Here is a 55,875-nt window from a genome sequence, read left to right on the forward strand (position 1 = left end):
CTCCCCACCGCGTACGAGGTGGGGGTGCGCAACGGCGAGGTCGGCCCCGGGGACACCGTGGTCGTGGTGGGCGCGGGGCCCGTCGGTCTCGCCACGGTGGCGATCGCGCGGCTCTACTCGCCGCGCCGGGTCGTCGCGGTGGACCTGTCCACGGCCCGGCTGGAGGCGGCGGTCCGCATGGGCGCCGACGCGGCCGAGGTGCCGGGGCGGATGATCGCCGAGCTGTACGAGGGGCCGGGCGCCGACGTGGTGGTCGAGGCGTCGGGCGAGCCGGACGGGTTCGTGCTGTGCACGCGCGCCGTCCGCACCGGCGGCCACATCGCCGTCATCGGCACGCCTGGCCGGTCCACCACGCTGCATCTCGAGTCGCTGTGGCGAAAGAACGTGACGATCAGCACCGGCCAGGTCGACACCTCCTCGACGCCCTGGCTGCTGGAGCTGCTGAGGTTCGGACGCCTGCGGGTGTCCCCGCTGCTCACCCACTTCTTCGAGCTGGAACGGGCGGTGGAGGCGTACGAGGTGTTCTCGAAGGGCACGGAGTCGGGGGCGCTGAAGGTCGCGCTGCGTCAGCGGTGAGAGGAACTGACGGTACGCCGGGACCTGCTGTGGTCTCACTGGAACGCCGCGTGGATCTCGTGTTCCGTGGCGGAGTGCGACACGAGCAGGATCTCGTCCCCGGCCCGCAGACGCACCTGCGGGTGCGGCACGGTGGGCCGGCCGTCGCGGACGACGGTCGCGACGACCGTCCCTTCGGGCAGCGCGATGTCGCCCAGGGTCCGGCCCGCCGCCCTGGACCGCGGGGTGATGGCGGTTTCGACGACCTCGACTCCGGCCTTGCTCAGCCGCAGCAGGGCCACCGTGTCGGTCGTTCCGGTGGCTTCCTCGATCAACGAGATCAGCGGAGTGGCGGCGGGCAGCACGACGTCGACGCCCCACCGGGCGTCGAACAGCCAGGCATCGTCGGCCTCGTTGACCCGTGCGGCCACGCGGGACACCGAGAACCTCCGTTTGGCGAGCAGGCTGACGGCGAGGTTGTCCGCGTCGTCACCGGTGGTCGCGACCACGAGGTCGGCGGTCAGGGCACCGGCCCGCTCCAGCAGCGCCGGGTCGCACGCGTCCCCGGTGATCAGCCGCACGCTGGGGAGGCGGCGCTTGAGGGCGGCCACGTGATCGTCGTCGCTGTCGATCAGCACGACCTTGTTGCGAGCCGCGGTGAGCACCTGCGCGATCTGCGTGCCTAGGCGTCCGGCGCCGGCGATGAGCACGTTCACGTCCCCAGCTCCTTGTCCAGGAAGGCCCGCAGCCTGCCCAGCGCGGAGGCGGTGACCGCGAAGGTCACCAGGTCGTCGGCGTGTGCGGGTGTGCCATGGGTGGGGATGAGGGAGCGGCCCTGCCGGGTGACCTCGACGACGCGGATCTCGCCGTCCACCTCGAAGGTGGAGAGCCGGCGGCCGACCAGGTAGCCGGGCAGGTCCGACCGGACGAGCAAGGTCTCCCCGTTGCCGAAGCTGAGCTCCGGGCTCAGATGGCGGTGCAGCAGCATACGGTGCATCTGGTGCACCGACCAGCGGACGCCGGCGACGGTGGGGACTCCGACGTCGTGGTAGATGCCGGAGCGCCGGGGGTCGCAGGCGCGGGCCAGGACGACGGGTACCCGGTAGGTCTCCTTGGCGATGCGCGCGGCGACGACGTTGCCGGTGTCGCTCGAAGTGGCGGCGACGAAGGCGTCGGCGTGTCCGATCGCGGCGTCCTCGAGCACCGGGCGGCTGTAGCCGTTGCCCTCGTGGAAACGGATGCGTGGACGGCCTGGCAGGTTCCGGGCCGCGCGTGCGTACCGGTCGACGACGTCCACGTCGTGACCTTCCGCGGCGAGCAGGCCGGCGAGGGCGGATCCGACCCGTCCGCAGCCCACGACGATCACTTTCATCGCGCACCTCCTTCCGGACGGTGGTGCCGTCGCAGCCATGCCTTGCGGGCCTCGTCTGCGAGCAGGGGCACGGTGCCGAGGCCGGTGAGGAGGGCCCAGTGGGCGGCGTCGAGCGGCGCGGTGTTGAAGACCGTCTGCAGGGGCGGGAGGTAGCTGATCGCGGCCATGAGGGCGATGCCGACCCCGCCGGCCGCGAGCAGGGCCGGGTTGCTGGTGAGGCCGACGGCCAGGACGCTGCGCCGGTCGCTGCGCACGGTGAGCGCGTTGAAGAACTGGCTCAGCACGATGCCGGCCTGGACCATGGTGATCGCCTCCTGATAGGCGCGGGTGTCCTCGGTGAAGTCGTCGAAGGGAATGCCCGAGGAGCTGATGTGCCAGAAGAACACGACGCTCACGCAGAGCGCCTGGACGCCGCCGAGGAACAGGATCCGTCCTACGACCGAGGCGGAGAACAGCCGTTCGTGCCGGGACCGCGGCGGCCGGTCCATGACGTCGGGTTCGGGTGGTTCGGCTCCCAGTGCGAGGGCGGGCAGGACATCGGATCCCAGGTCGATGGCGAGGATCTGGACCGCGTTGATGGGGACGAGCGGGAATCCGGCGAAGGTCGCGGCCAGGATCGGGACGAGTTCCCCGACGTTGTGGCTGAACAGGTAGACGAGGAATTTGCGGATGTTCTGGTACACCGTTCGTCCGAGGCGGACCGCGGTGGCGATGGAGGCGAACGAGTCGTCCAGCAGCACCATGGCGGCCGCTTCCCGGGCGACGTCGGTGCCGGACGCGCCCATGGCCACGCCGATGTCGGCGTGTTTGAGCGCCGGGGCGTCGTTCGCCCCGTCCCCCGTGACCGCGACCACCTCTCCCCGCCGCTGGAAGGCGGTCACCACGCGCATCTTGTGTTCGGGGCTGACCCGGCACAGCAGCAGCTCCGACGGCGAGGCGAGCAGCGCGTCGAGCACGTCGTCGTCCATCGCGTCGAGTTGCGCCCCGGTCACGACGACCGGGTGCGGTTTCCGGACAAGTCCCACGCGGCGCGCCACGGCCTCCCCGGTGAGCGGGTGGTCTCCGGTGACCATGACGACGCGGATGCCGGCCCTGCGGCAGGCGGTGACGGCGTCGGTGACCTCCGGGCGCGGGGGATCCTGCATGCCGACCAGCCCGAGGAGGGTCAGTTCCGATTCCGCCTCGGTCCGCTGCGGGTGCGGACCGTCCAGATCCCGCCGGGCGACGGCCAGCACGCGAAGCCCCCGGGCCGCCAATTCGTCGCCGGCCGCGGCCACCGCCGCACGTCCCGTGTCCGTCAGCGGCTCACGGCGCCCGTCCTGCTGGATTCCGGTGCACCGGGCCAGCACCGGTCCGGGCGCTCCCTTGACGCATGCCTCGTGGCCCGCGCCCCTCCGGTGGACCGTGGTCATGAGCTTGCGGTCCGAGTCGAAGGGGAACTCCGTGACGCGCGGCGCGGTGGCTTCCTCCGCCCGCATGTCCAGGCCTGCCTTGGCCGCGGCGACGAGGAGGGCTCCCTCGGTGGTGTCGCCGAGCACCCGCCGGCGCTCCCCGGGGCGGGCGGGCGGAACCAGCCGGGCGTCGCAGCACAGGGCCGCCACCCGCAGCAGTTCCCGCACCGGGACGGGGTCGGTGACCTCGCCCCGGGGTTCGTACCCGACTCCGCTCACGGGGTGCGAGCGGCCTGCCTCCCACACCTCCGTGACGGTCATCTCCGCCTGGGTGAGGGTTCCGGTCTTGTCGGTGCACACCACCGTGGTCGATCCGAGCGCCTCCACCGCCAGCAGCTGCTTGACCAGGGCGTGGCGGCGGGCCATCCGCCGCACCCCGATCGACAGGGACACCGAGAGGGTGGCGGGCAGCCCTTCCGGCACCATCGCCACCATGACACCGAGCGCGAACACGAAGAGGTCCACGACGGGCGCCCCGGTGGGGAGCCGCACGGCGAACAGCAGGGCGCCGACGGCCAGGGCGGCCCCGGCCACCCGGCGGGCCATGGAGGCGACCTGGAGCTGCAGCGGGGTCTTCTGCCGAGGGGCGGCGGCGGCCAGCCGGTAGATCCGGCCGAACTGGGTCTCCGCGCCGGTGGCGAACACCACGGCCCTGCCGGATCCGGTGACCACGTCGGTGCCCATGAAGACGCAGTTGCGGGCCTCCAGCGGCGGGCCCGCCGCCACGGGGTCGGCGGTGCGTCCCACGGCGTTGCTCTCCCCCGTCAGCGGTGCGTTGTTCACGGCGAGCTCGTGCGCCTCGACCACCCGGCAGTCCGCCGGCACGGCGTCGCCGGCCTCCAGCACGACCAGGTCGCCCGGCACCACGTCCCGTGCCGGAAGCTCCAGCAGCTCACCGTCACGCAGCACCCGGCAGGTGTGGGGGACCATGGCCTCCAGCGCCTGGGCCGTGCGTTCCGCCGAGTACTCCTGCGCGAAGCCGATGGCTGCGTTCAGCCCCACGACTCCCAGGATCGCCAGCGCGAGGGTGAGGGTGCCCGCGTCCCGTGGTTCCTCGAGGACGTACGCGAGGAAGGTGATGCCGGAGGCGGCGAGCAGCATCACCGCGAAGAGGTCGGTGAACTGCGCCGCCAGCTGCCGCCACACGGCCCGGGGCGCGGCGCGGGGCAGTTCGTTGCCCCCGTGCGTTCTCAGGCGGTCCTCGGCCTGGGTCCTCGACAGCCCGCGTCGCGACGTCTCCAGCGTGGTGAACACGTCGTCGGCGGGGAGCTCCGTCACGGGCGGCCGCGGGCCGGGCAGCCCTGTCACGGGGGCGCGTCCCCGCGTGGTCTCAGACCGGGACCGTGATGACCGGACAGCGGGCATGAAGCAGCACTCCCTGGCTCACCGAGCCCAGCATCATGCCGGTGAAGCCACCGTGACCACGGGTGCCCACCACCAGTCCCAGGGCGTGCTCGGACGCCTCCGTCAGGACCTCTACCGGATGGCCGCGGACGACTTCATGATGGAGCTCCACGTCCGGGTGGGCCGCGGTGCGGCCCGCGACCGTCTCGGCCAGGACCCGGCGGCACTCGTTCACCGTGGCGTGTTCGTCGAGAACGCCGAGCAACGGCGGATGCCACACGTACAGCGCCCGCACGATCGCCCCGCGCCGGTCCGCCTCCTCGACGGCCAGGTCCACGGCGGCGGCCGAGTGCGGACTGCCGTCGACACCGACGACGAAGTACGGCGGCTGCTGGGTGATGTGCTCGGGCTCCGGTACGACCACGACCGGGCAGGCCGCATGCGCCGCCAGCGGCAGCGCCACCGATGCGGACGAGAACAGTCCGCGCCGCCTGCTCAGGTGCCGGGAGCCGACGACCACGAGCGAGGCGTCGCGTGATTCCTCGTGGAGGATCCATGCGGGTTCTCCCTCCGCCAGCAGCGTCGACAGGTCGACCGCCGGCTGCCGGGACTCCACGAAGGACACCGCGTCCTTGAGCACCTGGTCGCCCAGTCCGTGCAGTTCACGGTTCCACTCCTCCCACGAGGGCCGCACCTCCCCCGACCGGTAGCCGCCGGTCGGGGTGCCCTGGGCGTGCACGAGCCGCAGCGGCAGCTTCCGCCGCTCGGCCTCGTCGGCGGCCCAGGACAGGGCCAGGCGCTTCTCCGGGTCGGGATCGACGCCGACCACGATGGGCCGGCGCCCGTCCGCACCAGTCATGACACCTCCAGGCTCTGCTCGCCGTGTCCGTCCCCCTCCCAGCGTCGCCTCCGCGGCCGGGTGACGCCACGCCACGCCGGAAGTGCTCGCTCCGGGGGCCCCGGCTGGCGCGGTGGCGCGGGTTCCGTCAGCGTGGAAGGAGGGGGACGGCTGTGTGAGGTGGTGTTCCATGGCATCCTCCGAGGCTCCGCGCATCGTGGTGGGCGTGGACGGTTCCTCGTCGTACGACGCACTGCGCTGGGCGGACCGTTACGCGCGCCTCGTCGGCGGTGCCGTCGAGGCGGTCTGCGTCTGGGAGAGCCCGACCTTCGTGGGGTGGGGCGGCGGGCCGGCGACGGAGCCGGTGTTCGACGTGGAGCAGGCGCGGCAGCGCTTCGCCCGGGAGCTGGACGAGGTCTTCGCCGACGGGCTTCCGGAGGGGCTCACGCAGCGTCTGGTCGAGGGTGATCCGTCCGACGTGCTGATCCACGCCTCCGAGGGGGCCGAGGTGCTCGTCGTGGGCCGGCGTGGGCGCGGCGGCTTCGCCCGGGCCGTGCTGGGGTCGGTGAGCCAGCGGTGCGCGCAGCACGCGGCCTGCCCGGTGGTCGTGGTGCGGCAGGAGGGCGATCCGAGGCGTTGACGCCGACGGCTGGGCGCCTCGGTCCGTGATCGTCGCCGCGTGAGCGTCACAGCCGCTTCCGTGATCGTCACAGCCGCTTCCGTGATCGTCACAGCCGCTTCCGTGTTCGTCACATCCGCTTCCGTGTTCGTCATCGGCTTCCGGAGGGACCGTCACCATGAGCTCGCATGTCACCTCCTCCGCCGTTCCGCCGCCCGGCCCCGCGGAAGCCGAGGCGTATCCGGCCCGGCTGACGGCGCGGCTCGACGCGCCGCTGTCGCGCTGGCTGTGGCTGGTCAAGTGGCTGCTCGCGCTCCCCCACCACGTCGTCCTGTTCTTTCTGTGGGTGGGGGTCGTGCCGGTGAGCGTGGTGGCCTTTTTCGCGATCCTGTTCACCGGCCGGTACCCGCGGCCGCTGTTCGCCTTCACCGCCGGTGTGCTGCGCTGGAACTGGCGTGTGGCGTACTACGCGTACGGCACCCTGGGCACCGACCGCTATCCGCCGTTCACCCTGGCCGACGTGCCCGACTACCCGGCGCACTGGGACGTGACGTACCCGGAGCGGCTGTCGCGCGGGCTGGTCCTGGTGAAGTGGTGGCTGCTGGCCCTGCCGCACTATCTGGTCCTCGGCTTCTTCGCCGGGGGCGCCCGCCTGGCCTGGTACTCGGGCGGCCTCATCGGCCTGCTCACGCTGTTCGCGGGCGTCGCCCTGCTCTTCACCGGGCTCTATCCGCGCGGGCTGTACGACCTGCTGCTCGGCCTCAACCGGTGGGTGCTGCGGGTCGCCGCCTACGCGACGCTGCTCACGGACGTGTATCCGCCGTTCCGCCTGGACCAGGGCGGGCGGGAGCCGGGGGCGGCTCTCACGACGCGGTAGGACTGATGAGGAGGAGCACGAGATGGCCCGTTATGTGTACGCGTTCGGCGAGGGCGGCAAGGATCAGGCCGACCTGCTGGGCGGCAAGGGCGCCAACCTGGCCGAGATGACCCGGCTGGGGCTGCCGGTGCCGCCCGGTTTCATCGTCACCACGGAAGCGTGCCGCGCGTACTTGGCGACCGGTGGTGAACCTCCCGGTCTGTCGCGTGAGATCTCGGACCATCTGGCCGCGCTGGAGCGGGCCGCGGGGCGGCGGCTGGGTCAGCGGGACGATCCACTGCTGGTGTCGGTGCGTTCGGGCGCGCGCTATTCGATGCCCGGGATGATGGAGACGATCCTGGACGTCGGTCTGAACGACGACTCGGTGCAGGGCCTGGCGAAGTCCGCGGGTGACGAGCGGTTCGCCTGGGACTCGTACCGCCGTCTCGTCCAGATGTTCGGCTGCACGGTGATGGGCGTCGACGGCGCCCTGTTCGATCAGGCGCTGGAGGATCTGAAGCGGGACGTGGGCGCGGCGGACGACCTGGGGCTGAACGCGGGCGACCTGGCCGGTCTGGTGGAGACGTACAAGGAGGTGATCCGCCGGGAGACAGGTGAGTCCTTCCCGCAGTCCCCGGCGGAGCAGTTGCAGCGGGCGGTGCTGGCGGTGTTCCAGTCGTGGAACGTCGAACGTGCCCGGCTGTACCGCCGGCGTGAGCACATCCCGGACGACCTCGGCACGGCCGTCACCGTGCAGACCATGGTCTTCGGAAACCTGGGCCCGGACTCCGGCAGCGGTGTCGCGTTCACCCGTGACCCGGCCACCGGCCGCTCCGGCGTGTACGGCGACTACCTGGCCAACGCGCAGGGCGAGGACGTCGTCTCGGGCATCCGCAACACCGTGCCGCTGGACGAACTCGCCCGCATCGCCCCTGAGGCGTACGAGGAGCTGCGTCGGCACATGGCGACGCTGGAAGCGCACTACCGCGACCTGTGTGACATCGAGTTCACCGTCGAACGCGGCCGGCTGTGGATGCTGCAGACCCGCGTGGGCAAGCGCACCGCCGAGGCGGCCTTCACCATCGCCTCCGCTCTGGCCGACGAGGGGCTCGTCACCGCGGACGAGGCACTGGAGCGGGTGCACGGTGACCAGTTGGCGCGGCTGATGTTCCCGCGGTTCGACGCGTCCGCCGTCGGGGAGCCGCTGGCGCAGGGTGTGCCCGCGTCCCCCGGGGCTGCCGTCGGGGCGGCGGTGTTCGACTCCGATGAGGCGGTCCGGCGGGCGTCGGACGGGGAGAAGGTCGTGCTGGTACGGGAGGAGACCACTCCGGACGATCTGCCCGGCATGGTGGCGGCGCAGGCGATCCTCACCAGCCGGGGCGGCAAGACCAGTCATGCGGCCGTGGTCGCGCGCGGCATGGGCACGGTGTGCGTGTGCGGGGTCGAGGAGATCACCGTGGACACCCGGCGGCGCCGGTTCACCGTCGGCGGCACGGTCGTGGAGGAGGGCACGGTCATCTCCGTGGACGGGTCGGCGGGAGCGGTGTATCCGGGTGCGGTGCCGCTGGTCGACTCGTCCGTCGTGCGGTACTTCGAGACGGGTGAGCGCCCGGACCCGCTGGTCGGTGCCGTGGCACGCGCCATGGAGCACGCCGACGGCGTACGCCGACTGGGCGTTCGCGCGAACGCCGACACCCCCGAGGACGCGGCTCGTGCGCGGCGTTTCGGGGCGGAGGGCATCGGTCTGTGCCGTACGGAGCACATGTTCCTCGGCGACCGGAGGCGGCTGGTCGAGGCGATGATCCTCGCGGACGGCGACGCGGAACGCGACCGGGCGCTGGAGGCGCTTCTGCCGCTCCAGCGGCAGGACTTCAGCGGCATCCTGGACGCGATGGACGGTCTGCCCGTCACCATCCGGCTTCTCGACCCGCCGCTGCACGAATTCCTGCCCGACCGGACGGAGTTGGCGGTGCGGGTCGCCACGGCGGAGGCGCGGGGCGGTACGCCGGACGAGCATGACGTACGGCTGCTCGACGCCGTGAACCGGATGCACGAGGAGAACCCGATGCTGGGCCTGCGCGGCGTCCGGCTCGGGCTGGTGGCTCCGGGGCTTGTGGCAATGCAGGTACGGGCGATCGCCGAGGCGGTCGTGGAGCGCAGGCGGGCGGGCGGTGACCCGCGGGCGGAGATCATGGTGCCGCTGATCGACACGGTGGAGGAACTGCGCCTGGTGCGCGAGGAGGTGGACCGGGTGCTGGCCGATGTCTCGGCGGAGGCCGGGATGCCGGTCGGCTGTCCGGTCGGCACGATGATCGAGCTGCCGAGGGCGGCGCTCACCGCCGGACTCATCGCGGAGGAGGCCGAGTTCTTCTCGTTCGGCACGAACGATCTCACCCAGACGACGTGGGGTTTCTCCCGCGACGACGTCGAGGCGGCCTTCTTCTCCGCCTACCTCGACAAGGGCGTCTTCGCGGTGTCCCCCTTCGAGACGGTCGACCGCAAGGGCGTGGGACGCCTGGTGGAGATCGCGGTGAGGGAGGGACGCGCGGCGCGGCCAGGCCTCCAGATGGGCGTGTGCGGCGAACACGGCGGGGACCCGGAGTCGGTGCACTTCTTCCACGGGGTGGGGCTGGACTACGTGTCGTGCTCGCCGTACCGGGTGCCGGTGGCGCGGCTGGAAGCGGGGAGGGCGGCGTTGGGGGGCGGCGGGTGAGGGAGGTCTGACGGGGCGGTTCGGGGCGGGCGGGTTGCCCGTGGGGACGGCTGCGCTGTGCCGGCTGCCTGGGCGGGGTGCCCCATCGGGCAGGTCACTGTGTCCTTGTGACTGGTGCCGTGTCGTTCACGGAGCGCATAGCGTTCGCCGTGTTCGAGGACAGGGGAGGCATGCCGGACTGCTGACTGCGGGGGCTGCCGCCGAGAGTGGGAGCAGCGGAACGTGCCCAAGGGCGACGGCGTGGGACAGACCGTATCGCCGACTTCCACCACTGCCACTGCCACCGTCTCGGCGACTGTCGTCGCGTCGCGGCGCCGTCGCGGTCCGGGCGCCTGTCTGCTGGTCGTGCTGCCGGGTGTGGTGACGCTCGGTGCCGTCTTCGCGTTCGTCTCGTCGGTCGATGGCGAGACGGCTGTTCCGCAGAGTGGGACGCCGGGCCAGGCAGAGTCCGCCGTGAGCAACGTGGATGGTTCGTACGTTCCTTGGCTGCGGAAGGCGACGGCCGACTGCGTGGGGGTCACCCCCGCGCTCCTCGCCGCGCACATCGACCAGCTCTCCGGGTGGCAGAGCGAGAGCGCGACTCTGTCCGAGCTGGGTATCGCTCGTTTCACGACCGCCAGTTGGAAGAAGTGGGGCCGGGACGAGGACGGCAACGGTACGTCCACGCCGCTCGACAATGTGGACGCGATCATGGCGCTGGGGCGCCAGGACTGCTCCTTGTCGAAGCGGATGACCACGTTGCGCACCAAGGGCGCCGTGAACGGCGATCTCGCCGACCTCACGCTCGCCGCGTACGCGGTGGGGGTGGACGAGGTGGCGGAGGCCGGCAAAGTCCCTTCGTCGGCGCACTTGTTCGTGACGGAGGTGAAGAAGAGGTTGCCGCAGTACAGCGCGTTGGTCCGGCGCAATCCCGAGCAGCAGGGAGGCGCTCCGGCCGCGGGCGCGCGGCTGCAGCCGCCCGTCGCCGTCCTCTCCGTCACCTCGCCGTTCGGCTCGCGCAAACACCCGCTGACGGGGGTGACCAAGCTGCACACGGGCGTCGACTTCGACGCGCCGCAGGGGGCGCAGGTGTCGGCGGCGTGGGGCGGGGTGGTGGAGTTCGCCGGAATGACTCCGGCGTACGGGTACCGGGTGGTGATCGACCACGGCACGATCGAGGGGAAGCGGCTTCAGACGACGTACAGCCACTTGTCGGCGCTGCAGGTGAGCGCGGGTCAGAACCTGGCGACGGGGCAGGCGGTGGGGCTGGCCGGCTCGACGGGACTGTCCACCGGCCCGCACCTCCACTTCGAGGTGCTCCTCGACGGCCAGTACTCGGACCCGATGGCTTGGCTCGGTGCCGGCGGCTGAGGGCTGCCGTTCAGACGTCCGGGTCGACTTCAGGGTGGGTGAACCGTACCGGCTTGTTCAGTGAGCGGGCGTAGACGATCTCGGCTCGGGTGCTGTCTCCTATGTAGTCGCCGACCACGAGTACTTCGTCGGCGAGCCGGATCTTCGCCCGGTGCAGGGCGTCGAGCTGCACCTTCAGAGCCTGGGCCTCTGCGGGGTCGGCCCAGAGGGCGTTCGGCGACTTCAAGTCGCAACCCGGCTTGACGACGATCCTCCCCGCTCTGGTCTCCCTCAGGTCTGCCTCGGCCATCTCGGCCATGAAGCGGGTGGAGCCGCAGATGGCGACGATGGCCGGAAGGCGCAACTGCTTCTTTACGGCGGCGAGTTGATCCTCGGGGGTGGATGGCTGGGACACGGGTTCTTCTCCTGGTGGGCGGTAGAGTCTCCTCGGCTTCCTGACCGATCATGAACGTGCACTGCCTGGGTTGGCCACCCAGGCGACCAGTTCCGTCGCGAAGCGCAGCGCCGACGCTCTGCGGTCGTCCGGTCGTTCCATGCGGTGCCCCCGAGGTGATGTGAGCGGTCCGCCGTCGACGCTACGGCGGCACCTCAGGCGTCGTCCTCCGCGTCGAGGGACGTGAGTCCCTCCTCCCAGCGGTGCCGGCGCTCCTCATCCGACTGTTCCCACCACGGGGCGCCCCGCTCCCCGAGTGCGATCTTCGCCCGGTTCACCCGTGACCGTGCCGCCCGCTCGGCCTGTTCGTCGTCCGCCGTCGTCGCGGAGTGTACGGCTCGGCGGGCCGCCATCAGGTGGCGTCGCAGGCGGGCGGCCGTCTCCTCCGGGACGGAGGGGTCGGTCGCCCGCCATTTCCTGCCCCGGATGACGACGTGGTGACCGTCGGGGGTTCGCTCCGGTGGCTGGTCCGTGTTCACATCGACGAGGTGCCCCGCGCGGCTCCGGCCGAACCCGGCACGCCCTGCGTGTCAGTCCGCAGCGGTCAGGACCAGCTTGCCGCGCGTGTGGCCGGCCTCGCCGTGGATGTGGGCCTCGGCGGCCTCCGCGAGGGGGAAGGTCTTCTCCACCTCGACGCTCACCTCCCCCGCGTCGATCAGGTCCGCGATCGAGGTGAGCGCCGGGCCGTCCGGCTCGACGAGGAACCCGGTGGCCCGTACGCCCGCCGCGTCGGCGGCCGCCGCCAACTCCGGGGAGACGCCGCCGGGGACGGCGATCAGCAGGCCGCCCGGGGACAGGGTCTGGAGGGCGCGCGTGCTGGTCCGGCCGTAGGCGTCGCCCACCAGGTCGACGACCACGTCGACGCCGGCCGCGGCCTCCTCGAAGGGGGTGGTGGTGTAGTCGACCGTCTCGTCGGCGCCGAGGTCCTTCAGCCAGGGGTGGCGGGCGGCACTCGCCGTGGCGATCACGTGCGCGCCCAGGTGGCGGGCGAACTGGACGGCGAAGTGGCCCACGCCTCCGGCGGCGGCCGTGATCAGGACCCGCTGTCCCGCCTGCACGTGCGCGGTGTCCACGAGGATCTGCCAGGCGGTCAACGCCGCCAGCGGTACGGCGGCCGCGTGGACGTGGTCCACGGTGGCCGGCTTGCGGGCCCACTGGCGGGCCGGCGCGGTGACGTACTCGGCGTAGGCGCCGCCGGCGCGCGGGAACCAGGGCATGCCGTACACCTCGTCGCCCGGCTGGAGCGTGGTGACGCCGAAGCCGACCTGTTCGACGACGCCGCAGACGTCCCAGCCGAGGATCAGCGGGAAGGTCTGCAGGCCCGCCATGCCCTGGCCCGCGCGGGTCTTCCAGTCCACCGGGTTGACGCCGGCGGCGTGGACGCGCACCAGCACCTCGGTCGGCAGGGGTTCGGGGCGTGCCACGTCCTCGGGGGTGAGGACCTCCGGGCCGCCGAACTCCTTGATCGTGACGGCGTGCATGGTGTGGCCGCTCATCGTGTGGTGCTCCTGTTCGTCGGGGGTGGTGCGCCGGGGTGTGCCCGGCGCGATCCACCCTGCCGCGTGGGTGCGGGCGTGGGTGAGTGGCCTGAGGGACACCTGTCGTACGATTCCGGCCATGACGCACCGTGTCGCCGTTCTCGCCCTCGACGGGGTCCTGCCGCTGGACCTGGGCATTCCCGCCCGGGTCTTCAACGAGGCGCGGGCCGCGGACGGGAGTCGTCTGTACTCGGTCGGGACGTGTTCGATCGGAGGGCGGCCGGTCCGTACGCACGAGGACTTCCGGATCGTCGTGGAGCACGACGAGTCGTTGCTCGAGACGGCGGACACGGTGGTGATCGCCACCCAGGAGCCCACCGCGCAACTGCTGGCGACGGGAACGCTGCCCGAGGACGTGACGGCGGTGCTGAAGTCCATCCGGCCGCAGACGCGCATCGTGAGTCTGTGCACGTCGGCCTTTCTGCTCGGGGCGGCGGGGCTGCTGGACGGGCTGCGGGCCACCACGCACTGGACGCTGTGCGAGGCGTTCGCCGACCTGTTCCCGGGGATCGAGGTCGATCCGAACGTGCTGTTCGTCGACAACGGCCGCATCCTGACGTCCGCCGGCGGCGCCGCGGGCATCGACCTGTGCCTGCACCTCGTACGGCGGGACCACGGGGCGAGTGTCGCCGCGGCCGCCGCCCGGCGGTGTGTGGCGGCTCCTTGGCGTGAGGGCGGGCAGGCGCAGTTCATCGAGCACGTGGTTCCTCAGGACGCCGACCGTTCGACGTCGGCGACCCGGCAGTGGGCGCTGGAGCGGCTGGACGAGCCGCTGACCCTCGAGGAGATGGCGCGGCACGCGCACATGAGTGTGCGTACGTTCACGCGCCGCTTCCGGCAGGAGACGGGGCTCAGCCCCCTGAAGTGGCTGGCCCAGCGCCGGCTCGCGCACGCCCGCCATCTGCTGGAGTCCACGACTTTGCCCGTGGCCCGCATCGCGAAGGCCTGCGGTTTCGGCGACCCGGTCGCCCTGCGCCGCCAGTTCCACACGTACGTGGGCCTGTCACCGGCGGCGTACCGCCGCACGCACAGCGCGCCGGGGATGACGGCGGGGCGGTGACGCGTCCGGTGATGCCCGGTGTCCAGCGGTGCCGATCGCGGTCGGCGGCGGCGAAGTCCATGTGCAGGTCGGGCAGGTGCGCGAAGCTGTCGAGCACAGGCCCCGGCCGGCTCGGAGGCGGCCGGGACGGGGCGCGACGCGAGGGGGCATGGTGGCCAAGGTCAGCATCAGTCTGGACGCCGAACTCGTGGTGGAGGTGATGGTCCTGGCAGGGATCGGGTCGCCGCAGGACGCCGTCGAGGCGATCGTGCGGGACTACATCGCCCGCGGGCACCGTACGGAGGCGCGTACCGGGCTCAGGGAGCAGGGGTTGCGCGAGGTCGACGTCAAGCCGCGGGAGCCGGAGGGCTGAGTCGCCCGGGTCGCGCGACAGCGGTGGGCGGTATCGCGCATCCCCTTTCCCACACCGGGCACCCGGGCCGGGAACTCACTGGTCAGGGGCTGGAAAGGGCGTGTGCGATGGATGAGCGGGAGCGGGGGGCCGAGCTGCGGCGGGTGGCGCGTGAGCGGTTCGGGTGGAGTGATCTGGGCGCGGAGCAGGCCGAGGCGATGCAGGGGCTGCTGGACGGCCGGGACGTGCTGGTCGTGATGCCCACCGGCTCCGGGAAGTCGGCGATCTACCAGGTGCCGACCGTGCTGCTCGGCGGCCCCACCGTCGTCGTGTCGCCGTTGATCGCCCTTCAGCGTGACCAGGTCACGGGGCTGCGCGACAGTGAGGCCCCGGACGCCGTCGCCGTGAACTCCGCCCAGTCGCAGTCGGTGACGGACGAGGGCTGGCAGGCGGTGGAGGACGGTGACGCCGAGTACCTGTTCCTCTCCCCCGAGCAGCTGGCCAGGAAGGACGTCCTGGAGCGGCTGAGTGAGCTGCGGCCGTCGCTGTTCGTCGTCGACGAGGCCCACTGCGTGTCCGCCTGGGGGCACGACTTCCGGCCGGACTACCTCACCCTCGGTGAGGCGGCCGAGCGGCTGGGCCGGCCGCCCGTGCTCGCGCTCACCGCGACCGCCGCGGCCCCCGTCCGTGAGGACATCGTCGAGCATCTGCACATGCGGGACCCGCGCCTCGTGACGACCGGCACGGACCGGCCGGCCATCCAGCTGACCGTGCACACGTACACCGACGACCCCTCCAAGCGCGAGGCCGTCTCCCGCTGGACCGCCGCGGCTCCCGCCCCCGGCATCCTCTACACCGCCACCCGCAAGGACGCCGAGGCGTACGCCGAGCGGCTCCGTGCGGACGGGGTGGACGCCGAGGCGTATCACGCGGGGCTGAAGGCGGCCGACCGGCGGCGGATCCAGGACGGGTTCATGGAGGGAGCTCCCGCCGTGGTCGTCGCCACCTCGGCGTTCGGGATGGGCATCGACAAGCCGGACGTACGGTTCGTCGCCCACGCGTCCGTGCCCGAATCGCTCGACTCCTACTACCAGGAGGTCGGGCGGGCCGGCCGGGACGGAAAGGCGGCCGACGCCGTGCTGTTCTACCGGCCCGAGGATCTGGGGCTGCAGAAGTTCCTCACGTCCAAGTCGCTGGACGGCGACGCGCTGCGGCGGATCATGGGCATGCTGCTGGAGCAGGACGCGCCGCTGAGCCGGAGTCGTACGGCGGAGTTGTGCGGGTTGTCGCGCCGGAAGGCGGGCGACCTGCTCAACCTGCTGGAAGAGGGCGGCGCCGTGGTGGTCGAGGGGCGCCGGCGTGCGGTGCGGGCCGTGCCCGGGTGGTCGGCGGGGGACGCCGCGAAGGCGGCGGAGGAGGTGTTCGAGCGGCGGCGCCGTATCGACCGTTCGCGCATCGAGATGATGCGCGGCTACGCCGAGACGCCGAGCTGCCGCCGCCAGTATCTGCTCGGCTACTTCGGCGATCAGCTCGACTCGCCGTGCGGGCGCTGTGACGTGTGTGAGCGGCTGGACGACGAGCCCGCTGCGTCCGATCACGCGCCCTCGGGCGGGGACGCCGGGCCGTACGAACCCAACGAGCGTGTGCAGCACGCCGATTGGGGCGCCGGCACCGTGATGCACAGGGAGGACGACCGTGTCACCGTGCTGTTCGAGCAGGTCGGCTACAAGACGCTGTCGTTGTCGGCCGTCGAGGAGGGTGACCTGCTGACCGGCGCGTGAGGCGCGGCGCTCATGTCATGGGCGGGGGCGGACGCGCACCCAGCGCGGGCGCGCGTCACTGCCTCGGCGTCCGGCCACCGACGCGCAACGCGGGCACACCCGCTGCACCTTGTCGGCCGCGCCGCCCGACTCGGGGAACGTGTCGGGCCAGTTGACGTGCGAGAAGCGGACGAGGCGTGAGCGGCTGAGGGAGAGGCCGCAGACGGTCTCGTTGCGGCCCGGCTCCCAGGCGTGGACCTCCCCGGCGGGCAGCCTGCGGCGGCCCTCCTCCTCATCGGTCCACTGCCCGGAGGCGGCGACGGCGTACCGCTTGCCGCGCTTCATGACCCGCGTCCGCGTTCGGCGGGGCTGTTCCCGGTCATGTCGGCACCGTCCTCATCCTCGGCGGCTCGCCGTATCTCGTCGTATACGGTCACGGCCCCGTGACAGCGGGCGCCGCCCGCACCCGACGAGTGCCACGCGGGGCGCCGCCCTATGCCCGGCCGCCCCTTACTCGCAGCCGGTGCCGTCACCGTCGCGGTCGAGGTGGCTGCCGTAGCCGGGGTCGCCGATGTGCACGGGGGCCGCGCCGGCGGCACGGGCGGCGTCACAGTTTTTGTAGTAGACGCTGCCGCCGCCTCCCCCGCCGCCGCTGTAGTCCTCTTCGGCGGGCTCCGCGGTCACGGTCTTGGTGACCTTCACCTTCACCCTGGCCGTCTCCGTCTCCGTGACCGTCACGGTCGGGGCGGGTTCCGCTTCGGCGGTGGGTGTGGCGGTCACCGTCGCGGTGACGGTCGCCGACGGCTGGGCCTTGGCCGCCAGAGGCTTCGCGTCGCCCTTGGCGCTGCTGTCCTCGCCGCTCGCCGCGATGCCTGTGCAGAAGGCGAGGAAGAGCGCCGGCAGCACGTACCGCTTGCGCGCCCACTTCGGCGCGGTGCGGACTGCTGATGTGTACGGATTGGTCATCACGCCCCCCGGGTGCTAGTTGAAGCACGAACTGTATCTGCCATGTGAAGAAAGTATGAACTCCGGGGGTGGAGTGCCGTTGTTTGCTCGCCGTGGCCTATGGCGCTCCGTCAGCAGTCAGAGGCGGGAGGGAAGTCGAGGCCCGTCTCGCGCATGATGCGGTCGACGGTGTCGTGCAGCGTGCTCTCGGCGGTGACGACCGTTTCGATGCCGCCGGGCAGGAGGTCGCGCGGCCGGTACCACTCGCGCGGGCAGCTTTCGCCGACGGTGCAGGCGATCGGCTTGGTGGCGTGGCGGGCGGTGCCGCCGGGGTGGTCAGCGGGGTACGTCGTAGGCGATGTGCGTCGCCGTCGGCGTGCGGGTCACGCTTCGCTGCGTGAAGGTGTGCGGCACTCCGCCGGTGAAGAGGGGTGTGCCGCCGCCCAGCACCACGGGTGCGATGTGCAAGGTCAATACGTCGATCAGCCCGGCGTCGAGGGCCGAGCTGATCGTGAGCCCGCCGCCCATGACGTACACGTCGAGATCCTTGCCGCTGCGCGCCGACGCCGCCTCCGCGCGTTCGCGTGCGGCGGCGACGGCGTCGCGCACCCCGGTGGTGACGAACGTCCAGTCCAGGTCGGACGTGCGGACGGACGCGGGCGGTGCGCTCGTCACGACGACGAGCGACGGCTTGCCGGCCTCGCGCGCGCCGTAGCCGGTTTCGTCGTTCCAGCCCTTCGGGCCGTCGACGATGTCGAAGAGGTTCCGGCCCAGGACGACGGCGCCGGAGCGTTCGGTCGTCTCCCGGACGATGCGGCGGTCCTCCGGGTCGCCCGAGAAGGCCCAGGTGTGCAGGCCCTCCCCGCCGGTGCCGAGGCCGTTGTGCAGACCCGGGCCGGGGCCGGTCACGTAGCCGTCGAGGGAGATCGAGGTGTCGGCGATGATACGGGTCATGTGAGGGCGGACCCCGTTCGCCGCGGGAAGTCATCGGTCACCTGTAGAGCGCGACCGCGCCTCCCCAGAGTGCGCCCGGGTCCAGGCGGGTCACTCGGTCACCCTTCAGGCGTCAACTGGGCCTGGACGAGCGGGCCGTAGCGATCCACCGTTTCCTCGACCGGCGTCGACCTCACGTCCGTTCCGCGGGCGATGCCGTAGATCATGCCCAGGCCGAGAAGTGCGCCCAGGGCGAGTTCTGCGCGCAGGCCCGCGTCGGGACCCGGGAGGCGGGCGGCGAGCCGACTGGTCACCTGGGCGCGGAAGTTGGCGCGGAGGACGTCGCCGTGGTCGCCCTGGAGCGGTGCGAAGGCGATCCGCAGGAGGGGGTCGGAACCGTGCTCGCGCTGACTGACCAGGACGTGCCGGACCATGTGCCGGCCCAGGTCGTCGAGGGGCGCGTCGAGGAGGGCCGCCGCGTCCTCCTCGAAGGACATCACGCGGGCGAAGACGGCGTCCTTGTTGCCGAAGTACTTCAGGACGAGCGGCGGGCTGACCCCGGCGCGCTCCGCGACGGCCTTGAGGGTGATGTCGGCGTGGGCCTGGCGGGCGAGAAAGTAGCGGGCGGCGCGGAGGATGGCCGCCTTGGTCGCCTCGGCGTCCCGTCGCGCGGGGCGGGGTGCCGGGGCGTCCGGCGGGGTGTTCTCGGTGCTCACGCTTCCTCCATGGCGGTGCCCTCGGTGACGGACCGTACGCCTTCCGTGCGGGCGGGCTCGCCCTCGGGAGCGGGTTCACTCCCCGGGGCCGGGTCGCCCGGTATGAGCAGAGCCACGGCGCCGGCGACGAGGGCGATGCCTGCGGCGACGGCGAAGGCCACGAGGTAGCCGTGCAGGGTGGGCAGCGGCAGCCCGCCGGCCATGCTGGTGTGGTGCACGAGGACGGCGGCGACGGCGGCGCTGGAGACGGCCTGGCCGACGGTGCGCATGAGGACGTTGACGCCGTTGGCGGAGGCGGTCTGCGAGGCCGGGACGGCGCGGAGGATCAGGGCGGGGAGCGCCGAGTAGGCGAGGGTGGTGCCGATGGACACGACGGTGGCGCCGACCATGATCATGACCAGGGAGCGGCTGTCGGCGATGCGCACGCCGTAACCGACGGCGATGACGGCGGCGCCCAGGGAGAGGGTGATCCGCGGTCCGCGGGCGGCCGAGATGCGGGCGGAGACCGGGGAGAGCAGCAGCATGACGATGCCGCTCGGCAGCAGGACGAGGCCGGTCTGGACGATGGACAGGCCGAGTCCGTAGCCGGTGGCCTCGGGGGCCTGCACGAGCTGCGCGGTGACGAGCGTGTTGGCGTAGAAGGCGAAGCCGGTGAGGAGGGCGGCCACGTGGGAGAGACCGACGCGGGGCCTGGAGACGAGACGCAGGTCCACGAGGGGGCGGTCGGCGTGGAGCTGGTGGCGCCACCAGACGGCGAGGACGAGAACGGCGCCGGCGAAGAGGCCGACGATCGGGGCGCTCCCCCATCCCCAGGTGCCGCCCTGGGACACGGCGAGGAGCAGGCAGACGAGGCCGGCGGCCAGTCCGAGGGCGCCGGTGACGTCGAACCGGCCGCTCTCCCGCACCGGTGACTCCGGCACCGCCCACCGAATCAGTGCGACGCCGGAGGCGCCGAGTCCGGCGGTGACCCAGAACATGACGTGCCAGTTGGCGTACTGGATGATCAGGGCCGCGGCGGGCAGGCCGAGGGCGGCGCCGATGCCGACGGTGGAACTCATCAGCGCGACGGCGCCGTTCCGGCGCTCCGGGGGCAGCTCGTCGCGGAGGATGCTGATCGACAGGGGTACGACGGAGACGGCGGCGCCCTGCAGCGCGCGGGCGGTGATGAGCAGCGCGATGTCGGCGGTGAGCGCGCAGACGACCGAACCGGCGGTCATCAGGACAAGGGACAGCAGCAGCACACGGCGTTTGCCGTACATGTCGCCGGCGCGGCCCAGGACGGGGGTGAGGACGGCGCCCGAGAGCAGGGACGCGGTCACCATCCAGGAAACGGCGGACGCCGACGCGCCGGTCAGCCGGGGCAGGTCGGGGAGCAACGGCACGACGACCGTCTGCATGACCGCCATGAGGATGCCGCAGTAGGCCAGGACGGGAATGGTGAGCCGGGCCCGTAGGCCGGAGGAGTCACGGGACGGACGGGCTGTCGGGGCGGACGACGCCATGGGCACTCCAGCGGCAGACCTGGGCGGTGATTCTGTTGGTGAATGGCGATTCACCTTAGCAGTGAATTGCCATTCATCTCGGGGTGGATCGTGCGCACGGTGGCACGTGATCCGCCGTCCTCGCCTTGCCGCCGAGCCGGTGCGGCCGCTTCGCCGGCCCGCTACGGAGACGTTCGGCACCGTCGTCACGTGGCCCTCGTCGACCACTTAGTCTCGGTCCGTGACCCACAGCGAGCAGTCTCACCCCGGCCCTCTCCTCTCCTGTCGCGCGCTGCTGAACGGTACGGACTGGACCGCGCTCGCGACCGCCGGCGGTACAGGCGAATCCCTGCCGGCGGCGTTGGCGCTGCTGACGAGTCCGGACCCGCTCGTCCGGCGGTCCGCCCTCCGGGATGCGCTGGGGCCGGTGACGCATCAGAACACCGTCTACGAGGCCACGGTTCCGGTGGCGCTCCACGTCGCGGCGATCCTCGACCACCCGGTCGTTACGGCCAGCGACCCCGGCCACCGCGCCGATGGGCGTCCGGCTCACCTCACCCTCGTCCATCTGCTGAAGTGGCTCGGCGACACGGCCTACGACGCCGATGACGCGTGCGTCGCCTTGGAGGAGCGTCTGTACGGTCCCGGCTACCTCGACGATCACGCGGCGATGCGGGCCTTCCGGGACGCGCGTCCGGTGATGTTCTCCGCCGTTCGAAAGTTCCTGGATCACGGGGACCCCGATGTGCGCCACACCGCTCTTGTCGCGGCCATCCCGCTGGTGGAGCACCCCGCGCTGGTGCCGCACCGGACCGCTCTGGCCGATCACGCCCGCTCCCTGCTGGCGACCAGCACCGACCGGCACCACAGGGACCGCGCCCTCAACGCGCTGAAAGGCTGGGGACACGACGTCGGCGGACTGGAGACGACGTCCGACGTGGCGGCCCGTGAGCGCTGTGCCCGCCTCGCAGCTGCTCACGCCGCCCGGCAAGGCGGCTTCAGCCAGGATCCGCCGTTCTGATCGGTCTCCCACGCCGCCCCGCGTTCCGGCTCATCCACGCCGCCCCGCGTTCCGGCTCATCCACGCCGGCCCGCCCCGGCCGTCCGTTGACGACGAGACATCCGGCGATTCCGCCGATGCCGCGAGCCCACCGAAAACTTCCGCCGCCCACTCGTGGGGGAATCCTTCACGCGCCCCCCGCCCCGGCATCAGGCGCCCAGCAGCACCTTTCGGCGCGCCGTCCGCTTGATACCAGCCCTCTGACCTGCGTCGATGCAGGATTCCGTCATTGACTGGCCGGATATCGACGGTTAGCTTCGGGTCATGTCCGATGCAGCCCTCCGGGACACCGTCGACGAGCTGGACCGCCGCGTGATCGCGGCGCTCCAGCTCAACGGGCGTGCCCCGTGGAGCGCGGTGGCGCGCTGGGTCGGTGCCAGCGAGACCACGGCGCAGCGCCGTTACGCGGCGCTGCGTGAGCGGGGGCTGCTGCGGGTGACCGGCACGTTGGAGCTGGACCGGACCGAGGGGGGATCCTCCATGATGGTCCGGGCCCAGGCCCGCCCGGGGCGGGGTCTGGAGGCGGCGGCGCGGTTCAGTGAGAGCCCCGACGTCCGCTTCGTGGCCGTCGTCACCGGTTCCGCCGATCTCGTCGTCGACTTCGTCGCACGGGACAACGACGACATGATGCGGATGCTGTTCACCGACCTGCCGGCGACCGACCTCATCACCAGCACCGAGGTCGTTCCCGTCATCCGGCCGTTCACCTCTGCGGCCATGTGGGACACCGGGCTGCTGCCTCCCGAGGCGGCGGCGGAGCTCCGGCCGGCCGCGGCCGCGCCGGATTCCCTCGGCCGGGACCGGGCGCCACAAGCGCTCACCCCGCTCGAGCAGGAGATCGCCGCGGCGCTGCGGGAGGACGGCCGGACCCAGGTCAGTGTCCTCGCCCGGCGGCTCGACCGCGCCGAGTCCAGCGTGGCCCGCGCCATGGACCGGCTGATCTCACGCGGTGTCCTGCAGTTCCGGACCCTCGTCGATCCGTCCCTGCTCGGGTTCGACGCGGAGTTCATGGTGTGGCTGTCGATCGAGCCCGGGAAGCTGGAGGCGGCGGGACGGCAGCTCGCCAGGCATCCTGGGACGAAGTTCCTGGGCGCCGCAAGCGGGCGCTTCAACCTCATCGGACACATGGTGCTGCCCCGGCGCACCGACCTGTACCCGTACACCAGCGAGGTCATCGGGTCGCTGCCCGGGCTGATCGCCTCCGACGTGACGCTGCACCTCGCCACCGTGAAGTACTCCTGGTACCGGATGAACCGTCCCGTGTGAGCCATCACCGGGCGGGGTCCCCGTCTCCCCGACGAGACGCCGTTACCGGCGGTTCTGCTACGCCCCTCCCCCACCGTCCCAGCACGTCCCCGACCTGAGCTTCCCCGCTCGTACACCCACCCTCAGGAGCCCTCCCATGCCCTCGGAAGAACCTGGCCTGCCCGTAGAGAGCTGGCGCTGGCCTGAGCCGGCCTGGCGCGGCCACGTCGACGCCGTGCGCGCCGGACGGCGTCTCGTCCCGGACCGCTGGCCCGGCGGCGCCCGCGTGGCCGTCGCCCTGTCGTTCGACTCCGACCACGAGACGATCCCGCTGCGCGACGGCGAGACCAGTCCGGGGCGGCTGGCGCAGGGCGAGTACGGCGCCCGCGTCGGCGCGCCGCGGATCCTGCGTCTGCTGGCCCGCTACGGCGTCCCCGCCACGTTCTTCATGCCCGCGGTGTCGGCCCTGCTCCACCCCGAGGAGGCCCGCGCGTACACGGAGGACGGGCACGAGCTGGCGGTGCACGGCTGGATCCACGAGCGGAACATGCTGCTGGGCCGCGAGGACGAGCGGGAGCTGACCGCGCGCGCCCTGGACACCCTGGACGCGCTGACCGGCCGCCGCCCGGTCGGCATCCGCACCCCGTCGTGGGACTTCTCCGAGTCCACGCTCGCCACGATGCTCGAGCTGGGGTTCACGTACGACTCCTCGCTCATGGCCGACGACGAGCCGTACGAGATCGTCGCCGAGGGGCGTCCCACCGGTCTGGTGGAGATCCCCGTCGACTGGATCCGGGACGACGCGCCGTACTTCACGATGGACCGCTACGGGTCCGTCCGCCCCTACAGCCGGCCGCGTGACGTCGGCGAGATCTGGCGCGACGAGTTCGACGCCGCCTACCGCGACGGCGGAGTGTTCCAGCTGACGCTGCACCCCCATGTCATCGGTCACCGCTCGCGCCTGGTCGTGCTGCGGGAACTGCTCGACCACATCGCGGCCCACGACGACGTGTGGTTCGCCACGCACGCCCAGCTCGCCGACACCGCCCGCGCCGTGCTCGACGGCACCGCCGGCGCCCGTCCCGTCCCCTCGGAGCGCACCCCATGAACCTGAAGTCCGACCTGTCCGCCGGGTCCCCCTCCGCCGGCGGCGCGCCCGCCGCGCGGAAGCTGAACGCCAGGCAGCGCAAGGCGATCGTCGCGGGCACCATCGGCAACACCGTCGAGTGGGTGGACTGGGCCCTCTACTCGATCTTCGCGAAGATCATCGCGGATGAGTTCTTCCCCAAGGGGAACGGCGCGGTCGCGCTGTTGTCGACGCTCGCCGTGTTCGCCGTCGGGTTCGTGATGCGCCCGGTCGGCGCGGCCGTGCTCGGCGCGTACGCCGACCGGCGCGGCCGCAAGAAGGGCATGACGCTCACGGTGGCGCTGATGGCGGGCGCCGGGTTCGCCATCGCGATCACGCCCAGCTACGAGCAGATCGGGCTGCTGTCGCCGCTGCTGCTGCTCGTCGCCCGTCTGGTGCAGGGCTTCTCCGCGGGCGGTGAGTTCGGTTCGTCCTCCGCGTTCCTGGTCGAGTCCGCGGCCCGCGGCCGCCGCGCCTTCGCCGGGTCCTGGCAGCAGGTGTCGGTCGCCGGCGGTGTGCTGATCGCCTCCCTGCTGGGCACCCTGACCACGTCCACGCTCAGCGACGAGGCGCTGCACTCATGGGGCTGGCGCGTCGCGTTCGTCCTCGGCGGGCTGCTCGGCCTGGTCGGCCTGTGGCTGCGGGTCTCCGTGGAGGACACCGAGTCCTTCACCGAGAGCCAGGACAGCGGCCGTACCCGCACCAACCCCGTCAAGGCGATGTTCGTCGAGCACCCGGCGGCCACGCTGCGCGTCGTCGGCATCACCGTCGCGGGCACGCTCACGTACTACATCTGGGTCAACTACCTTCCCACGTACGCCAATCTGACCACCGGCATCCCGCTGAAGACGGCACTGCTGTCGCAGACGCTGTGCCTGGTCGTGTTCGTCGTCGCGCTGCCCTTCGCCGGGCTGCTCTCCGACAGGATCGGGCGCAAGCCGACGATGGCGGCCTTCGCGGGCGGGTTCGTCGTCCTTGCCTGGCCGCTGCTGCACCTGCTGGGCGACAGCTTCTGGAGCCTGTTCCCGGTGCAGCTCGTGGGCATGCTGCTGATCCTCGGCTACTCGTCCAACTGCGCGGTCATCATGGCCGAGCAGTTCCCCGCCGAGGTCCGCGCCACCGGCATCGCCCTGCCGTACGCGCTCGCCGTCGCCGTCTTCGGCGGCACCGCGCCGTACGTCACGACGTGGATGCACGAGAGCGGTCACAGTGGTCTGCTGTGGATCTACGTGAGCGTCGCCTCGCTGATCTCCCTCGTCGTCTATCTCACGATGCCCGAGACCAAGGACAAGGAGTTCAAGTGACCCACGTTCTCGTCACCGGGGCCGCGGGCGGCATCGGCAGCGCGATCGCGGAGGCGTTCGCCGCGCAGGGCGCGTTCCTCACCCTGTCCGACCGGGACATCGACGCGCTGTGCGCCACGGCCGCCCGCATCGAGGGCGGCACCTCGATCCGGGCCGCCGACCTGACCGGCCCCGACGCGGCCGGTGACCTCGTCGAGCAGTCCTGGGCGGCGCACGGCCCGGTGGACGTCCTGGTCAACGCGGCGGGCGTCTACCCCTCGTTGGACATGGCGGACGTCGACGCGGCGTCCTGGGACCGGCTGTTCGCCGTGAATCTGCGCGCCCCCGTCCTGACCACCGCCGCGCTGGCCCGCCTCGCCGCGGCGTCGGGCCGCCCCGCGTCCGTCGTCAACATCTCCTCCGGGTCCGCGCTGCGTTCCCGCCCCGGCGGCGGGCCCTACGCCAGTTCCAAGGCGGCCCTGGAGATGGCGACGCGGGCCGCCGCCCTGGAACTGGGCGCGCTGGGCATCCGCGTCAACGCGGTCAGCCCCGGGTTCGTGCTGGTCGACAGCGACGTCAACCCGGTGTCCGCCGAGTACGCCCGGAGCATCCAAGTCAATCCGCTGGGCCGCCCCGGGACGCCCGAGGACATCGCCCGCGCGGTGTGCTGGCTCGCCGGGCCGGAGGCCTCCTGGATCACCGGCGAGACCGTGCGCGTCGACGGCGGGTCGAGCACGGGGGCGCTGCATCTGCCGCGGATCTGGCAGGCGGACGGCACCCGGGCGACCCGCCCTGCACATGCGGAGGCACCGGTGGGTGCCGGCACCACGACGGAGGAAGTCACCCGATGAGCGACACCACCCAGGGCCCGGCCGCGTACACCGTCGTCGGCGGCGGGGCGATCGGCGGAACCCTCGCCTTCGCCCTGGCCCGAGCGGGCCACCCGGTCACCGTCGTCGACGCCGACCCGGCACACGTGGAGGCCATCCGCGCGCACGGTCTCGTGCTGGCGCGGGGCGACCGCCGTACGAGCGTCGCGGTGCGCGCCGAGACGCCCGACACGTTCGACGGCAGCCTCGGCCGGGTCCTGCTGGCGGTGAAGGCGCAGGCGACGCGGGGCGCGGTCGAGTGGATCGCCCCTCGACTGGAGACCGGCGGTTACGTCGTCTCCGTGCAGAACGGCTTCAACGAGGACCTGATCGCCGAGTACGTCGGCATCGACCGTACGGTCGCGGCGTTCGTCAACATCTTCGCCGACGTCGTCGAACCCGGCGTGATCCTGGACGGCGGCGCGGGGGCGCTGGTGATCGGCGAACCGAAGGGCGCACCCGTCAGCGAGCGTGTCCGGTCGCTGGTCGCCGACCTGCAGAGCTGGGGGCCGGCCCGGGCCGACGACAACGTCGAGGGCTGTCTCTGGGCCAAGGCGGGCTTCGGCGCGATGCTCGCCGCGACCGCCCTCGCCGACGCTCCCATGGCCGACCTGATCGACCGGCACCGGCCGGCCATGGCCGCGCTCACGGCGGAGGTCTTCGCCGTGGCCGACCGGCGCGGGGTCACGCTCCAGGCGTTCGACGCCTTCGATCCGGAGCCGTTCCGGCAGGGCGCGGACGCCGTGGCCCGCGAGGCCGCCTTCGACCGGCTGACGGCGTGGCTGCGCACGCAGAGCAAGGACCGCAGCGGCATCTGGCGCGACCTGGCGGTACGGCACCGCCCCGTCGAGGTCACGACGCACTACCGCGACGTCATCGCGTACGCCACGGAGCTGGGCCTGCCGACGACGCTGCTGCGTACGGTCATGGACGGGCTGCGTGAGCTGGAAAGCGCGCCGGAGACGATGTCCGAGAGGCGTCTCGACGCGCTGGACCGGCTGACCGGCGGGCCGGGTCTCGGCGACGCGGACCCGGGTGTCCGGGCGGGCCTCGGCGACGGAGACTCCGGCGTCCGGGGAGGTTTGGAGGACGGTGACCCGGCCGTGCGAGTGCGGCGGTGGCTGGAGGAGCACCGCGAGGAGATGGTCGCGGACCTGGCCGCGTACACCGCGCAGGGCAGTGCGAGCGACGACCTGGACGCGCTGGACGCGTGCCTGGCCTGGCTGCGCGGCCGGCTCGACGAGCGGCTGGGCGCGGCGGGGAGTGAGGAGGTCCTGCGGCGGGACGACGCCGGGGACATCCTGATCCGCCGCTACCCGGCGCGCGACGCCACTGCGGAGGACACGCGGCCGGTCCTGCTGCTTGGGCACTACGACACGGTGTGGCCGACGGGCACGCTGGAGTCCTGGCCGTTCCGCCGCGAGGGCGACACCGTCACCGGGCCCGGGGTGTTCGACATGAAGGCGGGTCTGGTCCAGGCGGTGTGGGCCCTGCGCGCGCTCGACGCCCTCGGCCTGCCCCGCCCGGCCGTCACCCTCATGCTGAACGGCGACGAGGAGACGGGGAGTCTCGCCTCCCGTGACGCGATCGTGGAGACGGGCCGGGACTGCCGGCTGGCCATGGTGTTCGAGGCGGCGGTGGACGGGGCGATCAAGACGGCACGCAAGGGCGTGGGCCTGTTCACGCTGACGGTCACCGGCAGCGAGGCGCACGCGGGTCTCGACCCGACGGCCGGGGCCAGCGCGGTCGACGAACTCGCCGCGCAGGTGGTGCGGTTGGCCGAGCTGCGCGACCTGGATGCGGGCACCTCCCTCAACGTCGGCGTGATCGAGGGCGGCACCCGCAGCAACGTCACGGCGGGCCGCGCCACGGCACATCTGGACGTCCGGGTGGCGAGCGCGGCCGAGCAGGACCGCATCACGCGGGCGCTCGCGGAGCTGCGTCCCGTGGACCCCCGGACGCGGGTGGAGGTCACGGGCGACTGGAACCGTCCGGTCTTCGAGCGCGGCGAACAGGTCGCGGCGGCTGCGGAGTTGGCGAAGTCCGTGGCGCGTGGCCTGGGGCACGACCTCGCGGAGGCGTCGGTCGGCGGGGCGAGTGACGGCAACTTCCTCGCGGCGGCGGGTGTGCCGGTGCTGGACGGCATCGGGGCGGTCGGCCACGGGGCGCATGCGCGGACGGAGTGCGCGTCGGTGTCGGGCATGGTGTTCCGGGCGGCGCTGACGGCTGGGGTGCTGGTGAGGCTTGCCGGGGAGTGAGAAGCGTTCGGTGTGGGGCGAGCCTGCGCGTGTCGCGGGCTCGCCTCGCCTTCTCACCAGGGCAGCTGCCCAAGACCGTCCCCGCGTACGGGGAGCCGCCCACGCAGCAGGGCGTCGCCCACGGGCTGTTCACGTGCTCCCCCAGCGGTTCACCTGGCCGAATGCCGCTCGGCTCAGGGACGACGCCCGGGCTCACCTTGCCGTACGGCCTCTCCCGTAGGGTGTCGGAGCGTGTGGGGGAACGGACGGGGGGAGGCAGGCGTGGCGCACGGGACTGTGAGGGGACGACGCGTCGTCGGTGCCGCGCTGATGTTGGTGTTCGCGCTGGCCGGTTGTGGCTCGCCCTCCGGTGAGGGCGGTGACGGCGGGGCGACGGAGGCTCCGCCGGTCAGCGACAAGGGGCCGGTGTGTGTCGGTGAGGCGCCGGCCGGCGGGGTGCGGGTGCTGCGAGGCGGTGGCTTCCGGCTGCCGGGCGGGGTGGGTGTGCAGTACGCCGGGGCGTCGGCCGACGGCAGCAGTCGTACGGCGACGTTGAGGGCAGGCGCCCGGTACGAGGCGGGACAGCGCGAGTGGAACGTCGGGGTGGGGGCGCGGATTTCGCTCGCCGGCCACGCGTACGCGGTGCGGCAGGTGTGCTCGTACCGTGTCGTGCTGGAGCCGGCGTCGGCGCGGGACGCGGCGGCGCTGGGGGCCGAGCCCGCGTCGATGAAGCCGACGGGCGGCGAGGCCGACGCGGCGCTGTGCTTCACGACCAACCGTGCGGTGCTGGACGCTGCGGCCGGGAATTTCCCCGCCGAGGGTGAGAGCCTGTCCCTGCTCGACAACGGCGGGGTCCAGCGCTTCCCGACGGGGTTGTCGCTCACCGTGTCCTACCTGGACGCGCAGGCGGGTACGGCGGGCGTCGCGGCGAACTGCGCGGGCGTGCCGGTGGCGGCGTACGAGGATCTGCGTACCGGTGATCCGCTGGAACTCGGGGGCGTGCTGTTCGAAGTCGGCGACATCACGGAGGCGGCGGTGCGGCTGACGCGTGTTGCCGTGCCACGCCCCTGACAGCGGCCTCAGGACCTCGTCTTCAGCAGTTTGCGGCGCCGCACGACCAGCGCGACGGCACCGCCGAGCAGCAACGGGGTGAGGACGGCGGTGACGAACATCGGAAGTGTCACGGTGGGCGGGTCTTCGACCCAGTCGGTCGTCAGTACCCGCGTGGGTTCCCGGGGGTCGTAGGTCACCAGGACCGCGGTTCCCTCGCGCAGGCCCTCGGGGCGTTCACCTCCCCAGTCGTTCAGCTCGGTATCCACTTCGCCGTCCGGACCAGCGAATCGGACCTTGACGTTCCCTGCGCCGCCGTACTTGTTCTTCGGCGCCGACACGACTTCGGCCGCGACGGAAACACCTCGGGAACGCAGGTCGTTCACCAGCGACCGCGCGGGCAGAACGAACACGAGGAAGGCAGCGAAGGTGATCACGGCCAGGGTGAACAGGGCTGCGATCAGTCTCCGTTGTGGGAGGGGCGGTTGGCGTATCGCGGCCTTGAGACGCTGAACCTCCTCCTCGGCGGCCCTCTTCTCCGCCGACACGGGCGGGCGCGTCCAGTTCTCACGACGCGGCCGACGCTTCTGCTTCTTCCCCACGGACACAACTCCCATGTGCTGCACGAGCGGGACCCTGTCCGCAAGGACAGCAACCCGCCAACCCCGCCCCGACAGGTGCGGATCATGACTGACGACTGACGCACAGACCGTATCGGTGCTGCGTTTTGGGGGCGACAACCCCACCGTGATGCGGAGGCGCGGCGCCGGCTTCGCGGGCATCGGGGATGAACTCGACCGGCTGCCGTAGCCGGAGTGAGCCGGAAGGGTGCGCGCCCCGCACCGTGATCGATGGCGTGATTTCATCTACCACCTATCCGCGGCAGCCGCGAAGGATACGCATGTCCGGGCCGCAACAGCGGCCCGGCGTGTTCGAGTCCGTGCACCCCCACCACCCAAGGGAGAAGCATGCGTACCGAGATCGTTCTGTCCCAGGATGCCCCCGAGCTGGACCTCGACCTGGACCTGCGTGTGTCCGATCTGCCGGACCAGGCCGAGTCGTTCGGGCAGGGCACCTACACCTCGCCGAGCAGCTACGCGATCGGCACGCGCTGCCCCGTCTGTTGCTGACGGACTGAGGCCCCTGAGGGGCTCTTCCGAGCGGGGCGGTGCTGGGACCGCCCCGCTCTTCCGTACGGACGGCGACGAGGAGAGCACACACGTGGCGGCGGAGTCCGAAGCCGATCAGACGTCTGCAGCATTCGAGGTACGGGAGCCCGTGCTCGTCCGCATGGCGAGCCGGCCGCGCGGCGCCGCACTCGCGGGCGTCGACGCCACCGATCCGGTGCCGGGGGCGCGACGGCTCGCCTCCGATCCCCTGCTCGGCCAGGCCGTCCGGGTGGCGAGCAGTTCCCTGGCGCACAGTCTGGACCGTCTGACCAGCGACGAGGGTGCGGCCGCGCTGGGACGCAAACGGACGTTGAGCGCCGCGCGCACCCTCACGCGGTACGCCCGCCGGGCCGCGGCGCGTCCGACGCCGTTCGGTCTGTTCGCGGGGGTGGGCAGGGCCAGGTTCGGTTCCGCGGCCAAGGCGGAGCCGGGGGCCGGTGAGGTCGCGGTCCGGCTCGACGGGGCATGGCTGCGGCGTCGTGTCCTGGCCTGGCTCGCGGAGCCCGCCGTCCGCCGGCGTGTGGACGTCGTCCTCAACGACCTGTGCTTCCTGCGGGACGGGCGACTGCATCTGCGGACCGGAGGGCAGGAGCAGTCGGTGCGGGACAACTCGCTGGTCGGTGCCGTACGGGAGGGGGCGCGGACCCTGGTGGCGTACGGCGACCTGCTCGATTCGCTCACCGAGCGTTTCCCCACGGTGGACGCCCAGCAGCTCGACCGTCAGCTCGCCGAGCTCGTCCGGCACGGTTTCCTCCTCACGTCGATCACCCCGCACCTCATCGACACCGCGCTGCTCGACGGCATCGAGGCCGTGCTCGACGAGCCGCTGCCCGACGACGCGCGGGCGCTCCGGACCATCCGGGCGGCCTGTGCGCGGCATCAGCTGGACGCCCCGGGGCAGGGCGGAGACTCGTGGCGAGCGTTGCTGGACGAGGTCCGGCGACTCGATGTCCCCGGCATGGGCGGTGATGCCCGGTCCCGGCCTCCCGTGCACGTGGATCTGCACATGCGGGGCGAGTTCGTCGTCCCGGAGACGGTCGGGCATGAGGTGTGCCGGTACGCGGCCGCGATCTGGGCGATCACCCCGGAGTGGACGACGCTGGCGTACATGCGGGACTACCGCGACCGCTTCATCGAGCGGTACGGCACCGCCTGCGCCGTACCGCTGGGCGACCTGGCCGACCCGCACCGCGGGCTCGGTCTGCCTCCCGAGTACGGCGCGGAGCCCACGTTCGCGCGCATCGGGCCCGGTGACGAGGCGGACGGTCCGCGACGCGCGCTCATCGGTGAGTTGATCCAGGAGGCCGTCCTGTCCGGCGGCGACCTGGTGCTGACGGACGACGTCGTACGGCGTCTCGCGGACGTCGCCCGGCACGACCCGGAGGCCGCGCCGCCGCGCGGACTCGAACTCTGCTTCCAGGTGCTCGCCGACAGCACCGCCGCCCTGGACCGCGGCGACTTCCGCCTGCTCGGCAGCCCGCACATCGGGGCCTGGGCGGCCGGGGCGACCGCGGGCCGTTTCGCGGAGGCGGCCGACCTCACCGCCGGACTCGCCCGGCTGGCTGCCGACACGTCCGGCGCCGCCGACGGCGAAGTGATCGCCGCGCAGGTGGAGTTGGCTCCCCGGGAGCCGCGCGGACTCAACATCGTCCAGGTGCCCCGGCTGCTGCCGTACCGCATCCCCGTCGGTGTGCCCGACGACCGGGACGACCCCCGCTGTCTGGACTGGCGTTCCCTTCTCGTCGCCGCCGGATCGGACGGGCTGCGGCTGCTGCACCCGGAGAGCGGGCGCCCTGTCCGGCCCGTGCTGCCCCACATGCTGGCCCTGGACACGCAGGCTCCGCCGGTGGCGCGCTTCCTGATGGATCTGGCGACGGCACGGCCGCGGGTGTGGTCGGGGTGGGACTGGGCCGGGCACGACACCCTGCCGTATCTGCCCCGTGTGCGGTACGGACGGGTGGTGGCGATGCCCAAGCGGTGGCTGCCCGGGCGACGGCTGCGCGACGCGGCGCGCGCCAAGGGCGCGGACGTGTGGGAGCAGGGCCTCGACGCCTGGCGTCGGCGTCTCGCCGTACCGGACCGGCTGCAGATCGCGCGCAACGACCAGATGTACCCCGTCGACCTGCGCGAGCGCTGGGACAGGGACCTCTTGCGGTCCGAACTCTGCGCCTCTCAGCCCCAGTTCGTCCTGTACGAGGATGTGACCGCCGAGGGGGCGGGGCTCGGCTGGAACGGCGGGCGCAGTACGGAGATCGTGGTGCCCCTCGCGGGGGCGCGGCGGTCCGGCGAGACCGTGAGTGGGGAGCGTACGCAAGCGCCACCGCCGGTGCGGCTCGCGCCCACCCGGTTCCATCTGCCGGGCGAGGACTGGCTGTTCGTCAAGTGGTACGCGGAACCGTCGGCCCATGACGCCCTGCTCGCCGATCACCTTCCCGCCGTGCTCGCCGAGATCGAGGACGACGTCGACCGCTGGTTCTTCGTGCGGTACCAGGACCCCGAGCCTCATCTGCGGTTGCGGTTCCATGGTGACAGTCAGGCCTTGAACGGGCGGGTGCTGCCCGCGCTCAGCCGTGCGGCGCGTCTGCTCGTCGAGAACGGGGCGCTGCGTTCGACGGCTCTCGACACCTACCGGCCCGAGACGGACCGCTACGGCGGCGAGGCTCTCCAGGAGTCCGCCGAGCGCCTGTTCCACACGGACAGTCTGTCGGCCGTCGTGCAGGTGCGTGCCCTGCGAGGTGCGGCGCGGGCACTTCCAGCCGACGTGCTCGCCGGGCTCGGGCACGCGGTGCTTCTCGAGTCCCTCGGGGACTGGGACTGGTGCGGCTGGGTCGACCGGATGTTCACCAAGACCGACGAGCACGAGGTCTACCAGCGTCACCGTGCTCTCGCCGACCGGCTGGTCATGCCGGGGAACATGGTGGCGTCGGCCGCGGAAGCGCTGAGGGCGCCCGCGCTCCACGCGCTGTGGGCCGGCTCCGACGAGCCACGTGCGTACGGGCGGTTGATCCTTTCCGCCCCGGAGGCCGACCGCGACGAGGCGCTGCTGTCGCTGCTGCACATGCGGCACAACCGTCAGTTCGGCATCGACCGGTCGGCGGAGGCTCGGGGGTACGCGGTGCTGCGGGGTGCGGTACGGAGTCATCTGGGACGACGGCGTCACGGCGGCGAAGGAGCGAGCGGCGAGGGCGGTCGATGAACGGGGCGACGGACGTGACCACCACCGGGGGCACGACTCGGGAACGCGCGGGCGGCACGACCTCACGGGCGCTTCGGGAACGAGCGGGCGCCGTGTCCGCCGAGATCCTGGAACGGCTGGCCGACCCCGCCGCCACCGTCGCGGCCACGCGCATCCCGGCCGAGGCCGCGGACGACGGGGTCGCCGAGCCGGTCTGGGCCGAGCTGACCCTGGGCAGCGGCAGCCCGGGACTGGCCCTCGCTTTCGCAGGGGCCGCCCGCGACGCCGCGCGGCAGGTCCCGCGCGCCCATGCGTATCTCATGGCGGGCACGCGCGCCGTGTCAGGGACGGGCGGCACGGCGAGCGGCATCTTCAAGGGACCCGGCGCCCTGGCGTTCGCCGTGCTGGTCGCCCACCGCACCACCGGCGGGTATGTCTCCGCGCTCGAGCGGTTCGACGCCTACCAGCGCGATCTCGTACGGACGGTCCTGCCGCCCGTCGAGGACCGGCCGTTGTCGACCATCGGGCACTACGAGGTGGTGCGTGGACTGACCGGGGTGGGCCGTTATCTGCTGGCCCGTGCGGAGACCTGCGAGGAACCGCTGACGGCGGTCCTCGGCTGTCTGGTCCGTCTGTCACTGGGCACGGTGGAGCATCAGGGCGCACAGGTGCCGCGCTGGTGGGCGTTGGACGCGCCGCGGATCGGCTCGGAGGAGGCGTTTCCCGGTGGTCACCTCAACCTCGGCCTGTCGCACGGCGTTGCCGGACCGCTCGCGTTGATGGCCCTGGCATGGGAGCAGGGTGTGCGGGTGCCGGGGCAGCGGGAGGCGATGGAGGCGACGGCCGGCCTGCTGCGGACCTGGGCGGTGACGGACCGGCACGGTGTGTTCTGGCCCGGCTACCTCTCCTTCGCCGAGTGGCAGCGCGGACCCGACGCGTATGCAGGGGCCGCCAAGTGGCCGGCCTGGTGCTACGGGGCTCCCGGGGTGTCCCGCGCGCTGCAACTGGCGGGGCGGGCTCTCGGCCGGACGGACTTCTCGGACCTGGCCCGCGCCTCGGTGGACCGGCTGCTCGCCCTCCCCCGGAAGAACTGGGGGATCAACGACCATGCCCTGTGCCACGGTTGGGCGGGGGCTCTGCATCAGCTCGGCCGGCTCGACGAGGAGTGGAAGGAACCCCGGCTGGCCGCACTGCGGGACGACATCGCCGCCGAACTCGTCTCCGCCTTCGACCCCGCACTGCCGTTCGGACTGCGCTTCACGATGACGAAGGCGCCGTTCGGATCCGACGTGTCCGGTTATCTGGACGGTGCCGCGGGGGTCGCGCTCGCGCTGGACTCGTACGCGGTGGGAGGGACTCCGGCCGACTGGGACATGCCGTTGCTGCTGGCCTGATCAGGCGGTGTCCATGCGGCTGGCACCAGTTCAAGGGTGGCGTACGCCGGATGGGCGGTGGCGTGCCGTCCTTCTAGCCTCGGGTGCATGATCACTCGTCGTTCCATCGTGATGGCAACCACCTCGGTGGCGGTGGCCGGTTCAGCCTTACCGGCCACCGCTGCTCCCGGCCTGACCGGCGCCGCCCGGTCGCTGCGGCGTGACGCCGACGCGGTGCGGGACACCGGGGTGACCGGCGTGGCCGTCCGTCTCGACACTCCGCGTGGGACCGTGACGGCCCGGTCGGGTGTGCGGGACCTGGTCACGCGGCGTCCTGTGCCGGAGGGCGGGTATCTGCGTCTCGGCAGCACGACGAAGACGTTCGTCTCCACCGTACTGCTTCAACTCGTGGGCGAGCGGCGGGTCTTCCTCGACCGGACGATCGAGGAGCTGCTGCCGGGGGTCGTGCAGGGCTCAGGGAACGACGGTCGGACCATCACGGTGCGCGACCTGCTGCAGCACACCAGCGGTCTCGCCGACTACGTCCACGACGTCTTCCCCGAGCAGAGCGCGGGGACCTACTTCGCCAACCGGTGGCGCGCGTACGCACCCGAAGACCTGGTGCGCCTTGCCATGCGGCACCGCCCTCTCTTTCCGGCCGGCACCGATTGGGCCTACTCCAACACCCATTACGTCCTCGCCGGGCTGATCATCCGGAAGATCACCGGACGCACCTGGGAGCAGGAGGTCACCGACCGCATTCTGCGCCCGCTCGGTCTGCGGCACACCGACACCCCGGGCACCCGCCCCTTCCTCCCGCATCCGCACACGTCCAACTACCAGCAGTTCACCGAGGGCGGCCCGCTGGTCGACACCACGCTCCCCTACCGTCCTTTCGACAGCGGGGCGGACGGTTCGATGACCGGCACGGCGCGGGACCTCAACCGCTTCTTCGCCGCCCTGGCGAGGGGGCAGCTGCTGCGGCCCGCCGAACTCGCCGCCATGCGGGACACCGTGGCGGTGCCGCACGGCAGCGGCCACCCGGAAGGCACCCGGGCCGGCCTGGGCCTGTTCTTCACGCCTCTCTCCCGTGGCGGCGGCTACCTGGGACACGGCGGGAGCGGCTTCGGGTACGTCGTCCAGACCGCGACCACCTTCGACGGCCGGCTCACCGTCACCGTCTCCGCGCACAGCCGCTCCGCCGATCCGGAAACCGCGGCCCGCCAGGAGGAGGCCATCCGGGACCTCATCGACCGCGCCCTGAGCCGACACGCGAAAATGTGATGCGTCCGGCTCTCTCCTGGCGACAGACTCGGGCCTATGACTGGCCAGATCACGCGTATCAATCCGCCTGAGCTCCATGCGACCCCGGGGTACCACCACATCACCGTCGTCGAGGCGGGCCGGACGGCCTATCTGGCCGGGCAGTGTCCCCTCGACCCGGCCGGTGAGCTCGTGGGGCGCGGTGATCTCGACGCCCAGATCGACCAGGTGGCGGCCAACGCCCTCGCCGCCCTGAGCGCCGTAGGTGCCGAGCCGGAGCACGTCGTGCGCTCCGTCATCTACGTGGTCAGCGACGACGGACCGGTCCTGGGCGCCGCCTGGCAACGCCTGACCGCGTCCGTCATCGGACCCGCGTTCACCACCGCGAGCACCCTCCTCGGCGTCGCCCGGCTCGGCTTCTCCGGGCAGCTCGTCGAGGTCGACCTGACCGCGGCACTGCCGCACTGACCCCGCACCCGCCTCAGAAACCTGCCCCCTCAGGGCGCCACACGTACCGGACGTCCGGCTCCCGTTCCTCGTTCCGTGAACCGTCGGTCCACTCCTCCGCCACGAAACCGTGCCGCTCGTAGAAGCGACGGGCCGGCTCGTTGACCTGGAAGGTCCACAGCGTCAGCCCCGACGGGCTGCGCCCCTTCGCCATGTCCACGAGGCGTCCGCCGATGCCCCTGCCCTGCCAGGCCGGGTGGATGTACAGCTGGTCCAGGTCGTCACCGTCCAGCGTCATCATCGCGACGACCGAGCCGTCCACCGTCGCCACCCACGTCTCCTGGCCGGGCACCACCACCTCGCGGATCCAGGCCCGCACCTCGTCGTCCGTGTGCGCCCGGCGCACACCCGGAAGCGCTGCCGAGAAGGACCGCAGCCACACCTCGGCCACCGCCGCGGCGTCGGGGCCGGCCGCACGCCGGACGGCGAAATCGTTGATCTCCACGACCCGCATCCTTCCAGACCCCCCGCCCGCACCCTTACGCGTACATCGACTCGATCACCGCCCCGTGCAGCCGCTCGACATCCCTGCGCCGCAGGCTCAGCTTCGGGGTCAGTTCGCCCGACTCCGCCGTCCACGGTCCGGGGCCTAAGGCCGCCCTCACCGGCGGCTCCCGCCTGCCCCGGCACGTCGCCGATCATCACGGATCCGCCACGCGCCGCCCCCTTGCGTGATCAGCGCACCCAAGGAAACGTGTGCGCCCCGTACCCCCGACCTGCCGAGATGGGATCGTGACGCAGTATGCCCAGTGACGGGACGGCGAAGACGCCCAAGTCCGACGCACGCGGCCCGGGACGACGACGCTTCCTCGGGTACGTCCTGGCCGCCCCGACGCTCGTCGCCGCCGCCGAGATGTCCTGCGCCCCTCGGGCCGCGGCCGACGGCATCCCCTCGCCGGAGATCACCGAACTGGTCGACCTCAACGACGTGATGACGGCCGCCGCCCTGCCGACCTCGGGTCTGATCACGGTCGAGGTGAACGAGGACGGCACCGTGTCGTTCGCCCTGCCGCGCGCGGAGGTCGGCCAGGGGATCACCACGTCGACGGCCATGCTGATCGCCGAGGAGATGGACGTGCCGGTCGAGCGGGTGCGGGTCACCCTCGCCGACGCGCGGCCCGAGCTGCTGTTCAACCAGCTCACCGGCGGTTCCAACACGACGTTCTCCACCTACACGCCGGTGCGGGTCGCCGCCGCGGTCGCCCGCCAGCGGCTGCTGGCGGCGGCTGCCGACGAATTCGGGGTCACGACCGGTGAGTTGACGCTGAAGGGCGGGGTCGTGTCCGCTCCCGGCGGCCGGAGCGCCGGTATCGGGGAGCTGTCGGGGAAGGCCGCGGGCCGGACCAGCGAGCGGGTCTCCGTGAGCCTCAAGCCGCGCGACCAGTTCCGTGTCATCGGCCGCCCGCACACCCGCGTGGATGCCCTCGACGCGGTCACCGGGCGCAAGCGGTTCACCATGGATCTCGATGTGCCCGGTGCGCTGCCGACCATGGTGTGCCGGCCGCCCACCATCAACGGCAGGCCCGGCACGGTGAGCAACCTCGACGAGGTGCGGGCCATGCCGGGCGTGACCGACGTCGTGGTGATCTCCACCGGGGTGGCGGTGCGCGCGGACACCTTCGGCCGGTGCATCGAGGCGGTGCGGGCGCTGCGCGTGTCGTGGAAGCCGGGGACGGCGGAGGGCAAGTCCGACGCGTCCGTGCTGAAGGAGCAGCGCGCCGCCGAACCGTCCATGGGGCTCCCGCCGCTGACCCCGAGCGTGGAGGGTTCGTTCACCTTCCACTTCCGCAGCAACAGCGCGCTGGAGCCCAACTGCGCGATCGCCGACGTCCGTCCGGACCGCGCGGAGATCTGGTCCTCCCTGAAGTCACCGATCGTCGCCCAGGAGACGATCGCGGCGAAGCTGGGGCTGCCGGTGGGCACGGTGAAGGTGCATGTCACCGAGGGCGGCGGCTCGTTCGGGCGGAAGCTGTTCTTCGACGCGGCGCTGGAGGCCGCCGAGGTGTCGAAGAAGACGGGCAAGCCCGTCAAGCTGATGTGGCACCGCGCGGACGACTCCCGTCAGGGCCGCACCCATCCGATGGCGACCTCCCGGGTGCGGGTCGCGTACGCGGGTGACACCGTCCTCGGCTACAAGCAGCGCCACACGAGCGTCTCCACGGATCTCGGTCACGGCCTGGGCGAACTGCTGACGGCGATGGCGGCCAAGCTGCCGGTCGGGGACATCGGGTTCTCGGAGACCTTCTTCCAGCTGTCGCAGTCGATGCCGTACGACTTCGGTGCGAACAGCAGGCTGCTGGCCGAGACGGACAAGGGCTTCAACACCGGCAGCATGCGCAACGTCTACTCCCCCGACGTCGTGTGCGCGCGGGAGCTGATCGTGGACCGGCTCGCCGCCAAGCTGGGCAAGGACCCGTACGAGTTCCGGCGCCGGTTCCTGCGGGACGACCGGGCGCGGGCCGTGCTGGACAAGGCGGCGGAGGCCGGTGAGTGGGGCCGGACGCTGCCGGACGGCATGGCGCAGGGCATCGCGCTGCACACCGAGTACCACTCGGCCAACGCGGTACTGGTGGAGATCGACTGCCGGCCTGAGACGGTGAACCGGCGGGTGCGGGACAGCGTGGCCGGTCCCCGGGTCACCAAGGCGGTCGTCGTGGTGGACGTCGGTCTGACCGTCAACCCGCGCGGTCTGGAAGCGCAGATGACGGGGTGCCTGATGGACGGCATCGCCCAGACCCTCACCTCCAGCCTCCATCTGCGCGACGGTCACTTCCTCGAGGCCAGCTGGGACAACTACTTCTACACCCGGCAGTGGAACGCCCCGCTGGAGATGAAGGTGATCGTCATGCCGGACACCACCGGCAAGCCGGGCGGGGCGGGCGAGCTGGGCGTGGCCGCGTCGATGGCGGCGGTGGCCTGCGCGTACGGCCGTGCGACCGGCACGATGCCGACCAGCTTCCCCGTCAACCACGGCACCCTGTCGTTCGATCCCAAACCGACCGTGCCGCCGATCCCCGCGTCCCCGACCGACGGCCTGGACCACGTCCGCTGAACACCCCTGGAGCTCTCACGTGCCGAAGCACACTTTCCGCCTGAACGGCGAAGAGGTCACCGTCGATGTGCGGGACGACGAGCGGCTGTTGTGGGTGCTGCGCGACGTCCTGGGCGTGACCGGGCCCAAGTACGGGTGCGGCATCAACGTCTGCAAGGCGTGCACAAGTCATCTCAACGGCCGTGCGGTGAACCCCTGCGCGGTGCCCGTGGGCGCCCTGAAACCGACCGACGAGATCACCACCATCGAGGGGCTCGCCGACACGGTGGACGGGGAGCTGCATCCGATGCAGGAGGCGTGGCTGGAGCAGGACGTGGCGCAGTGCGGTTACTGCCAGCCGGGGCAGATCATGGCCGCGGTCGCGCTGGTCCGCCGGGTCGCGGAGGAAGGCCGCGAGGTCACGGAGGACGACCTGGACGGCATCCGCAACATCTGCCGCTGCGGTACGTATCCGCGGATCCGCGAGGCGATCAAGTCGGCGGCAGGGAGGATGTAGCGGAGGGCAGGACGGGGGTGTCTCCCGGGCCTCCGGCAGTCAGGGGGTCCGGGGAACTTCGGGTGTCCGGGGAGTCAGCACGTCCTGGAGCAGGGCGCCGTACCGGGACACCAGCTCCGCGCGGTCCATCCCGAGCAGGCCCTGGTCCCCCGCCACCCACAGGGCGTAGAGGAGTCCTCCCGCGACGGCGGCCGCCATGCGTGCGCGGACGTCGGCGTCGGGGCCGGTGAGACGGCGGCGAAGGGGCTCGACGAAGAGATGTTCGTGCGTGTCCCTGAGCCGGTCGTGGATGTGCGGTTCGTTGCTGCCGTGAACCAGGGCGAGGAAGACGCCGCGTGCGGAGCCGCCGAGGTCGAGGAGGAGTTCGGCGAGGCGTTCGCCCAGGCGCTCCAGCGGTACGTCGAGCAGGGGTTCGTCGTCGAGCGTCAGGTGCATCGTCTCCAGGAACAGCAGTTCCTTGCTCTTGAAGTGACGGATCACCAGTGCGGGGTCCGTGCCTGCCTCGGCGGCGATCTGGCGGACGGTGGTCCGTGAGTAGCCCCTGCTCCGGAAAAGCTGGGCGGCGGCCGAGTGGATGGACTCGCGGGTCGACACGCTGGAGCCGGTCTGCAGCATGCGGGCCAGGATAGGCGGCCGTGCGCTTCGCAACTGCGCGTTCACACGTTCACAGGGGGGCGGACGCAGATCGCGTGTGCGTTTCAAGAAGTTCGGTCAACAATGTTGACTCCGACTCGGCGCCGCTGCACATTACTTGACGGTAGAACCATCCGGTAACCGCTCGACCGGGCACTCTTCCCCGTCCCGACTGCCCTGTCCGCCCTGCCGGCACGCCCTGCCGCCCGCCGCGCCCGCAGCCCCGCCCTCCCTCCTGAAAGGGATCACATGCAGAAGCATGTCTCGCGCCGTAATGTCATGGTCACATCATGCGTGCTCGCCGGTGCGCTCGCCCTGGGCCTCACGGCCGGCGGCACGGCCCAGGCGTCCGACCCGCTGCGCTACGTCGCCCTCGGTGACAGCTACAGCGCCGGCTCCGGAGTGCTGCCCGTGGACACGAGTAACCTGCTGTGCCTGAGGTCCACCGTGAACTACCCGCACGTGATCGCGGACCGGACGGGCGCCCGCCTCAAGGACGTGACCTGCGGCGCGGCCCAGACGAAGGACTTCACCTCGTCGCAGTACCTGGGCGTCCCGCCCCAGGTGAACGCGCTGAGCGCCGACACCGATCTGGTGACGCTGACGATCGGCGGCAACGACAACGGCACCTTCATCAACGCCATCACGTCCTGCGGCAGCGCGGGCCTGCTCACCGGGGGCAAGGGCAGTCCGTGCAAGGACAAGTACGGCTCGTCCTTCAACGACGAGATCAAGAACAGCACGTACCCCGCGCTGAAGAGTGCTCTGCGGGCGGTGCGCGCCAAGGCGCCCAACGCGCGTGTGGCGGTGCTGGGTTACCCCTGGATCACCCCGGAGAAGGCCGACCCGGCGTGCTACTTGAAACTGCCGATCGCCGAGGGCGACGTGCCGTACCTGCGTGACGTGCAGGCCCACCTGAACGCGGCGGTGGAGCGCGCCAGCGAGGAGACGGGCGCGACCTTCGTCGACTTCGCCGAGGTGTCCGACGGCCACGACGCGTGCTCGCCGCTCGGCACCCGCTGGATCGAACCGCTGTTGTTCGGCACGAGCCTGGTGCCCGTCCACCCGAACGCCCTCGGGGAGCGGCGGATGGCCGAGCACACGATGGGGGTTCTCGGGCTGAACTGAGAGCCGTTGTGGTGCCTGGTCCACGCGGACCGGGCACCACGTCTGCCCGGATCGGTCAGTCGCCGAGTGCGGCGGTGGGGGCGTCGCCGTTCTGCGCCTGTCGGGAGCGCTCCTCGAGGAGTTCGGTGAGGTCGCGGACGCCGTCCTGGTCGATGTCGCCCTGGGGGTGTTCCTCACGTGTGACGGGTGGGCCGCCTGGACGGTGAAAACTCGCTGTCGGCCCGGCGCGGCGCCGTGTCAAGATCCCCGCATGACGGTGCGATACCCCTCTCCCCTGCGTCCCGGTGACCGTGTCGGTGTGACCTCGCCCTCCAGCGGAGTCCCGGATGCGCTAAGCGCGCGCCTGGAGGTGGCCGTCCATGACATCCGGGCACGGGGGTACGAGGTGGTCGTCGGGAAGTGCATGGACGGTTCGGGTCACGTCAGCGCCTCTGCCGCCGACCGTGCGAGCGAGTTGATGTCGATGCTGACGGATCCCACGATCAGGGCGATCGTTCCGCCGTGGGGCGGGGAGACCGCGATCGACCTGATCCCGCTGCTGGACTGGGACCGGTTGCGTGAGGCGGAACCGACGTGGGTCGTCGGCTTCTCCGACATGTCGACTCTCATGACCCCGCTCACGCTGCTCACGGGCACGGCGACGCTCCACGGCAACAACCTCATGGACACGCCGTACAGCGTGCCGGAGGGGCTGCTGTCATGGTTGGACATCGCGGCCGCGCCGCCGGGCGCGTCGTTCACGCAGACACCGCCCGGCCGTCACCGCACCGTCGGCTACGACGACTACGCCGCGTTCCCCGATGTACGGCAGTACACGCTCGACGCTCAGGGCGGCTGGACCCGGCTGGACGGCACGGGGGACGTGGACGTCGAGGGGAGGCTGATCGGCGGCTGCGTCGAGACACTGTGCAATCTCGCGGGGACGCCCTGTCTCGACATGCCGGCGTTCGCCCGCGACATGGCGCCCGACGGGCTGCTCTTGTACGTGGAGGTGTGCGACAGCGACGCCTTCACCGTCTGCCGCAATCTGCACGGTATGAGGCTCGCCGGGTTCTTCGAGGGCGCGAACGCCATCCTGGTCGGCCGGACCGCGGCTCCGGACAGCCGGTCCCTCACCCAGCACGAGGCAGTCCTCGACGCGCTCGGCTCCCTGAACGTGCCGATCATCGCCGACGTCGAGTGCGGGCACGTCCCGCCGTACATGCCGATCGTCAACGGCGCGTACGGGCGCGTGGTGCACGCGGCGGGGCGGAGTGAGCTGACGCAGACGCTGCGGTGAAGGTGCGGCGAGCGGTGCGCCTCCGGCACGTGGGGGAGGGTGGGGAGGGTACGGTGGCACACCGTTTCGCTCCGTGATGGGGAGGCGTCCGTGGAGCACGGTGGCATGTCGCGCGGTGCGCGCCTGGCTACCCATGGTGCTGTTTCCGCTTCGCTGGCGATGTGCGACGAGCGCGGGCTGCGTGAACTCATGGACGCGGGGCGGCCGTTGGGGTCCGGCATCGGCGGGGACCGGGTACTGGTCGACGTCGACGGTACGCCCGTCTTCGTCAAGCGGGTACGCCTGACCGATCTGGAGCGCCGGCCCGAGCATCTGCATTCCACGCGGAACCTCTTCGAGCTGCCGCTCTTCTGTCACTACGGGGTCGGCACGATCGGCGGCCCGGGCTTCGGGGCGTGGCGGGAGCTGGCTGTACACCGTATGACGACGGAGTGGGTGATCGGGGGGCGGTACGAGGGCTTCCCGGTGCTGCATCACTGGCGGGTGCTGCCGGACGAGGGCCGGCCGCTTCCCGATGAACTGGCAGATGTGGAGCGGGCGGTCGCGTATTGGGGTGGCGGGCCCGAGGTGCGGTGCCGCATCGAGGCGCTGCGGGGGTCGTCGGCGAGTCTGCTGCTGTTCCTGGAATACATTCCGCAGAACTTGCACGACTGGCTTGGTGAGCGGATACACGCCGGCGGGGAGGCTGCTGAGCGGGCCTGCACCATGGTGGACGACGAGTTGAGTGCGGGCATCGCGTTCATGAACGCCAACGGGGCGCTGCATTTCGACGCGCACTTCGAGAACATCCTGACCGACGGCCGTCGGCTCTTCTTCACCGACTTCGGGCTGGCGTTCTCGTCTCGTTTTGAACTGGGCCGAGATGAAGCGGAGTTCTTCGAGCAGCACTGCCTGTACGACCGGTGTTATGCCGTCACGCATCTGGTGAATTGGCTGATCGTGGCTCTGCTCGGACATGGGCCCGACGAGCGTGCGACCTTCGTGCGGACGTGCGCCGAAGGGGTCCGGCCAGTGCGGATGCCCGCGGTCATCGCCGATGTCGTCGCGCGGTACGCGCCGGTCGCGGAGGTGATGGGGGACTTCTACCGCCGGTTCCGGACGGAGAGCCGGACGGCGGCTTTCCCGTTCGAGGCAGTCCGACAGAGGCTTGAGATATGTGATCAGTGAGGAGTCAGGGAGTGTCCATGGATTCGATCGTGCACGCGCCCGTCCAGGATGATCTGTTCGGTGCGGTGGAGATCGAGCTCGACCATGAGGGGCGGCACTCCGCGCGTGAGCGGTGGTGAACTGCCGACGGTCGAGATCCGGCGCGGCCCGGACACCGCCCAGCTGGAGACACATGTGCGCCTCGGAGGGCGGTCTGGGTGCGGCTGCGCGGCGTGGAAGGGGTGCGTGGTGACTGGACCTCGCTTGATCGACGCCATGTCCAAGGAAAGACTCTTGGGCATGTGTGAGCTCCCCACGGTCATCCGGGGGCGAGTAGCGGCTCCGGCGCAAGCAGCGCGACGGTGTCACCATGGAGCGTGTGCGTGGGATCGCCTCCTGGGCAGTCTTGGGCATACTTCACGCTCATGACCATCACCTACGAATGGCGCGGCGACGTCGACAACGATGCCCTCAATGCCCTGCACGCCGAAGGGTTCGGCGGGCCCGTCGGGGTGGTCGACTGGCGGGGGAGGCTGGCGCGGCACAGTCTTGGGTGGGTTTGCGCCCGGGACCGTGGGGAGTTGGTCGGGTTCGTCAATGTCGCCTGGGACGGCGGGGTTCATGCCTTCTTGTTGGACACCGTCGTGGCCAGAAGGTGCCGCGGGGGCGGCGTCGGGACCTCGCTCGTCCGGCTCGCCGCCGAAGGGAGCCGTGCCGCCGGATGTCACTGGCTGCACGTCGACTTCGAGGAGCACCTGCGGGCGTTCTATCTCGACGCCTGCGGTTTCCGGGCCACGGCTGCCGGGCTGATCGCCCTCCAGGCGGTCCCGGCAGCCGTGCGGCCGGCTACGGGCGCGGGCCGTCCTTGGGCGGCTGTTCCTCGCGGCCCAGGATCGTCTCGCCCTGGATGACCCGCGGAGGCGTGTCCGCCCCCTGCTGCTCCTCCGCCTCCTTCATCGCGCGCGCCTCGGCCTTGAGGATGCGGGCCGACTTGCCCGCGTTGCGCGCCAGTTCGGGGCCCTTCTTGGCCAGCACGATCGCGATGACGACGATGAGGATGATGGCCAGTTCGCTCAGTCCGAACATGGTCTCCCGCTCCCTTCGTCTCTCCGGGTCAGACGTTCACGCCGAAATCGGCGGCGATACCGGCCAGGCCGGAAGCGTAACCCTGCCCGACCGCGCGGAACTTCCATTCGGCGCCGTGACGGTACAGCTCGCCGAAGACCATCGCCGTCTCGGTGGACGCGTCCTCGGAGAGGTCGTAGCGGGCGATCTCCGCGCCGCCGTTCTGGTTGACGATCCGGATGAACGCGTTGCGGACCTGGCCGAAGCTCTGGCCGCGGTTCTGCGCGTCGTGGATGGAGACGGGGAACACGATCCGGTCGACCTCGGCGGGCACGGCCGCGAGGTTCACCTTGACGCTCTCGTCGTCACCCTCGCCCTCACCGGTGAGGTTGTCGCCGGTGTGCTCGACCGAACCGTCGGGGCTGCGCAGGTTGTTGTAGAAGACGAAGTGCTGGTCCGACAGCACCTTGCCGGAGGCGTCGAGGAGCAGGGCGGACGCGTCGAGGTCGTAGTCGGTGCCGGTGGTCGTACGGACGTCCCAGCCGAGGCCGACCAGGACGGCGGTCAGACCCGGCGCCTCCTTGCTGAGCGAGACGTTGCCGCCCTTGGACAGGGAAACTCCCACGGTGTGCTCCTTCTCGGCGGGTGCGGTCGGGCCCGCGGCTCGGGTCCGGAGCTACGAATCTACATCACTGTAGAGATCACGCGGCAGGGCGTGGGACCGTACGTCGTGGACGCCGGCCCGCTCCCGCCCGTCATGGCGTACGGCCGGGCCTACCTCAGGCGTCTATACGATGTCCGCGCGGGAAACGCGGGAGAAAGCACGGCGGCAGGAGGGAGACAGGACGTGGGCGAGCAGCGGCAGCGTCCCCGACGGCGGGGGCAGGGCGAGCTGGAGGCTCTGGTCCTGTCGGCGCTGCGGAAGGCCGACGGCCCGGCCACCGCCGGCTGGGTGCAGGAGCGCCTCGGCGGCGATCTCGCGTACACGACCGTGATCACCATCCTGACCCGGCTGCTGGCCAAAGGCGCCGTCACGCGGGAGCGGGCCGGGCGGTCGTTCGCCTGGACCTGCGCGCTGGACCAGGCGGGTCTGGCCGCCCGTCGGATGCGCAAGGTGCTGGACTCCGAGAGCGACCGCGAGGCCGTGCTGGCCAGTTTCGTGACCGGCCTCGGGCCGGACGACGAGCGGCTGCTGCGGGAGCTGTTGCGTCCGACGGGGCACGACGGGGAAGACTGAAGCCTCATGGGCGTCTTCGTCTTTCTGCCGCTGGTGCTGCCACTGACGGCGTGGCCGATCGCACGCCTCGCCGAGCAGCATCTGCATCCGCGCACCGCGACGCGGCTGCTGACCGGGGTGGCCGCGGTGATGGCGGTGTGCAGCACGCTCTGTCTCGCCCTGGTGATGGTGGTCGGCACGGCCCAGCTGCCCGGCAATCCGCTGCCCGACGGCTGGTCGGACCCGGAGGTGCGGGCGGCGGTGCCGTACGACGAGGTGGCGGGCAAGGCGGCGATCCCCGCGCTGTTCGCGGTGCTGGCCGTGTGCGGCCGTACGTGGTGGCGGCACGCGCGCGTGCGCCGTCGGGCCCATCGGGCGCTCGCGGGGCTGCGGGACACGGAGGTGGCCGTCCTGCCGGACAGCACCCCGTACGCGTACGCGCTGCCGGGCGGCGGCCGGCGGGACCGGGTGGTGGTCACCACGGGTCTGCTGGAGTGTCTGGAACCGGCCGAGCGGCGGGCGCTGTTCGCCCATGAGCGGGCGCATCTGTCCGCCCGTCACCACCGTTTCCTGCTCGCGGTGCGGCTCGCCGCGCAGGCCAACCCGTTCCTGCGGCCGCTGCGTACGGCGGTGTCGTACACGACGGAGCGGTGGGCGGACGAGGACGCGGCACAGGCGGTCGGCAGCCGTCGTACGGTGGCGCGTGCGATCGGCAAGGCGGCGCTGGTGTCGCGGGGCGGCCCGGCCGCCACGCCGGCCGGTCTGGCGGGTCTGGCAGCGGCAGGGCTGCCGCGCCGGGTGGCCGCGCTGCTCGGGCCCGCGCCGGCGGTGCGTACGTGGCCGTCGCTCTTCACGGCGGTGGGTGTCGCGGCGTGGGGCGCGGCCACGGGGGCGGCCGTGTCGGCGATGTCGTCCGCGAACTCCGCGGTGACGATGGTGCTCATCCTGCACGCCGCGACACCGCTGTAGGCGGCCAGGACGCGCGGAGGGCCGGCACCGTGACGGTGCCGGCCCTCCGTGCGTGGTGGCCGGTCAGAGGTCGAACTCGTGGGGCGGCAGGTCCAGCGCGTAGCACGCCTCGCGGACCACGGCCTGCTCGTCCTTGTCGAAGTCGCCGTCGGCGCCGCCGATGACGATGCCGATCTGGATCACGGCCCGTGCCTCGGCGGGCTTCTTCTTCGCCTTGGCGATCTCCTGGATGACGCTCACCTTGCCGAAGGCGAAGTCGGTGGTGAGCTTGTTCAGGTTGTCCTCGAAGCGGCGGCGCAGGTCGTCGGCGGGGAAGTTCTGCAGCACCTCGTTGGTGGCGATGAGCTGGGCGACGCGCTGACGCTCGACCGGGTCGACGGTGCCGTCGGCGGCGGCGACGAGCGCGCACATCGCCATGCTCGCGTCCCGGAACGCACCGCTCTTCAGGTCGTTCTTCTTCGCCATGAGCTGGGTCTGCATCGACGATGCGGACTCCTTGAGGCGGTCCCACAGGGCCATGGAAGCTCCGTACGTGTCGGGCGGGAGCCCGGACGGAAGGGGGTCGTCCGGGCTCCCTGTTGTTTCTACACTACTGTAGAAGTTATCAGCAGAGGGCGAATCCCGATCAGCCCTCGTCCTCCTCGTCCCCCTCGAAGAAGTCGCCCACCTCGTCGACGACTTCGGCCGCGACCATGCCGCCGACGACGCCGACGGCGAGGCCCGCGGCGCCCGCGGCGATGGCGGTGCCCATGCCGGGGCCGCTCCGGTGGTGACCGTCGTGGCCGTGGTGACCGTGGTGGCCGTGCACGGCGTACGGGCCGCCGTGAGCGTGGGCGCCACCGTGCCGTTCGGTCAACTGCCGTACCCAGCCGTCCACTTCCGTGGTCCAGTCGCGCGAGTCGTGGTGGCCGACCGTGAAGCGGGTCAGCGCGTCGTGACCGCCGGAGAAGAGGCCGCCGCGCTTGTCCGCCTCCAGGACCACCTCGACGCCGCCCGGGTTCGCCAGGAAGGTCACCTCGATCTCATTGACCTGGTGGGCGTACCGGGGCGCCGGGGTGAGCTCGATCTCCTGGTAGAACGGCAGTTGCTGGCCGGTGCCGGCGATGTGGCCGTATTCGAGGTCGGCGGACTTGAAGCCGAAGCCGAGCTGCCCGAACGCCTCGAGGATCGCCTCCTGAGCGGGCAGCGGGGCGATGCTCAGCTGGTCCAGGTCGCCCTTGTCCCGGGCGCCGGCCACCGCGAGTTCGGTGCGCACGCCGAGGACGATGCCGAGGTGCTGGCCGTGCAGTTCGGTGACCGGCGTCTCCCACGGCAGCGTGACCGTGAAGGGGACGCTGTGCCGCTGCCCCGCGGCGAGGCGGAAACCGCCGCCGACGGTGAACCGTTCGAAGACGACGACGCCTTCGCTCTCCCCCTCGGCGTGCTCCGCCTCGGCCCGGGCCACCAGCTCCAGGGTGATGTGCTCGATGTCGAAGTCGGCCTGCCCGCCCTCGAGATGGACCTGGCCGGTCAGCGCGCCACCGGGCCGGGCCGGACCCGGGTCGAGGACCGTGTCGACCGTGGGGCCGCCCACGCCGAGGGATCCGAGCAGTCGTTTGAACACCATGGCGGCGTCCACTCCTTTGTGCGTACGTGCGTGCCTCGGACCCGTCGCCCGACGGGCCCGTTTCTACAGACGCGTAGAAGCATAGGACGCGGCCGGCCCGCGAACGGCGTGATCGGGGGCGGGCTCGCCGGAACGGCCGAAAACGGACTCTCCACAGCTCGGGGCGGCGGCGGGTCGGCCACTGTCACCGGCCGCCGAGCGCCTCAGAGGTCGAGGACGACGTCCCCGTCGGGCCGCGAGCAGCAGATGAGGGCCGAGCTCGGCGGGGGCTGCTCGACGGGCTCGGTGGTGTAGTCGACCGCGCCCGACATCAGTGCCGTCTCGCAGGTACGGCACACTCCCGTGCGACAGGACCACCTGGTCGGCACGTCGCAGGCCTCGGCCAGCTCCAGGAGGCTGTGATGGTCGCCGTTCCACGTCGCGCTCACCTGGCTGCGCGCGAACTCCACGCGGGGCCCCGGGCCCGAGGACGGCAGGGAGTGCGGACCCGGGCGCTCCCTGACCGCGATGCCCGGTGTGGAGCCGGGGGTGGCTCCGAAGATCTCCGTGTGGATGTGGAGCGGGTCGACGCCGTGGTGCTGCAGGGCTTCGGTGATGCCCCGCATGAAGAGGTCCGGTCCGCACAGGTACGCCTGGGCGTCGTGGGGAAGGCCGAGTTCCGCGACGGCGTCGGCGGTCAGCCGGCCGGACGTGGTCCCGGCGTCGAGGTGGTCCTCGGGCCCGGGCCTGCTGTAGAACACGCGGAGCCGGGCGTCGGGGATTCGGGACAGCAGGCCGCGGATCTCGCCGGCGAAGGCGTGGGTGCGCCCGTTCCGCGTCGCGTGCAGCCACCAGACCTGGCGCCGCGAGGCGTCGTCGGCGAGGGCGTACAGCATGGCGAGGAGCGGGGTGACGCCGACACCGGCGGAGACGAGCACCACGGGACGCGGGTCCTCCCGCAGGTCCTGGAGGACGAACGCGCCCCGGGGCGCCGCCGCCTGAAGGCCGTCGCCGGCCCGGACGCCGGTGTGCAGCCAGGTACTGGCCCGCCCGTGCTCCTCCCGCTTCACGCTGATCCGGTAGCCGGGGGCGCCGGGCGGCCCGGAGAGGGAGTAGGACCGCACCGTCCCCGGCGCCTCGTCCGTCCGCGGGGTGCGCACGGTGAGGTACTGGCCCGGGCGCGCGGCGGGCAGCGGTGTCCCGTCGGGAGCGGTGAGCCAGAGGGAGCGGACGTCCGGCGTCTCGTCGACGACGCGTTCGACGCGCAGGGGCCGGAAGCCGTCCCACGCCGGACGGGTGACCGACACCGGACTGAGTCCCGCGTTGCCGACGGCCCCGCCGCCTTCGTCACGCGCCTGGTCGAGCAGGGCGCGGAACGACGCCTGCCAGCCCGGGCTGAGGGCGTCCACCCGCAGCGCCCGTTCGAGGCGGTCGGCGGGGTGGGGCGGGCGGTAGAGCAGGGCGTCGATCTCCGCGACGGTCATGCGTTCCGGCCCGTCGGCGACCTTGACGATCTCCTGGCCCGCTTCCACGTCACCCTCGTCGATCACCCGCAGATAGAAGCCCGGGCGGCCGTGCGAGACCAGCAGGGCGGGCAGGCGGGGTTCGCCCAGGCGCATGCCCACGCGGTAGCAGGTCACCCGCGGCTGGGTGACCTCGAAGACCGCCGTGCCGATCCGGTAGCGGTCCCCCACACACACCTCGTCGTCGGCGAGCCCGTCGACGGTGAAGTTCTCGCCGAAGTTGCCGTGGACGAGGTCGTCCCGTCCGAGGTGTACGGCCCAGTGACGGTAGGAGTCGGCCTGGTAGACCAGCACGGCCCGCATCTCGCCGCCGTGACCGTGCAGGTCCCCCTGCCCGTCGCCCTCGATGTTGAGGCGCCGGACGCGGCGCGGGCCGGACACCGGGCTCTTGAAGACCCCGGTGTGCACCGTCTCGCCCCGCCAGGGCACGTCCCGGGGCAGACCGACGTTCACCGACAGCAGCCGCGCCATCACCGCACCTCTCCGCAGCGGTCGCTACTGAAAAGGCTAGGCCGTCACGCCGGGATCAACGAGGCGAGCGCCGTCCGCTCGGGCCGACGGCAGGGGTGTCCGTCGCGTGGCGGCATACTCGTACGTCCGTCGACGAGAAGGAGACCACCGCCGTGACGAGCGACAGCCGGGTCGGACCGCCTCTGTTCGGCGGCGAGCGCGAGACGCTGCGCGCCTTCCTCGACTACCACCGGGCGACGCTCGCCATGAAGTGCGAGGGGCTGAGCGACGAGGAGCTGCGCCTGCGCTCCATGCCCCCGTCCACGCTGTCGCTGCTCGGGCTCGTCCGGCACATGGCCGAGGTGGAACGCGCCTGGTTCCGCCGGGTGTTCCAGGACAACGACGCGCCCATGGTCTGGTCGGACACGGTCGACTTCCAGGCCGCGTACGACGCCGACAAGTCGACCAGGAGCGAGGCGTTCACCGCGTGGGAGGCGGAGGTGGAGAACTCGCGCCGGATCGAGCGGGAGGCGTCCTCCCTCGACCTGGCCGGGCACCAGCCGAGGTGGGGCGAGGACGTGTCGCTGCGGATGGTGATGCTGCACGTCCTGCTGGAGTACGCCCGTCACAACGGGCACGCCGACTTCCTGCGCGAGGGCGTCGACGGGACCGTGGGCGCCTGAGTCCGGGGGCACCGAGGTCAGCCGGGCCGGGACACGTCCAGGTCCGCGCGCTGTTCCGTGCTCTCCTCGGCCCGCCGCGACCGCCGCGCCGCGCTGATCGCGGCCAGCACCATGCCCACCGCCACGATCACCAGACCGCGCAGCCACACCGCGGCCTCGATCTGCGTGGCGAGCAGGACGCACGAGGCGATGCCCAGCACCGGCAGGACGACCAGTGTACGGAAGTGGTCGGCCTCCCCAGGGTCGCGGCGCAGCACCAGGACCGCGGTGTTGACCATGAGGAAGACGATGAGGAGCAGCAGGACCAGGGTGGAGGCGAGGGTGGCGACGCTGCCGGTGAGGGCGAGGAGCATCGCGAGCCCCGAGGTGACCGCGATGGCGGCCCACGGGGTGCGGCGGCCGGGCAGCACCTTGGTCAGGGCGCCGGGCAGGAGGCCGTCCTTCGCCATGCCGTAGGCGAGGCGGGAGGACATGATGCCGGTGAGCAGGGCGCCGTTGGCCACCGCGACGAGGGCGATGGCGCTGAACAGCTTGGGCGGCACGCCGCCCGCCTCCTTCACCACCTCCAGCAGCGGTCCGCTGGAGCCGGCCAGCTGCGCGGTCGGCACGGCGGCGGACGCGGCCAGACCCACCAGCACGTACACGGCGCCGGCGGTGCCGAGCGCACCGAACAGGGCGCGCGGGTAGGAGCGGCGGGGGTCGCGGGTCTCCTCGGCGACGTTCACCGAGGTCTCGAACCCGACGAAGGAGTAGTACGCCAGGACGGAGCCGCTGAGCACGGCGGCCGCCATGCCCTTCTCCGGTGTGCCGAGGTCGGTGAGGCGTCCGGGGTCGCCGTCGCCGCGCAGCAGCAGCCACGCGCCGAGCACGACGACGACGGCCAGGCCGCCCACCTCGATCACGGTGGCGACGACGTTGGCGCGGGTGGACTCCTTGATGCCGCGCGCGTTGACCAGCGCCAGCAGGCCCAGGAAGACCACGGCGACGAGTCCCACGGGCAGGGTCACGAAGGCCGACAGGTAGTCGCCGCCGAAGCCGCGGGCGAGCGCCGCCACGGAGACGATGCCGGCGGCGAGCATGCAGAAGCCCGCGACGAAACCGGCGAACGGCCCGAAGGCGCGCGTCGCGTAGTGGGAGGCGCCGCCGGCACGGGGGTACTTCGTCGCCAGTTCGGCGTACGAGGCGGCGGTCAGCAACGCCAGCAGCAGGGCCACGACGAGCGGTACCCACACCGCTCCCCCGGCGTCGGCGGCGACCTGTCCGACCAGGACGTACACACCGGCGCCGAGCACGTCGCCCAGGATGAAGAAGTACAGCAGGGGTGTCGTCAGGGCGCGCTTGAGAGCCGTCGGCTCCTGTACCGCTCCCCGCGCCCGTGTCCCTGCCTCGTGACCCACTCGTCTTGCCATACCGCACCGTGTCCCCCGTCCCGGCGGAAACACGCTCGCCTGTATGGCGGGACGGGGATGGGCCGCGTCACATCGGCCGCGGGACGCGGGAGTGGGAGTTGGGGTGGGGATGGGTCGGCAGGGTCACGGGCGACCCCCGCACCGACCTCACGCCGGTCTGACCGGCCGGTGGGCCCGGACGGGCGGTGCGGGAAATCGGGAGTACTCAGACCGGCGCGACGGGGCATTCGGTATCCGCCGAGTCCGCTCAATACAAGGAGTGCAGTCCCATGCCCGAGACTTCCGACGTCGTCGAGCTCATCCTCCAGGACCACCGCCGTATGGAGGATCTGTTCCGCCGGATGCGCAGTGTCGAGGACGACCGGGGCGCCGCGCTGCGCGAGTTCTCGGACCTGCTGGTCGCGCACGCGCTGGCCGAGGAGTCCAAGGTCTACCCCGCGCTGAAGCGGTACAAGAACATCGAGGACGACGAGGTCGAGCACGGCGAGGAGGAGCACGACGAGGGCAACCAGGCCCTGCTGGCGCTGCTGGAGGTCGAGGAGATCGGCGGCGACGAGTGGGACGAGAAGCTGGAGGAGCTCGTCGAGGCCGTCACGCACCATGCCGACGAGGAGGAGCGCACGATCCTCAACGGCGCCCGGGAGAACGTGGCGATGGAGCGGCGTGAGGAGCTGGGCAAGGCGTTCTGGGAGGAGCGGGAGCGGCAGCTGAAGTCCGGCTGCGGTTCCGTGGACAACGTCCGCAAGATCGTCGAGTCCTGACGCAGGCACGGCGCCCGTCCGGCCGTACGTCACGCGAAAGGCCGGCCCTCCCGCGTCCGCGGGGAGGGCCGGCCTTCGTGCGTCCCGTGTTCCGTTGTCAGTGGCCGGCGGCCGGGTTCTCCGGGCGGATACGGCCGTGCCAGCCGCCGCCGCTGCCGCCGTTCTCGATGTACTCCTTGAAGCGGTGCAGGTCGCCCTTGACCCGGCGGTCGATGACGCCCAGGGCGTCCGCGCCCTTCTCGGCCACGCCGGTCGGCTCGACGTCCATGGTGAGCTCGACGCGGGTGCGAGTGTCGTCCAGCGGCTCGAACCGCACCGACCCCCGCTGCTTCGTCTCGCCCCCGACGGTGCGCCAGGTGACCCGGTCGTCGACGAGCTGGTCCACGATCTCGGTGTCGAACTCGCGCTTCACACCGGCGATCTTGGTGGTCCAGTGGTTGTGCCGGTCGTCGAGCTGCGTCACCTCCTCGACGCCCTCCATGAAGCGCGGGAACTCCTCGAACTGCGTCCACTGGTCGTAGGCCCGGCGGACGGGGACGTTCACGTCGACCGTTTCCTTGACCGTGCTCATGGATCCTCCTGGGATTCTGTGCGCGAAGGGCCGGCGTGCCGGGCACGTCGGCCTCCTGTACGGGTCGTCCGCGACGGCGGGTACCCGGCAATCCGCACCTGAAAGATCCGAGTTGAGGTCGGCTCACTCCGCAGGCAGGGCGTTCAGTACGTCGGCGGCCAGCCGGTCGGCGTCGTCGAGGGCGGCCGTGAGGCGGTCCGGAGCCGGGCCGAGCGTGCCGAACAGGGTGTGGGCGCGGGCGGTGAAACCGGCGGGGGCGGCGGGGAGGGCGCCGGCCGAGCGGACCGCGTCCTTCTCGTTGAGCACCCAGGCGCCAGCGTCGGAGTGCAGGGCGTGCACGAGGAGGCCGACCGCGCGGTAGAGGCAGCCGGCGACGTGGAACGCGTCGCCGCGGGGGACGCCCTTGCGGGCGACGGACAGGGTGAAGGGCGCCTCCCAACGCGCCTGACCCACCACGGCGTTGCGCAGTGGGCGGGGATACCCGGAACGGATGTCGTCCCGCAGGGCGGTCAGTTGACCGGTGGGGTCGGTGAGGACGCGGCCGAGGGCCACCTCACCGGCGTACGTGTGGGAGGAGAAGCCGTAGGGGTGGCCGGGCTGGAGGCCCGTCTCGACGTGTCCGTCCCGGCACTGCTGCCAGACGCGGCGGACGCGGTCCAGGTCGCGGTAGATCCAGTCGACGGGGGTGCCCTCCACGGTCAGCCAGGCGCCGCCGTTCACCCAGGGGCCCCAGCCGCCGGGCTCGGTCACCTCCACCGTGTCCCCGGACAGCTCGGCGGCCAGGCGGCGCAGGGCTTCCGTGTCGAGCGGGGCCCGGTAGTACAGGCCCAGGTCGACGTCCGAATCGGGGCGGTGCGTGCCGCGGGCGCGGCTGCCGCCGAGGGCGACCGCGACGACTCCGTCGGCCTCTTGCAGGCGGTGCGCGATGCGGGTGATCTCGTCCATCGGGTCGAGTGTGCCGAAGGAGGCGCGGTGCTGCGACCGCGTTTCGGGGCGGCGCGGGTGTCAGGCGGGTCCCTCAGTGACCCCAGGTGTCGGCCACTTCGGCGACGACCCGGAGGGCCTGCTCGTAGCCAGCCCGTGCCGCGGCTCGTCCGCGTGCGGTGTCGGCCATGTTGCGGCCCATCGCGCGGCGGGCGTTCTGGTCCGGGCTCAGCAGGACGACCCGCGCGCCGTCCTGGGTGAGCCGCCCGGCCTGGTCGGCGGCGCTCGGGTGCGGGCCCACCGCCCGAGGGATCGGCACGATGGCCAGAATCC

55 protein-coding genes and 1 pseudogene (2 of these 56 running past the window's edge) are annotated in these 55,875 nt (G+C 71.9%); 30 read left to right on the forward strand and 26 right to left on the reverse strand.

Features of this window, described 5'->3' with window-relative positions; all coding sequences use genetic code 11:
- A protein-coding gene (locus AY578_RS00245; RefSeq protein WP_028958928.1) for an alcohol dehydrogenase catalytic domain-containing protein crosses the window boundary here: on the forward strand, nt 1-576 show its 3' portion. 453 nt of this gene lie to the left of the window's left edge; the window shows 576 of its 1,029 coding nt (coding positions 454-1,029); its start codon lies beyond the left edge, outside the window; its stop codon occupies nt 574-576.
- 35 nt (nt 577-611) lie between these two features.
- On the opposite strand, the gene AY578_RS00250 is transcribed toward AY578_RS00245, so the two are convergent.
- From AY578_RS00250 to AY578_RS00265, 4 genes are read right to left on the reverse strand one after another with little or no spacing between them, the layout of a single operon-like run.
- Nucleotides 612-1,271 carry a potassium channel family protein gene (locus AY578_RS00250; protein WP_028958927.1) on the reverse strand — a complete coding sequence of 220 codons (660 nt, stop codon included), beginning with the start codon at nt 1,269-1,271 and terminating at the stop codon, nt 612-614.
- The gene (locus AY578_RS00255; RefSeq protein WP_028958926.1) at nt 1,268-1,927 is read right to left on the reverse strand and encodes a potassium channel family protein; all 660 of its coding nucleotides are present in this window, start codon (nt 1,925-1,927) and stop codon (nt 1,268-1,270) included. The genes AY578_RS00250 and AY578_RS00255 overlap by 4 nt, the downstream gene beginning before the upstream one ends.
- On the reverse strand, nt 1,924-4,686 hold the full coding sequence (locus tag AY578_RS00260) for a cation-translocating P-type ATPase (RefSeq protein WP_258901517.1): 2,763 nt from the start codon (nt 4,684-4,686) through the stop codon (nt 1,924-1,926). Before AY578_RS00260 ends, AY578_RS00255 begins: the two co-directional genes overlap by 4 nt.
- 22 nt (nt 4,687-4,708) lie before the next feature.
- On the reverse strand, nt 4,709-5,581 hold the full coding sequence (locus AY578_RS00265) for a universal stress protein (RefSeq protein ID WP_026243544.1): 873 nt from the start codon (nt 5,579-5,581) through the stop codon (nt 4,709-4,711).
- 169 nt (nt 5,582-5,750) lie between these two features.
- Between AY578_RS00265 and AY578_RS00270 the strand changes: the two genes are divergently transcribed.
- From AY578_RS00270 to AY578_RS00285, 4 genes are all read left to right on the forward strand, one after another.
- A complete protein-coding gene (locus tag AY578_RS00270) occupies nt 5,751-6,200 on the forward strand; it encodes a universal stress protein (protein ID WP_019523007.1) in 450 nt (149 codons plus the stop codon).
- Between the two features lie 157 nt (nt 6,201-6,357).
- Nucleotides 6,358-7,056: a DUF4389 domain-containing protein gene (locus AY578_RS00275; RefSeq protein ID WP_161107544.1), complete on the forward strand. Its 699-nt coding sequence runs from the start codon at nt 6,358-6,360 to the stop codon at nt 7,054-7,056.
- A gap of 22 nt (nt 7,057-7,078) precedes the next feature.
- Nucleotides 7,079-9,748 carry a pyruvate, phosphate dikinase gene (ppdK, locus tag AY578_RS00280; protein ID WP_258901520.1) on the forward strand — a complete coding sequence of 890 codons (2,670 nt, stop codon included), beginning with the start codon at nt 7,079-7,081 and terminating at the stop codon, nt 9,746-9,748.
- 453 nt (nt 9,749-10,201) lie between these two features.
- On the forward strand, nt 10,202-11,098 hold the full coding sequence (locus AY578_RS00285) for a M23 family metallopeptidase (RefSeq protein WP_258901522.1): 897 nt from the start codon (nt 10,202-10,204) through the stop codon (nt 11,096-11,098).
- Nucleotides 11,099-11,108: 10 nt separating this feature from the next.
- On the opposite strand, the gene AY578_RS00290 is transcribed toward AY578_RS00285, so the two are convergent.
- From AY578_RS00290 to AY578_RS00300, 3 genes are all read right to left on the reverse strand, one after another.
- Nucleotides 11,109-11,492: a hypothetical protein gene (locus tag AY578_RS00290; protein ID WP_258901524.1), complete on the reverse strand. Its 384-nt coding sequence runs from the start codon at nt 11,490-11,492 to the stop codon at nt 11,109-11,111.
- A 194-nt stretch (nt 11,493-11,686) separates the two neighbouring features.
- The gene (locus AY578_RS00295) at nt 11,687-12,010 is read right to left on the reverse strand and encodes a hypothetical protein (protein ID WP_161231650.1); all 324 of its coding nucleotides are present in this window, start codon (nt 12,008-12,010) and stop codon (nt 11,687-11,689) included.
- Between the two features lie 51 nt (nt 12,011-12,061).
- The gene (locus AY578_RS00300) at nt 12,062-13,027 is read right to left on the reverse strand and encodes an NADP-dependent oxidoreductase (protein ID WP_161231652.1); all 966 of its coding nucleotides are present in this window, start codon (nt 13,025-13,027) and stop codon (nt 12,062-12,064) included.
- Nucleotides 13,028-13,148: 121 nt separating this feature from the next.
- Between AY578_RS00300 and AY578_RS00305 the strand changes: the two genes are divergently transcribed.
- The 3 genes from AY578_RS00305 (at nt 13,149) to AY578_RS00315 (ending at nt 16,241) form a co-directional block, all read left to right on the forward strand.
- Entirely contained in the window at nt 13,149-14,129 is a 981-nt protein-coding gene (locus AY578_RS00305) for a GlxA family transcriptional regulator (RefSeq protein WP_258901531.1), read from the forward strand.
- A gap of 151 nt (nt 14,130-14,280) precedes the next feature.
- On the forward strand, nt 14,281-14,481 hold the full coding sequence (locus AY578_RS00310) for a hypothetical protein (protein ID WP_028958920.1): 201 nt from the start codon (nt 14,281-14,283) through the stop codon (nt 14,479-14,481).
- A gap of 107 nt (nt 14,482-14,588) precedes the next feature.
- Complete coding sequence (locus tag AY578_RS00315) at nt 14,589-16,241, forward strand: RecQ family ATP-dependent DNA helicase (protein ID WP_028958919.1); 1,653 nt, start codon at nt 14,589-14,591, stop codon at nt 16,239-16,241.
- Nucleotides 16,242-16,256: 15 nt separating this feature from the next.
- Here AY578_RS00315 and AY578_RS00320 read toward each other — a convergent pair whose 3' ends face one another.
- The 5 genes from AY578_RS00320 to AY578_RS00345 all read right to left on the reverse strand — a co-directional run bounded on the left by AY578_RS00320 (nt 16,257) and on the right by AY578_RS00345 (nt 20,316).
- On the reverse strand, nt 16,257-16,565 hold the full coding sequence (locus AY578_RS00320; protein ID WP_028958918.1) for a hypothetical protein: 309 nt from the start codon (nt 16,563-16,565) through the stop codon (nt 16,257-16,259).
- 165 nt (nt 16,566-16,730) lie between these two features.
- Nucleotides 16,731-17,186 (reverse strand): excalibur calcium-binding domain-containing protein, encoded by a 456-nt coding sequence (locus AY578_RS00325; RefSeq protein WP_026243547.1) that lies wholly within the window; start codon nt 17,184-17,186, stop codon nt 16,731-16,733.
- Nucleotides 17,187-17,501: 315 nt separating this feature from the next.
- On the reverse strand, nt 17,502-18,119 hold the full coding sequence (locus tag AY578_RS00335; protein ID WP_258901538.1) for a dihydrofolate reductase family protein: 618 nt from the start codon (nt 18,117-18,119) through the stop codon (nt 17,502-17,504).
- 98 nt (nt 18,120-18,217) lie between these two features.
- Nucleotides 18,218-18,814 carry a TetR/AcrR family transcriptional regulator gene (locus AY578_RS00340; protein WP_254586324.1) on the reverse strand — a complete coding sequence of 199 codons (597 nt, stop codon included), beginning with the start codon at nt 18,812-18,814 and terminating at the stop codon, nt 18,218-18,220.
- Complete coding sequence (locus AY578_RS00345; RefSeq protein ID WP_258901539.1) at nt 18,811-20,316, reverse strand: MFS transporter; 1,506 nt, start codon at nt 20,314-20,316, stop codon at nt 18,811-18,813. The genes AY578_RS00340 and AY578_RS00345 overlap by 4 nt, the downstream gene beginning before the upstream one ends.
- A 406-nt stretch (nt 20,317-20,722) precedes the next feature.
- On the opposite strand from AY578_RS00345, the gene AY578_RS00350 reads away from it, so the two are divergent.
- The 7 genes from AY578_RS00350 (at nt 20,723) to AY578_RS00380 (ending at nt 29,186) form a co-directional block, all read left to right on the forward strand.
- Nucleotides 20,723-21,316, forward strand: a complete 594-nt coding sequence (locus AY578_RS00350) for a hypothetical protein (protein WP_258901540.1) — start codon at nt 20,723-20,725, stop codon at nt 21,314-21,316.
- 303 nt (nt 21,317-21,619) lie between these two features.
- On the forward strand, nt 21,620-22,621 hold the full coding sequence (locus AY578_RS00355; protein WP_210637582.1) for an Lrp/AsnC family transcriptional regulator: 1,002 nt from the start codon (nt 21,620-21,622) through the stop codon (nt 22,619-22,621).
- 136 nt (nt 22,622-22,757) lie between these two features.
- Nucleotides 22,758-23,708, forward strand: coding sequence for a polysaccharide deacetylase family protein (locus tag AY578_RS00360; RefSeq protein WP_258901542.1), 951 nt, complete (start codon nt 22,758-22,760; stop codon nt 23,706-23,708).
- A complete protein-coding gene (locus AY578_RS00365; RefSeq protein ID WP_019523025.1) occupies nt 23,705-25,030 on the forward strand; it encodes an MFS transporter in 1,326 nt (441 codons plus the stop codon). The genes AY578_RS00360 and AY578_RS00365 overlap by 4 nt, the downstream gene beginning before the upstream one ends.
- Nucleotides 25,027-25,860, forward strand: coding sequence for an SDR family NAD(P)-dependent oxidoreductase (locus AY578_RS00370; RefSeq protein ID WP_019523026.1), 834 nt, complete (start codon nt 25,027-25,029; stop codon nt 25,858-25,860). Before AY578_RS00365 ends, AY578_RS00370 begins: the two co-directional genes overlap by 4 nt.
- Entirely contained in the window at nt 25,857-28,136 is a 2,280-nt protein-coding gene (locus AY578_RS00375; RefSeq protein ID WP_258901544.1) for a M20/M25/M40 family metallo-hydrolase, read from the forward strand. Before AY578_RS00370 ends, AY578_RS00375 begins: the two co-directional genes overlap by 4 nt.
- Nucleotides 28,137-28,445: 309 nt before the next feature.
- Nucleotides 28,446-29,186 carry a hypothetical protein gene (locus tag AY578_RS00380; RefSeq protein ID WP_019523028.1) on the forward strand — a complete coding sequence of 247 codons (741 nt, stop codon included), beginning with the start codon at nt 28,446-28,448 and terminating at the stop codon, nt 29,184-29,186.
- Nucleotides 29,187-29,194: 8 nt separating this feature from the next.
- On the opposite strand, the gene AY578_RS00385 is transcribed toward AY578_RS00380, so the two are convergent.
- Nucleotides 29,195-29,713: a DUF3592 domain-containing protein gene (locus AY578_RS00385; protein ID WP_037952926.1), complete on the reverse strand. Its 519-nt coding sequence runs from the start codon at nt 29,711-29,713 to the stop codon at nt 29,195-29,197.
- A gap of 420 nt (nt 29,714-30,133) precedes the next feature.
- Between AY578_RS00385 and lanA the strand changes: the two genes are divergently transcribed.
- The 5 genes from lanA (at nt 30,134) to AY578_RS00410 (ending at nt 36,613) form a co-directional block, all read left to right on the forward strand.
- Nucleotides 30,134-30,295 (forward strand): SCO0268 family class II lanthipeptide, encoded by a 162-nt coding sequence (gene lanA, locus AY578_RS00390; protein WP_019523030.1) that lies wholly within the window; start codon nt 30,134-30,136, stop codon nt 30,293-30,295.
- A gap of 91 nt (nt 30,296-30,386) precedes the next feature.
- The gene (locus AY578_RS00395; RefSeq protein ID WP_258901546.1) at nt 30,387-33,530 is read left to right on the forward strand and encodes a lantibiotic dehydratase; all 3,144 of its coding nucleotides are present in this window, start codon (nt 30,387-30,389) and stop codon (nt 33,528-33,530) included.
- Nucleotides 33,527-34,903, forward strand: coding sequence for a lanthionine synthetase C family protein (locus AY578_RS00400; protein ID WP_258901547.1), 1,377 nt, complete (start codon nt 33,527-33,529; stop codon nt 34,901-34,903). The genes AY578_RS00395 and AY578_RS00400 overlap by 4 nt, the downstream gene beginning before the upstream one ends.
- A gap of 87 nt (nt 34,904-34,990) precedes the next feature.
- Entirely contained in the window at nt 34,991-36,166 is a 1,176-nt protein-coding gene (locus tag AY578_RS00405) for a serine hydrolase domain-containing protein (RefSeq protein WP_258901549.1), read from the forward strand.
- 36 nt (nt 36,167-36,202) lie between these two features.
- On the forward strand, nt 36,203-36,613 hold the full coding sequence (locus AY578_RS00410; protein WP_137207221.1) for a RidA family protein: 411 nt from the start codon (nt 36,203-36,205) through the stop codon (nt 36,611-36,613).
- A 13-nt stretch (nt 36,614-36,626) separates the two neighbouring features.
- On the opposite strand, the gene AY578_RS00415 is transcribed toward AY578_RS00410, so the two are convergent.
- Entirely contained in the window at nt 36,627-37,106 is a 480-nt protein-coding gene (locus AY578_RS00415) for a GNAT family N-acetyltransferase (RefSeq protein ID WP_258901551.1), read from the reverse strand.
- A 25-nt stretch (nt 37,107-37,131) separates the two neighbouring features.
- Nucleotides 37,132-37,257, reverse strand: coding sequence for a hypothetical protein (locus AY578_RS00420; protein ID WP_019523036.1), 126 nt, complete (start codon nt 37,255-37,257; stop codon nt 37,132-37,134).
- Nucleotides 37,258-37,394: 137 nt separating this feature from the next.
- Between AY578_RS00420 and AY578_RS00425 the strand changes: the two genes are divergently transcribed.
- Together AY578_RS00425 and AY578_RS00430 are read left to right on the forward strand one after the other, a co-directional pair.
- Nucleotides 37,395-39,704 (forward strand): molybdopterin cofactor-binding domain-containing protein, encoded by a 2,310-nt coding sequence (locus tag AY578_RS00425; RefSeq protein ID WP_258901556.1) that lies wholly within the window; start codon nt 37,395-37,397, stop codon nt 39,702-39,704.
- 19 nt (nt 39,705-39,723) lie between these two features.
- On the forward strand, nt 39,724-40,200 hold the full coding sequence (locus AY578_RS00430; protein ID WP_019523038.1) for a (2Fe-2S)-binding protein: 477 nt from the start codon (nt 39,724-39,726) through the stop codon (nt 40,198-40,200).
- A gap of 39 nt (nt 40,201-40,239) precedes the next feature.
- On the opposite strand, the gene AY578_RS00435 is transcribed toward AY578_RS00430, so the two are convergent.
- Complete coding sequence (locus tag AY578_RS00435; protein WP_028958909.1) at nt 40,240-40,815, reverse strand: TetR/AcrR family transcriptional regulator; 576 nt, start codon at nt 40,813-40,815, stop codon at nt 40,240-40,242.
- 267 nt (nt 40,816-41,082) lie between these two features.
- Between AY578_RS00435 and AY578_RS00440 the strand changes: the two genes are divergently transcribed.
- Nucleotides 41,083-41,961 (forward strand): SGNH/GDSL hydrolase family protein, encoded by an 879-nt coding sequence (locus tag AY578_RS00440; RefSeq protein WP_258901561.1) that lies wholly within the window; start codon nt 41,083-41,085, stop codon nt 41,959-41,961.
- Nucleotides 41,962-42,016: 55 nt separating this feature from the next.
- Here AY578_RS00440 and AY578_RS00445 read toward each other — a convergent pair whose 3' ends face one another.
- Nucleotides 42,017-42,202 (reverse strand): hypothetical protein, encoded by a 186-nt coding sequence (locus tag AY578_RS00445; protein WP_106432448.1) that lies wholly within the window; start codon nt 42,200-42,202, stop codon nt 42,017-42,019.
- A 9-nt stretch (nt 42,203-42,211) separates the two neighbouring features.
- Between AY578_RS00445 and AY578_RS00450 the strand changes: the two genes are divergently transcribed.
- The 3 genes and pseudogenes from AY578_RS00450 to AY578_RS00460 all read left to right on the forward strand — a co-directional run.
- Nucleotides 42,212-43,240, forward strand: coding sequence for a S66 family peptidase (locus AY578_RS00450; RefSeq protein WP_258901565.1), 1,029 nt, complete (start codon nt 42,212-42,214; stop codon nt 43,238-43,240).
- A gap of 105 nt (nt 43,241-43,345) precedes the next feature.
- Nucleotides 43,346-44,407, forward strand: a complete 1,062-nt coding sequence (locus tag AY578_RS00455; protein ID WP_020700031.1) for a protein kinase family protein — start codon at nt 43,346-43,348, stop codon at nt 44,405-44,407.
- 404 nt (nt 44,408-44,811) lie between these two features.
- Nucleotides 44,812-45,204, forward strand: a pseudogene (locus AY578_RS00460) (GNAT family N-acetyltransferase); the annotation flags it as partial.
- 28 nt (nt 45,205-45,232) lie between these two features.
- On the opposite strand, the gene AY578_RS00465 reads toward AY578_RS00460, so the two are convergent.
- Nucleotides 45,233-45,472, reverse strand: coding sequence for a twin-arginine translocase TatA/TatE family subunit (locus AY578_RS00465; protein ID WP_019523044.1), 240 nt, complete (start codon nt 45,470-45,472; stop codon nt 45,233-45,235).
- A gap of 28 nt (nt 45,473-45,500) precedes the next feature.
- The gene (locus tag AY578_RS00470) at nt 45,501-46,076 is read right to left on the reverse strand and encodes a TerD family protein (protein ID WP_019523045.1); all 576 of its coding nucleotides are present in this window, start codon (nt 46,074-46,076) and stop codon (nt 45,501-45,503) included.
- A gap of 222 nt (nt 46,077-46,298) precedes the next feature.
- Between AY578_RS00470 and AY578_RS00475 the strand changes: the two genes are divergently transcribed.
- Both AY578_RS00475 and AY578_RS00480 read left to right on the forward strand, forming a co-directional pair.
- Nucleotides 46,299-46,688: a BlaI/MecI/CopY family transcriptional regulator gene (locus tag AY578_RS00475; RefSeq protein WP_019523046.1), complete on the forward strand. Its 390-nt coding sequence runs from the start codon at nt 46,299-46,301 to the stop codon at nt 46,686-46,688.
- A gap of 6 nt (nt 46,689-46,694) precedes the next feature.
- Nucleotides 46,695-47,636 (forward strand): M56 family metallopeptidase, encoded by a 942-nt coding sequence (locus tag AY578_RS00480; protein ID WP_258901568.1) that lies wholly within the window; start codon nt 46,695-46,697, stop codon nt 47,634-47,636.
- Between the two features lie 63 nt (nt 47,637-47,699).
- On the opposite strand, the gene AY578_RS00485 is transcribed toward AY578_RS00480, so the two are convergent.
- The 3 genes from AY578_RS00485 to AY578_RS00495 all read right to left on the reverse strand — a co-directional run bounded on the left by AY578_RS00485 (nt 47,700) and on the right by AY578_RS00495 (nt 51,215).
- On the reverse strand, nt 47,700-48,155 hold the full coding sequence (locus tag AY578_RS00485) for a tellurite resistance TerB family protein (protein ID WP_019523048.1): 456 nt from the start codon (nt 48,153-48,155) through the stop codon (nt 47,700-47,702).
- Nucleotides 48,156-48,261: 106 nt separating this feature from the next.
- A complete protein-coding gene (locus AY578_RS00490) occupies nt 48,262-49,242 on the reverse strand; it encodes a sporulation protein (RefSeq protein WP_028958904.1) in 981 nt (326 codons plus the stop codon).
- Between the two features lie 203 nt (nt 49,243-49,445).
- The gene (locus AY578_RS00495) at nt 49,446-51,215 is read right to left on the reverse strand and encodes an MOSC and FAD-binding oxidoreductase domain-containing protein (protein WP_215188927.1); all 1,770 of its coding nucleotides are present in this window, start codon (nt 51,213-51,215) and stop codon (nt 49,446-49,448) included.
- 152 nt (nt 51,216-51,367) lie between these two features.
- Here AY578_RS00495 and AY578_RS00500 point away from each other — a divergent pair, with 152 nt between their 5' ends.
- Nucleotides 51,368-51,877 carry a DinB family protein gene (locus AY578_RS00500; protein WP_026243551.1) on the forward strand — a complete coding sequence of 170 codons (510 nt, stop codon included), beginning with the start codon at nt 51,368-51,370 and terminating at the stop codon, nt 51,875-51,877.
- 17 nt (nt 51,878-51,894) lie between these two features.
- On the opposite strand, the gene AY578_RS00505 is transcribed toward AY578_RS00500, so the two are convergent.
- Nucleotides 51,895-53,286 carry an APC family permease gene (locus tag AY578_RS00505; protein ID WP_251143400.1) on the reverse strand — a complete coding sequence of 464 codons (1,392 nt, stop codon included), beginning with the start codon at nt 53,284-53,286 and terminating at the stop codon, nt 51,895-51,897.
- A gap of 269 nt (nt 53,287-53,555) precedes the next feature.
- On the opposite strand from AY578_RS00505, the gene AY578_RS00510 reads away from it, so the two are divergent.
- Nucleotides 53,556-54,047: a hemerythrin domain-containing protein gene (locus AY578_RS00510; protein ID WP_019523053.1), complete on the forward strand. Its 492-nt coding sequence runs from the start codon at nt 53,556-53,558 to the stop codon at nt 54,045-54,047.
- Between the two features lie 97 nt (nt 54,048-54,144).
- On the opposite strand, the gene AY578_RS00515 is transcribed toward AY578_RS00510, so the two are convergent.
- The 3 genes from AY578_RS00515 to AY578_RS00525 all read right to left on the reverse strand — a co-directional run.
- The gene (locus AY578_RS00515; RefSeq protein WP_019523054.1) at nt 54,145-54,618 is read right to left on the reverse strand and encodes an SRPBCC family protein; all 474 of its coding nucleotides are present in this window, start codon (nt 54,616-54,618) and stop codon (nt 54,145-54,147) included.
- Nucleotides 54,619-54,741: 123 nt separating this feature from the next.
- Nucleotides 54,742-55,563, reverse strand: coding sequence for a nucleotidyltransferase domain-containing protein (locus tag AY578_RS00520; protein ID WP_019523055.1), 822 nt, complete (start codon nt 55,561-55,563; stop codon nt 54,742-54,744).
- A gap of 73 nt (nt 55,564-55,636) precedes the next feature.
- Nucleotides 55,637-55,875 carry the 3' end of a patatin-like phospholipase family protein gene (locus AY578_RS00525; protein ID WP_258901582.1) on the reverse strand. The gene runs 601 nt beyond the window's last position, so the window shows 239 of its 840 coding nt (coding positions 602-840); its start codon lies off the right edge, out of view; its stop codon occupies nt 55,637-55,639.

This window comes from Streptomyces thermocarboxydus, assembly GCF_024760485.1.
GTDB classification, from domain to species: Bacteria; Actinomycetota; Actinomycetes; order Streptomycetales; family Streptomycetaceae; genus Streptomyces; species Streptomyces cellulosae.

Excerpts from the sequence above, each read along its gene's own strand:
- ppdK (WP_258901520.1), top strand. The coding sequence starts at position 7,079 with ATGGCCCGTTATGTGTACGCGTTCGGCGAGGGCGGCAAGGATCAGGCC.
- AY578_RS00455 (WP_020700031.1), top strand. The coding sequence starts at position 43,346 with ATGTCGCGCGGTGCGCGCCTGGCTACCCATGGTGCTGTTTCCGCTTCG.
- AY578_RS00440 (WP_258901561.1), top strand. The coding sequence starts at position 41,083 with ATGCAGAAGCATGTCTCGCGCCGTAATGTCATGGTCACATCATGCGTG.
- AY578_RS00450 (WP_258901565.1), top strand. The coding sequence starts at position 42,212 with ATGACGGTGCGATACCCCTCTCCCCTGCGTCCCGGTGACCGTGTCGGT.
- AY578_RS00265 (WP_026243544.1), bottom strand. The coding sequence starts at position 5,581 with ATGACTGGTGCGGACGGGCGCCGGCCCATCGTGGTCGGCGTCGATCCC.
- AY578_RS00335 (WP_258901538.1), bottom strand. The coding sequence starts at position 18,119 with ATGACCCGTATCATCGCCGACACCTCGATCTCCCTCGACGGCTACGTG.
- AY578_RS00275 (WP_161107544.1), top strand. The coding sequence starts at position 6,358 with ATGAGCTCGCATGTCACCTCCTCCGCCGTTCCGCCGCCCGGCCCCGCG.
- AY578_RS00360 (WP_258901542.1), top strand. The coding sequence starts at position 22,758 with ATGCCCTCGGAAGAACCTGGCCTGCCCGTAGAGAGCTGGCGCTGGCCT.
- AY578_RS00465 (WP_019523044.1), bottom strand. The coding sequence starts at position 45,472 with ATGTTCGGACTGAGCGAACTGGCCATCATCCTCATCGTCGTCATCGCG.
- AY578_RS00270 (WP_019523007.1), top strand. The coding sequence starts at position 5,751 with ATGGCATCCTCCGAGGCTCCGCGCATCGTGGTGGGCGTGGACGGTTCC.
- AY578_RS00375 (WP_258901544.1), top strand. The coding sequence starts at position 25,857 with ATGAGCGACACCACCCAGGGCCCGGCCGCGTACACCGTCGTCGGCGGC.
- AY578_RS00305 (WP_258901531.1), top strand. The coding sequence starts at position 13,149 with ATGACGCACCGTGTCGCCGTTCTCGCCCTCGACGGGGTCCTGCCGCTG.
- AY578_RS00495 (WP_215188927.1), bottom strand. The coding sequence starts at position 51,215 with ATGGCGCGGCTGCTGTCGGTGAACGTCGGTCTGCCCCGGGACGTGCCC.
- AY578_RS00425 (WP_258901556.1), top strand. The coding sequence starts at position 37,395 with ATGCCCAGTGACGGGACGGCGAAGACGCCCAAGTCCGACGCACGCGGC.
- AY578_RS00515 (WP_019523054.1), bottom strand. The coding sequence starts at position 54,618 with ATGAGCACGGTCAAGGAAACGGTCGACGTGAACGTCCCCGTCCGCCGG.
- AY578_RS00365 (WP_019523025.1), top strand. The coding sequence starts at position 23,705 with ATGAACCTGAAGTCCGACCTGTCCGCCGGGTCCCCCTCCGCCGGCGGC.
- AY578_RS00320 (WP_028958918.1), bottom strand. The coding sequence starts at position 16,565 with ATGAAGCGCGGCAAGCGGTACGCCGTCGCCGCCTCCGGGCAGTGGACC.
- AY578_RS00485 (WP_019523048.1), bottom strand. The coding sequence starts at position 48,155 with ATGGCCCTGTGGGACCGCCTCAAGGAGTCCGCATCGTCGATGCAGACC.
- AY578_RS00480 (WP_258901568.1), top strand. The coding sequence starts at position 46,695 with ATGGGCGTCTTCGTCTTTCTGCCGCTGGTGCTGCCACTGACGGCGTGG.
- AY578_RS00410 (WP_137207221.1), top strand. The coding sequence starts at position 36,203 with ATGACTGGCCAGATCACGCGTATCAATCCGCCTGAGCTCCATGCGACC.
- AY578_RS00490 (WP_028958904.1), bottom strand. The coding sequence starts at position 49,242 with ATGGTGTTCAAACGACTGCTCGGATCCCTCGGCGTGGGCGGCCCCACG.
- AY578_RS00315 (WP_028958919.1), top strand. The coding sequence starts at position 14,589 with ATGGATGAGCGGGAGCGGGGGGCCGAGCTGCGGCGGGTGGCGCGTGAG.
- AY578_RS00520 (WP_019523055.1), bottom strand. The coding sequence starts at position 55,563 with ATGGACGAGATCACCCGCATCGCGCACCGCCTGCAAGAGGCCGACGGA.
- AY578_RS00345 (WP_258901539.1), bottom strand. The coding sequence starts at position 20,316 with ATGGCGTCGTCCGCCCCGACAGCCCGTCCGTCCCGTGACTCCTCCGGC.
- AY578_RS00355 (WP_210637582.1), top strand. The coding sequence starts at position 21,620 with ATGTCCGATGCAGCCCTCCGGGACACCGTCGACGAGCTGGACCGCCGC.
- AY578_RS00510 (WP_019523053.1), top strand. The coding sequence starts at position 53,556 with ATGCCCGAGACTTCCGACGTCGTCGAGCTCATCCTCCAGGACCACCGC.
- AY578_RS00300 (WP_161231652.1), bottom strand. The coding sequence starts at position 13,027 with ATGAGCGGCCACACCATGCACGCCGTCACGATCAAGGAGTTCGGCGGC.
- AY578_RS00505 (WP_251143400.1), bottom strand. The coding sequence starts at position 53,286 with ATGGCAAGACGAGTGGGTCACGAGGCAGGGACACGGGCGCGGGGAGCG.
- AY578_RS00255 (WP_028958926.1), bottom strand. The coding sequence starts at position 1,927 with ATGAAAGTGATCGTCGTGGGCTGCGGACGGGTCGGATCCGCCCTCGCC.
- lanA (WP_019523030.1), top strand. The coding sequence starts at position 30,134 with ATGCGTACCGAGATCGTTCTGTCCCAGGATGCCCCCGAGCTGGACCTC.
- AY578_RS00405 (WP_258901549.1), top strand. The coding sequence starts at position 34,991 with ATGATCACTCGTCGTTCCATCGTGATGGCAACCACCTCGGTGGCGGTG.
- AY578_RS00415 (WP_258901551.1), bottom strand. The coding sequence starts at position 37,106 with ATGCGGGTCGTGGAGATCAACGATTTCGCCGTCCGGCGTGCGGCCGGC.
- AY578_RS00380 (WP_019523028.1), top strand. The coding sequence starts at position 28,446 with ATGTTGGTGTTCGCGCTGGCCGGTTGTGGCTCGCCCTCCGGTGAGGGC.
- AY578_RS00400 (WP_258901547.1), top strand. The coding sequence starts at position 33,527 with ATGAACGGGGCGACGGACGTGACCACCACCGGGGGCACGACTCGGGAA.
- AY578_RS00435 (WP_028958909.1), bottom strand. The coding sequence starts at position 40,815 with ATGCTGCAGACCGGCTCCAGCGTGTCGACCCGCGAGTCCATCCACTCG.
- AY578_RS00325 (WP_026243547.1), bottom strand. The coding sequence starts at position 17,186 with ATGACCAATCCGTACACATCAGCAGTCCGCACCGCGCCGAAGTGGGCG.